Source organism: Bradyrhizobium sp. HKCCYLS3013 (assembly GCF_051167615.1).
In the GTDB taxonomy this organism is placed as follows: domain Bacteria; phylum Pseudomonadota; class Alphaproteobacteria; order Rhizobiales; family Xanthobacteraceae; genus Bradyrhizobium.
This window is the reverse complement of sequence record NZ_JBNPTK010000011.1, coordinates 112,067-167,563: the sequence shown is the minus strand read 5'-3', so window position 1 is coordinate 167,563 and position 55,497 is coordinate 112,067. Positions and strand designations below refer to the sequence as shown.

General features: G+C 66.5%; 56 protein-coding genes and 1 tRNA gene (2 of these 57 only partly in view). 26 read left to right on the top strand and 31 right to left on the bottom strand.

Features of this window, described 5'->3' with window-relative positions:
• On the bottom strand, positions 1-211 hold the 5' portion of the coding sequence (locus ACQR1F_RS20650; RefSeq protein ID WP_434913736.1) for an alcohol dehydrogenase catalytic domain-containing protein. 779 nt of this gene lie to the left of the window's left edge; the window shows 211 of its 990 coding nt (coding positions 1-211); its start codon is at positions 209-211; the stop codon falls past the left edge of the window.
• 135 nt (positions 212-346) lie between these two features.
• Between ACQR1F_RS20650 and ACQR1F_RS20645 the strand changes: the two genes are divergently transcribed.
• Complete coding sequence (locus tag ACQR1F_RS20645; protein ID WP_315803365.1) at positions 347-1,198, top strand: LysR family transcriptional regulator; 852 nt, start codon at positions 347-349, stop codon at positions 1,196-1,198.
• Between the two features lie 77 nt (positions 1,199-1,275).
• Here the strand turns inward: ACQR1F_RS20645 and ACQR1F_RS20640 are convergent.
• The 5 genes from ACQR1F_RS20640 to ACQR1F_RS20620 form a co-directional block, all read right to left on the bottom strand.
• Positions 1,276-1,352 (bottom strand) — tRNA-Met (locus ACQR1F_RS20640).
• Between the two features lie 239 nt (positions 1,353-1,591).
• Positions 1,592-1,942 (bottom strand): hypothetical protein, encoded by a 351-nt coding sequence (locus ACQR1F_RS20635; protein ID WP_316237562.1) that lies wholly within the window; start codon positions 1,940-1,942, stop codon positions 1,592-1,594.
• Positions 1,943-2,018: 76 nt separating this feature from the next.
• Positions 2,019-2,654, bottom strand: a complete 636-nt coding sequence (locus tag ACQR1F_RS20630; RefSeq protein WP_315803363.1) for a class I SAM-dependent methyltransferase — start codon at positions 2,652-2,654, stop codon at positions 2,019-2,021.
• A gap of 27 nt (positions 2,655-2,681) precedes the next feature.
• Positions 2,682-3,878 (bottom strand): tRNA 2-thiouridine(34) synthase MnmA, encoded by a 1,197-nt coding sequence (gene mnmA, locus ACQR1F_RS20625; protein WP_434894108.1) that lies wholly within the window; start codon positions 3,876-3,878, stop codon positions 2,682-2,684.
• Between the two features lie 142 nt (positions 3,879-4,020).
• The gene (locus ACQR1F_RS20620) at positions 4,021-4,248 is read right to left on the bottom strand and encodes a hypothetical protein (RefSeq protein WP_315803361.1); all 228 of its coding nucleotides are present in this window, start codon (positions 4,246-4,248) and stop codon (positions 4,021-4,023) included.
• Here ACQR1F_RS20620 and ACQR1F_RS20615 point away from each other — a divergent pair.
• The 8 genes from ACQR1F_RS20615 to flbD all read left to right on the top strand — a co-directional run bounded on the left by ACQR1F_RS20615 (position 4,235) and on the right by flbD (position 12,576).
• Positions 4,235-5,833 (top strand): flagellar hook-length control protein FliK, encoded by a 1,599-nt coding sequence (locus tag ACQR1F_RS20615; RefSeq protein WP_434913735.1) that lies wholly within the window; start codon positions 4,235-4,237, stop codon positions 5,831-5,833. The two genes, ACQR1F_RS20620 and ACQR1F_RS20615, sit on opposite strands and share 14 nt — an antisense overlap.
• A gap of 12 nt (positions 5,834-5,845) precedes the next feature.
• Entirely contained in the window at positions 5,846-6,544 is a 699-nt protein-coding gene (locus ACQR1F_RS20610; RefSeq protein ID WP_315803359.1) for a flagellar hook capping FlgD N-terminal domain-containing protein, read from the top strand.
• A 249-nt stretch (positions 6,545-6,793) separates the two neighbouring features.
• Complete coding sequence (locus tag ACQR1F_RS20605) at positions 6,794-7,069, top strand: DUF1153 domain-containing protein (RefSeq protein ID WP_002714638.1); 276 nt, start codon at positions 6,794-6,796, stop codon at positions 7,067-7,069.
• 335 nt (positions 7,070-7,404) lie between these two features.
• Entirely contained in the window at positions 7,405-9,003 is a 1,599-nt protein-coding gene (fliF, locus tag ACQR1F_RS20600; protein WP_315803358.1) for a flagellar basal-body MS-ring/collar protein FliF, read from the top strand.
• 44 nt (positions 9,004-9,047) lie between these two features.
• Positions 9,048-10,142 carry a flagellar motor switch protein FliG gene (fliG, locus tag ACQR1F_RS20595; RefSeq protein WP_315714167.1) on the top strand — a complete coding sequence of 365 codons (1,095 nt, stop codon included), beginning with the start codon at positions 9,048-9,050 and terminating at the stop codon, positions 10,140-10,142.
• Entirely contained in the window at positions 10,142-10,765 is a 624-nt protein-coding gene (locus tag ACQR1F_RS20590; protein ID WP_315803357.1) for a FliH/SctL family protein, read from the top strand. Before fliG ends, ACQR1F_RS20590 begins: the two co-directional genes overlap by 1 nt.
• 30 nt (positions 10,766-10,795) lie before the next feature.
• Positions 10,796-11,143: a flagellar motor switch protein FliN gene (fliN, locus tag ACQR1F_RS20585; protein ID WP_015669138.1), complete on the top strand. Its 348-nt coding sequence runs from the start codon at positions 10,796-10,798 to the stop codon at positions 11,141-11,143.
• Between the two features lie 53 nt (positions 11,144-11,196).
• The gene (flbD, locus tag ACQR1F_RS20580) at positions 11,197-12,576 is read left to right on the top strand and encodes a sigma-54-dependent transcriptional regulator FlbD (RefSeq protein WP_315803356.1); all 1,380 of its coding nucleotides are present in this window, start codon (positions 11,197-11,199) and stop codon (positions 12,574-12,576) included.
• A 444-nt stretch (positions 12,577-13,020) separates the two neighbouring features.
• Here flbD and ACQR1F_RS20575 read toward each other — a convergent pair whose 3' ends face one another.
• The 6 genes from ACQR1F_RS20575 to ACQR1F_RS20550 all read right to left on the bottom strand — a co-directional run bounded on the left by ACQR1F_RS20575 (position 13,021) and on the right by ACQR1F_RS20550 (position 17,688).
• Positions 13,021-13,176, bottom strand: coding sequence for a hypothetical protein (locus tag ACQR1F_RS20575; protein ID WP_284421132.1), 156 nt, complete (start codon positions 13,174-13,176; stop codon positions 13,021-13,023).
• A gap of 80 nt (positions 13,177-13,256) precedes the next feature.
• Positions 13,257-13,832: a flavin reductase family protein gene (locus ACQR1F_RS20570; protein WP_434894110.1), complete on the bottom strand. Its 576-nt coding sequence runs from the start codon at positions 13,830-13,832 to the stop codon at positions 13,257-13,259.
• Positions 13,833-13,846: 14 nt separating this feature from the next.
• Complete coding sequence (locus ACQR1F_RS20565) at positions 13,847-14,707, bottom strand: ATP-binding cassette domain-containing protein (protein WP_315803354.1); 861 nt, start codon at positions 14,705-14,707, stop codon at positions 13,847-13,849.
• 10 nt (positions 14,708-14,717) lie between these two features.
• Complete coding sequence (ssuC, locus tag ACQR1F_RS20560; RefSeq protein WP_316182359.1) at positions 14,718-15,524, bottom strand: aliphatic sulfonate ABC transporter permease SsuC; 807 nt, start codon at positions 15,522-15,524, stop codon at positions 14,718-14,720.
• The gene (ssuD, locus tag ACQR1F_RS20555; RefSeq protein WP_434881286.1) at positions 15,521-16,696 is read right to left on the bottom strand and encodes an FMNH2-dependent alkanesulfonate monooxygenase; all 1,176 of its coding nucleotides are present in this window, start codon (positions 16,694-16,696) and stop codon (positions 15,521-15,523) included. The genes ssuC and ssuD overlap by 4 nt, the downstream gene beginning before the upstream one ends.
• A 35-nt stretch (positions 16,697-16,731) precedes the next feature.
• A complete protein-coding gene (locus ACQR1F_RS20550) occupies positions 16,732-17,688 on the bottom strand; it encodes an aliphatic sulfonate ABC transporter substrate-binding protein (RefSeq protein WP_434913734.1) in 957 nt (318 codons plus the stop codon).
• Between the two features lie 373 nt (positions 17,689-18,061).
• Here ACQR1F_RS20550 and napE point away from each other — a divergent pair, with 373 nt between their 5' ends.
• The 7 genes from napE to ppk2 all read left to right on the top strand — a co-directional run bounded on the left by napE (position 18,062) and on the right by ppk2 (position 24,936).
• Complete coding sequence (napE, locus tag ACQR1F_RS20545) at positions 18,062-18,247, top strand: periplasmic nitrate reductase, NapE protein (RefSeq protein ID WP_315803350.1); 186 nt, start codon at positions 18,062-18,064, stop codon at positions 18,245-18,247.
• A 16-nt stretch (positions 18,248-18,263) separates the two neighbouring features.
• Positions 18,264-18,584 (top strand): chaperone NapD, encoded by a 321-nt coding sequence (locus tag ACQR1F_RS20540; protein ID WP_316182352.1) that lies wholly within the window; start codon positions 18,264-18,266, stop codon positions 18,582-18,584.
• 15 nt (positions 18,585-18,599) lie between these two features.
• Positions 18,600-21,104, top strand: a complete 2,505-nt coding sequence (gene napA, locus ACQR1F_RS20535; protein WP_316182350.1) for a nitrate reductase catalytic subunit NapA — start codon at positions 18,600-18,602, stop codon at positions 21,102-21,104.
• Positions 21,105-21,109: 5 nt separating this feature from the next.
• Positions 21,110-21,580: a nitrate reductase cytochrome c-type subunit gene (locus ACQR1F_RS20530; RefSeq protein WP_315803347.1), complete on the top strand. Its 471-nt coding sequence runs from the start codon at positions 21,110-21,112 to the stop codon at positions 21,578-21,580.
• On the top strand, positions 21,577-22,239 hold the full coding sequence (locus ACQR1F_RS20525; RefSeq protein WP_434913733.1) for a NapC/NirT family cytochrome c: 663 nt from the start codon (positions 21,577-21,579) through the stop codon (positions 22,237-22,239). Before ACQR1F_RS20530 ends, ACQR1F_RS20525 begins: the two co-directional genes overlap by 4 nt.
• A 286-nt stretch (positions 22,240-22,525) precedes the next feature.
• Entirely contained in the window at positions 22,526-23,635 is a 1,110-nt protein-coding gene (locus tag ACQR1F_RS20520; RefSeq protein ID WP_315803345.1) for an ATP-dependent DNA helicase, read from the top strand.
• 146 nt (positions 23,636-23,781) lie between these two features.
• Entirely contained in the window at positions 23,782-24,936 is a 1,155-nt protein-coding gene (gene ppk2, locus ACQR1F_RS20515; RefSeq protein WP_434873884.1) for a polyphosphate kinase 2, read from the top strand.
• A gap of 10 nt (positions 24,937-24,946) precedes the next feature.
• On the opposite strand, the gene ACQR1F_RS20510 is transcribed toward ppk2, so the two are convergent.
• Positions 24,947-25,198: a hypothetical protein gene (locus tag ACQR1F_RS20510; RefSeq protein WP_434892789.1), complete on the bottom strand. Its 252-nt coding sequence runs from the start codon at positions 25,196-25,198 to the stop codon at positions 24,947-24,949.
• Between the two features lie 158 nt (positions 25,199-25,356).
• Entirely contained in the window at positions 25,357-25,614 is a 258-nt protein-coding gene (locus ACQR1F_RS20505) for a hypothetical protein (RefSeq protein WP_316237571.1), read from the bottom strand.
• 1,031 nt (positions 25,615-26,645) lie between these two features.
• On the opposite strand from ACQR1F_RS20505, the gene msrA reads away from it, so the two are divergent.
• The 3 genes from msrA to ACQR1F_RS20490 all read left to right on the top strand — a co-directional run bounded on the left by msrA (position 26,646) and on the right by ACQR1F_RS20490 (position 28,518).
• The gene (msrA, locus tag ACQR1F_RS20500) at positions 26,646-27,356 is read left to right on the top strand and encodes a peptide-methionine (S)-S-oxide reductase MsrA (RefSeq protein ID WP_434863808.1); all 711 of its coding nucleotides are present in this window, start codon (positions 26,646-26,648) and stop codon (positions 27,354-27,356) included.
• Positions 27,357-27,426: 70 nt separating this feature from the next.
• Positions 27,427-27,837, top strand: coding sequence for a peptide-methionine (R)-S-oxide reductase MsrB (msrB, locus tag ACQR1F_RS20495; RefSeq protein WP_315803340.1), 411 nt, complete (start codon positions 27,427-27,429; stop codon positions 27,835-27,837).
• 396 nt (positions 27,838-28,233) lie between these two features.
• A complete protein-coding gene (locus ACQR1F_RS20490) occupies positions 28,234-28,518 on the top strand; it encodes a hypothetical protein (RefSeq protein WP_315733902.1) in 285 nt (94 codons plus the stop codon).
• A gap of 100 nt (positions 28,519-28,618) precedes the next feature.
• Here the strand turns inward: ACQR1F_RS20490 and ACQR1F_RS20485 are convergent, their stop codons facing one another.
• The gene (locus tag ACQR1F_RS20485; RefSeq protein ID WP_315803496.1) at positions 28,619-29,170 is read right to left on the bottom strand and encodes a DUF4112 domain-containing protein; all 552 of its coding nucleotides are present in this window, start codon (positions 29,168-29,170) and stop codon (positions 28,619-28,621) included.
• A gap of 63 nt (positions 29,171-29,233) precedes the next feature.
• Entirely contained in the window at positions 29,234-30,193 is a 960-nt protein-coding gene (locus tag ACQR1F_RS20480) for a helix-turn-helix transcriptional regulator (RefSeq protein WP_315803339.1), read from the bottom strand.
• A gap of 260 nt (positions 30,194-30,453) precedes the next feature.
• Between ACQR1F_RS20480 and ACQR1F_RS20475 the strand changes: the two genes are divergently transcribed.
• Complete coding sequence (locus ACQR1F_RS20475; RefSeq protein WP_316177639.1) at positions 30,454-30,699, top strand: hypothetical protein; 246 nt, start codon at positions 30,454-30,456, stop codon at positions 30,697-30,699.
• Between the two features lie 32 nt (positions 30,700-30,731).
• Complete coding sequence (locus ACQR1F_RS20470) at positions 30,732-30,980, top strand: GCG_CRPN prefix-to-repeats domain-containing protein (protein WP_315803337.1); 249 nt, start codon at positions 30,732-30,734, stop codon at positions 30,978-30,980.
• Between the two features lie 28 nt (positions 30,981-31,008).
• Here ACQR1F_RS20470 and ACQR1F_RS20465 read toward each other — a convergent pair whose 3' ends face one another.
• The 6 genes from ACQR1F_RS20465 to ACQR1F_RS20440 form a co-directional block, all read right to left on the bottom strand.
• Complete coding sequence (locus ACQR1F_RS20465) at positions 31,009-31,446, bottom strand: DUF5413 family protein (protein WP_434913732.1); 438 nt, start codon at positions 31,444-31,446, stop codon at positions 31,009-31,011.
• Between the two features lie 54 nt (positions 31,447-31,500).
• Positions 31,501-33,150 (bottom strand): hypothetical protein, encoded by a 1,650-nt coding sequence (locus ACQR1F_RS20460; protein WP_315803335.1) that lies wholly within the window; start codon positions 33,148-33,150, stop codon positions 31,501-31,503.
• 36 nt (positions 33,151-33,186) lie between these two features.
• The gene (locus tag ACQR1F_RS20455) at positions 33,187-34,479 is read right to left on the bottom strand and encodes an adenylosuccinate synthase (RefSeq protein ID WP_315803334.1); all 1,293 of its coding nucleotides are present in this window, start codon (positions 34,477-34,479) and stop codon (positions 33,187-33,189) included.
• Positions 34,480-34,826: 347 nt separating this feature from the next.
• On the bottom strand, positions 34,827-35,510 hold the full coding sequence (locus tag ACQR1F_RS20450; RefSeq protein ID WP_434913731.1) for an ABC transporter ATP-binding protein: 684 nt from the start codon (positions 35,508-35,510) through the stop codon (positions 34,827-34,829).
• Positions 35,503-36,729 carry an ABC transporter permease gene (locus tag ACQR1F_RS20445; RefSeq protein WP_434913730.1) on the bottom strand — a complete coding sequence of 409 codons (1,227 nt, stop codon included), beginning with the start codon at positions 36,727-36,729 and terminating at the stop codon, positions 35,503-35,505. The genes ACQR1F_RS20450 and ACQR1F_RS20445 overlap by 8 nt, the downstream gene beginning before the upstream one ends.
• A complete protein-coding gene (locus tag ACQR1F_RS20440) occupies positions 36,726-37,994 on the bottom strand; it encodes an efflux RND transporter periplasmic adaptor subunit (protein WP_434890762.1) in 1,269 nt (422 codons plus the stop codon). The genes ACQR1F_RS20445 and ACQR1F_RS20440 overlap by 4 nt, the downstream gene beginning before the upstream one ends.
• Positions 37,995-38,204: 210 nt before the next feature.
• On the opposite strand from ACQR1F_RS20440, the gene mgtA reads away from it, so the two are divergent.
• The 3 genes from mgtA to ACQR1F_RS20425 all read left to right on the top strand — a co-directional run bounded on the left by mgtA (position 38,205) and on the right by ACQR1F_RS20425 (position 42,884).
• Positions 38,205-40,766, top strand: a complete 2,562-nt coding sequence (mgtA, locus tag ACQR1F_RS20435; protein WP_434913729.1) for a magnesium-translocating P-type ATPase — start codon at positions 38,205-38,207, stop codon at positions 40,764-40,766.
• 147 nt (positions 40,767-40,913) lie between these two features.
• On the top strand, positions 40,914-41,837 hold the full coding sequence (locus tag ACQR1F_RS20430) for a DMT family transporter (RefSeq protein WP_434840265.1): 924 nt from the start codon (positions 40,914-40,916) through the stop codon (positions 41,835-41,837).
• A 114-nt stretch (positions 41,838-41,951) separates the two neighbouring features.
• A complete protein-coding gene (locus ACQR1F_RS20425; RefSeq protein WP_316177627.1) occupies positions 41,952-42,884 on the top strand; it encodes a DMT family transporter in 933 nt (310 codons plus the stop codon).
• 24 nt (positions 42,885-42,908) lie between these two features.
• Here ACQR1F_RS20425 and ACQR1F_RS20420 read toward each other — a convergent pair whose 3' ends face one another.
• The 6 genes from ACQR1F_RS20420 to ACQR1F_RS20395 form a co-directional block, all read right to left on the bottom strand.
• The gene (locus ACQR1F_RS20420) at positions 42,909-44,594 is read right to left on the bottom strand and encodes a methyl-accepting chemotaxis protein (protein WP_434840264.1); all 1,686 of its coding nucleotides are present in this window, start codon (positions 44,592-44,594) and stop codon (positions 42,909-42,911) included.
• Between the two features lie 118 nt (positions 44,595-44,712).
• Positions 44,713-46,569 (bottom strand): ATP-dependent zinc metalloprotease FtsH, encoded by a 1,857-nt coding sequence (gene ftsH, locus ACQR1F_RS20415; protein ID WP_316177624.1) that lies wholly within the window; start codon positions 46,567-46,569, stop codon positions 44,713-44,715.
• Between the two features lie 130 nt (positions 46,570-46,699).
• A complete protein-coding gene (locus ACQR1F_RS20410) occupies positions 46,700-48,367 on the bottom strand; it encodes a mucoidy inhibitor MuiA family protein (protein WP_315803495.1) in 1,668 nt (555 codons plus the stop codon).
• A 192-nt stretch (positions 48,368-48,559) separates the two neighbouring features.
• Positions 48,560-50,149: a phosphoglycerate dehydrogenase gene (gene serA / locus ACQR1F_RS20405; RefSeq protein ID WP_316237580.1), complete on the bottom strand. Its 1,590-nt coding sequence runs from the start codon at positions 50,147-50,149 to the stop codon at positions 48,560-48,562.
• A 200-nt stretch (positions 50,150-50,349) separates the two neighbouring features.
• Positions 50,350-51,522, bottom strand: a complete 1,173-nt coding sequence (locus tag ACQR1F_RS20400; protein ID WP_434913728.1) for a phosphoserine transaminase — start codon at positions 51,520-51,522, stop codon at positions 50,350-50,352.
• Positions 51,523-51,666: 144 nt separating this feature from the next.
• Positions 51,667-51,957: a hypothetical protein gene (locus ACQR1F_RS20395; protein WP_315803323.1), complete on the bottom strand. Its 291-nt coding sequence runs from the start codon at positions 51,955-51,957 to the stop codon at positions 51,667-51,669.
• A gap of 106 nt (positions 51,958-52,063) precedes the next feature.
• On the opposite strand from ACQR1F_RS20395, the gene ACQR1F_RS20390 reads away from it, so the two are divergent.
• Positions 52,064-53,050 (top strand): aldo/keto reductase, encoded by a 987-nt coding sequence (locus ACQR1F_RS20390; protein ID WP_434913727.1) that lies wholly within the window; start codon positions 52,064-52,066, stop codon positions 53,048-53,050.
• Positions 53,047-53,898 (top strand): amidohydrolase family protein, encoded by an 852-nt coding sequence (locus ACQR1F_RS20385; protein ID WP_434913726.1) that lies wholly within the window; start codon positions 53,047-53,049, stop codon positions 53,896-53,898. The genes ACQR1F_RS20390 and ACQR1F_RS20385 overlap by 4 nt, the downstream gene beginning before the upstream one ends.
• Here ACQR1F_RS20385 and ACQR1F_RS20380 read toward each other — a convergent pair whose 3' ends face one another.
• The 3 genes from ACQR1F_RS20380 to ACQR1F_RS20370 form a co-directional block, all read right to left on the bottom strand.
• Positions 53,899-54,354, bottom strand: a complete 456-nt coding sequence (locus tag ACQR1F_RS20380) for a GNAT family N-acetyltransferase (protein ID WP_316177616.1) — start codon at positions 54,352-54,354, stop codon at positions 53,899-53,901.
• A 28-nt stretch (positions 54,355-54,382) separates the two neighbouring features.
• Complete coding sequence (locus ACQR1F_RS20375; RefSeq protein ID WP_434890756.1) at positions 54,383-55,210, bottom strand: outer membrane protein; 828 nt, start codon at positions 55,208-55,210, stop codon at positions 54,383-54,385.
• A gap of 191 nt (positions 55,211-55,401) precedes the next feature.
• Positions 55,402-55,497, bottom strand: the final stretch of a protein-coding gene (locus ACQR1F_RS20370) for an outer membrane protein (RefSeq protein WP_316217483.1). The gene runs 747 nt beyond the window's last position; only the last 96 of its 843 coding nucleotides appear in the window; its start codon lies beyond the right edge, outside the window; its stop codon occupies positions 55,402-55,404.

Sequence of the window (55,497 nt, the reverse complement as noted above, 5' to 3'; positions counted from 1 at the left end):
TCCCAGCCATGTCCAGCCCGAGGATGGCGGGCGCGGGATGCTTGGCATGCGCGGCCTGGCCGGCTTGGATCTTGGCGTCCAACGGGTTGGTGCCCGCCGCGGCGATGCGCACAAGGACCTCACGGTGCCCCGGCGTCGGGCGGCTGATCGGGGTGACGCGGAGCGGCGCGCCAGTTTCGTGGAGGACGGCAGCCATCATCGAATGGGTCATTGAGAACCTCCTGCTGTGATGGCGGAGACCATGATCCCTCATGTTCTGAATGGACATCATCGAATTTGTACGTAATTCATTCAGTTCTGAATAGGTGTCCAGCGATCCCGTCGCGCTGTTTTTGAAAGGACCGGCATGGAGTGGAGCGACCTGCGGATCTTCCTTGCCATTGCGCGCGAGGGCACGCTCGGTGCTGCAGCGCGTCGGCTCGGCCTGTCTCAACCGACCATGGGACGCCGCCTCGCAGCCCTTGAGGCCGCCGTGAACCAGACGCTGTTCCAGCGGACGTCCGAGGGCTTCGTGCTCACACACGAAGGTACGGCCGTGCTGGCCCACGCCGAGCGCGTGGAGGAGGAAGCGCTCGCCTTCGAGCGACGCCTGGCCGGAACGCAGGCGCAACTCGACGGCTTCCTCAGGATCTCATCGTCGGACTGGTTTGGCCGCTTGATGCTGGCGCCTGTCCTTGCCGAGTTCGGCCGTCTCCACCCGCGCGTTTGTGTCGAGCTGCTGACCGATGCTCGGCTCTACAGCCTTCCCCGCCGCGAGGCGGACCTCGTGTTCCGCATTCGGTCGTTCGACGAGCCGGAGGTGATCTCGCGGCGGCTCTTGCACATTCCCTATGCCGTGTACGGCCCGGTTCACGGCCCCCGGAACGTCGGAGGCGACGGCGAAGGGATCAGGGTCGTCACCATGGACACGGCCTTCGCCGACATGCCCGACGCGCGCTGGCTGGCGAAGAAACTCCCGAAGGCGGAGGTCGCGATGCGGAGCAACAACCGGGACGTTCAGGCCATTCTCTGCGCGCAGGGAGCGGGCCTTGCCGTCCTGCCCCGACCGCTCGGAGACGCTACGCCCGGCCTCCAGCAGGTCGACGTCGGCGAGCAGCCGCCGGGGCGGGACACCTATCTCGGCTATCATCGAGATCTGCGCCGGCTGGCGCGGCTGCGCGCTGTGCTCGATCTGGTGATCGCGCGGCTGGCATCGTAGGCCGCGCCGTGGCGTGGCGCGCCAGCCTTGCGGACCGGGAGAATGGGGACGAAGCGTTCGGGTGGAGGGGTGACCGTTGGTAGCGGGGGAGGGACTCGAACCCCCGACCCCAGGATTATGATTCCCGTGCTCTAACCAGCTGAGCTACCCCGCCACGGTGTTCGATCAAGGCAAGACCGGTTGAAGCGGGCCGCCGGACCTTGTGAACGGGCGGCATATAAGGAGGCGTCTCCGCCCCTGTCAAGCAAAGCTCGCGGGCAGCAGCGGTTTTCGCACGAGGGGATTTCCGGACGACTCTCCAAGGCCTTGCGCATGTATCCGCCGCTCGTCGAGGGTCACACGCCGACGTGTGCGACCAACAGCAGCTGCTCGGCAATGCGGATCACAAGAGGCTCACTTCGGCTGTACGTTCGGATTGCCGCCGGGGCTGCCGGGCGGCGGGATCACCGGGGTCGTGCCGCCCTCCGGGGTCGGCGCGTGCATCTCCGGATCGACCCCGCTCGGCGGACACAACACGCCGTTGGTCTTCGCCAGCTTGTCGCCGAGCAGCTCGCCGGCGCGGCCGGTGGTGATGCCGTCAGGCGTCGCCGTCGCGCGGGCATTCGGCGCACAAGCGGCATTCGCGTTGGGGGCCGGCGCCGTTGCCTGCGGCGGCGTGGCCGGCGTCGGCGGCGCCTGGGCGCGGGCCGCAGCCGCGGCCGAGACCAGTGCGAACGAGAGGAACAAGGTTTGCCTGATGCTCATGGCGGGGCAACGCAAACCGCGCGTTCGCGTTCCGCGCGGATGGCCTGGCAAAGCGCACGGCCAGGGTATCCGGTGATCAGCCCTTGCGGTAGCGAATGAGCGAGAAGTGTCCGAGCGGCGGCATCGGCCGGCGCTCGGCCAAGGTGACGCCGCCATGCTTTGCAGCCCAGTTCACCAGCCGGGCCCAGGGGAACTCCGGCCGCCAGCCGAGTCGGCGCGCGATCGGCGCGAAGGCGAGCTCGAAGATGCGGCGCGGGCCGCTCTCGGCGCCGATATGGTTGACCAGGATCAGCTCGCCGCCCGGCTTCAGCACGCGGATGAAATCATCGAGCGTCGCTTCGGGATCCGGCACCGCAGTGATGACGTATTGCGCGACCACCGCGTCGAAGAAATTGTCGGGGAACGCGAGATGCTTGGCATCCATCACCGCGAGCGTCTCGACATTGAAGAGCTTCAGCTCGCGCACGCGGGCCTGCGCCCGCCGCAGCATCGGCTCGGAGATATCGACGCCGCAGATCCTCGTGGTCCGGGCGTAGTCCGACAAAGACAGACCGGTGCCGACGCCGACGTCGAGAATGCGGCCGCCGATGCGATCGGCTTCCGCGATGGTCGATTGGCGGCCCTGATCGAAGACCTTGCCGAACACCAGATCGTAGATCGGCGCCCAGCGCTCATAGGCCTTTTCGACCCCCGCGCGGTCGATGTCCCCCATGCCCCTGCCCTGAATGATGGATGCTGATCAGCCGCGGACCGGCTCGGCCACGCGCTGCGGCCTGATCGCGTTGCCGCCCAAGCTGCTGCTTTCCGCAACAGCGCTCTGGATGAAGCCGCCACCGAGCACGCGGGCGCGGCCGGACGCGGCATCGTAGAACACGCAGGCCTGGCCCGGCGAGACGCCCTCTTCACCGGCAACGAGCTCGACCTCGTAACGGCCGTCCGCACCGCGCAGCCAGGCCGGCTGCGGCGGCCGCGTCGAGCGCACCCGCACGAACAATTCGAGGCCCTCGCGCGCGGCCGCGTCGAGCGCGCCATCACCGATCCAGTTGACCTCGCGGAGCGTGATGCGATGCGTGCGCAGCGCCTCGCGCGGGCCGACCACGACGCGGCGGGTGGCGACGTCCAGCTTGACGACGTAGAGCGGCGCGCCGGCAGCGATGCCGAGGCCCTTGCGCTGGCCGATCGTGTAGTTGGCGATGCCGTGATGCGCGCCGAGCACGCGGCCGCTGAGATCGACGATCTCGCCCGGCTCCATCGCGTTCGGGCGCAGCTTGCCGATGATGTCGGTGTAGCGGCCGGTCGGCACGAAGCAGATGTCCTGGCTGTCGTGCTTGTCGGCGACCTCCAGGCCGAAGCGGCGCGCGAGCTCGCGCACCTCCGGCTTGGTCATGTCGCCGAGCGGAAAGCGCAGGTAATCGAGCTGCTCGCGCGTGGTCGCGAACAGGAAGTAGCTCTGGTCGCGATCGCTGTCCGCCGCGCAGATGAGCGCGCGCGATCCGTCCGCCAGCCGCCGCGAGGCGACGTAATGGCCGGTGGCGAGCACGGAGGCGCCGAGCTCGCGCGCGGTCTTCAGGAGATCGCCGAACTTGATCGCGCGGTTGCACTCGATGCACGGCACCGGCGTCTCGCCCGAAGCGTAGCTGGCGGCGAAATTGTCGATCACCGACTCGCGGAAGCGATCTTCGTAGTCCAGCACGTAATGCGGGATGCCGAGGCGCTCGGCAACGTTGCGGGCATCGTGGATGTCCTGGCCGGCGCAGCACGCGCCCTTGCGGTGCGTCGCCGCGCCGTGATCGTAGAGCTGCAGAGTGATGCCGACGACGTCGTAGCCTTCCGACTTCAACAGCGCGGCCGTCACCGAGGAGTCCACGCCGCCGGACATGGCGACGACGACCCTGGTGTCTTCGGGACGGCCTTCGAGATCGAGACTGTTGAGCATGATCCGGTCACTGCGATCGCGGCGTCAGGCAACGGGTTCCCGGCGCGGGAACGCCTCGCATGCGCCGTCTTTGCGGATGGCTTGCTTCGGGCGATCTCCGGACAGGATGTCCTGATCGGAAACAACACGAAAGCATCTGTCTCTAATATAGGCGCACTTCCTGCGAAGCAATTGCGCCGGTCGCAGATGCCGGCGGCAAATCTTGCCGGCCGGGCAGAAATGGCGAGGACGAGGGCTGCGGCCCGCGCCCCGATTGATTCCATAAGAACCTGAATTTGTTGGCGATTTTCTGCAACCCCGGCTTGGCCCGCTCCTTGCTGAACTGCTTGGTCGAGTTCATCGCGAGAGGGTCCAAGGTGTTCAGCGTCACGTCAGACATCCAGGCAGGCACGGTTCTCAAGACCACGGCGCCGAGACAGTCCCGTCAGGACGCTCCGCAGCCGTCCGACAGCTTCTCGGCGCTGGTCGACGCCGCGACTCCGGATCCGTCGACAGCGTCGCCGCCCACCTCCGCGTCGCCGCGCGCCGCCAGCGCTTCCACCCCGAGCCGCGAGCCGGCGCGGGCCGGCGACGCCGATCGCACCACCCAGGCCAGGTCGCAGGACAAGCCGGCGGACAAGGCCGACGGCAGCACCGCGCGCGCCGACGACAGCGGTTCGGATACCCCGGGCGACGCGAGCGCCGGCACGTCGACCAAAACCGATGCGGCCGGGACCGCCGACAGCAAGACCAGCGACGGCAAGACGGGCGACAAGAAGGACGGCGATCAGGCCGGCACGGATGCGAGCGCCGCGACGACCGCTGTAGCCGGGCCGACCGTGGCCGTGCCGACGCCGGTCGCCGTCGCCATCCAGCCCGAGATCACCCTCGCCAACCCCGCCACCGGCGATGGCACGGCGGACGGCGACGGCAAAACCAATGCGCCCGGTGCGGCCGCTCCCGTCGGAGTGCCCGGTGTTGGCCCGCAGGGCTCGGTCGATGCCGCGGCGGGCCTGCTGGCGGCCGCAGCCAAATCCACCGGGGCGGCCAAGGATGCCGACGGAGCCGGATCCACCGCGACGACGCCGGAGACGGCAGCGGCGGCCTCCGGCGACGCTGCCGCATCTGCCGATCAGAGCTTCACCGCCGCGCTCGATGCGGCGGTTCCCGGCAGCACCAAGACGACGGGCAAGCCGGGCACCCAGACCAAGACGGGGCTCGCCGACGGCGCAGCCGGCAAGGTCACCGAAACTGGCAATGGCAACGTCCAGTCCACTCAGCAGCCGGGCCATGGCGCGCTCGCGCAACAGCCCGCTGTTGCAGCCAAGCCGGACTCCGTCGAGGCCGGCGATGGGAAGGCGAATGGCAACGTGCAGGCACCGGCCTCACATGATCGCAACGCCGCGCCGACGACCAGCCAGACCAACGGGCCGGCGCCGGATCCGAGTGCACAGGCCACGGCCGCGTTGCAGCCCCAGCTGTCGACGCCGGCCGCATCGACCAGCCAGATCACCTCGGCCAACCTGACCGCGACAGCCGCCACGGCGGCCGCTGTGCCGCTTCATGGGCTTGCCGTCGAGATCGCAGCCTCCGCGCTCAACGGCAAGAGCCGCTTCGAGATCCGACTGGATCCGGCCGAGCTCGGCCGCATCGACGTCCGCATCGACGTCGACCGCAACGGCCAGGTGACCTCGCATCTGCGGGTCGAGAAGCCGGAGACGCTGGCGATGCTGCAGCAGACGGCGCCGCAGCTCCAGCAGGCGCTGCAGGACGCCGGCCTCAAGAGCAACAACAGCGGATTGCAGTTCTCGCTGCGCGACCAGAACTCGTCCGGCCAGAATGGCGGCGATTATCAACAGAATGGCAACGCACAACGCCTGATCGTGACCGAGGACGAAAACGTCCCGGTCCAGCTCGCCGGACGGTCCTATGGACGGATGTTCGGCGCGCAAGGCGGCGTGGATATCAGGGTTTAACAGGAGGCTTCCATGGCAATCGGCGACGCGATCACGGCACCCCCGCCGGTCTCGGGCACGACCAACACCAATTCGTCAACCGGCAACAGCAGCCTCGGCTCGAGCGCAGGCTCGACCATTGCCGGCAATTTCCAGACCTTCCTGACGCTGCTGACGACGCAGTTGCAGAACCAGAATCCGTTGGATCCGCTGGACACCAACCAGTTCACCCAGCAGCTCGTGCAGTTCGCCGGCGTCGAGCAGCAGCTCAAGACCAACGACCAGCTCGCATCGCTGCTCACGATGCAGCAGACGACGCAGGCGACCCAGGCGCTCGCCTTCGTCGGCAAGACAGCGGTGGTGAACGGCTCGACGACGACCATGACCAACGGGCAAGCGAGCTGGGATCTCAGCATTCCGAAGGACAGCAACCTGACGGTGAGCATCACCAACAGCGTCGGCCAGACCGTCTTCAGCGGCAAATATTCGGCGAGCGCCGGCGACAACCAGACCTATAATTGGAACGGCCAGGGCAATGACGGCACCCAATGGCCGGACGGGCAATACAAGATCACGGTGGTCGGCACCGATGCAACGAACGGTTCGCCGGTGGCCATCTCGACCCAGGTCAAGGGCACCGTATCCTCAGTCGACCTGACCCAGCAGCCGCCGCTGCTGTCGATCGGCGGCCAGACCTATACGGTGAACCAGATCCAGCGGATCGTGAGCTAGCTCCCGCCCCGTCTGAACCGATCCCGGCTGAGCTCGAACAAGCTCAGCCGCCGCGGCGACATGTCAGCGTAAGCGCCGGAAATTCTTAACCAATCATTTACCACGATTCCGCTCCCGGGGCGCAGCGCCACCGGAAGTGGCGGCGTTCGCGCATAGCGCCGGATTCGCGCCCTTCGCTTAGGCAAATTTTAAGCGAGGCGGCGTAGGGTCTTACCGTGAGTTCAGTGGTTAAGAGTTTGTGAGTACGCCATGACAGAACCCCATCGCCCGAGGGTGAAATACGTCATCGGGCCTGACGGCAGCCCGCTCACCATCGCGGATTTGCCTGCGCCAGGCACCAAGAGGTGGGTCATTCGCCGGAAGGCTGAAGTCGTTGCCGCCGTTCGCGGCGGCTTGCTGTCCCTCGAGGAAGCGTGCAGCCGCTACACCCTGACCGTCGACGAATTCCTGTCGTGGCAGTTCTCGATCGACCAGCATGGTCTCGCCGGCCTGCGCACCACCCGAATTCAGCAATATCGCCAATAAGACGTTACCGACGCGACGGGATTTGTTCGAAAATCGGCTTGGCCCCGCCAAGCCGATTTTTTGCATGTCTACACTTTGTTAGGACCCTTTAACCATCGTTAACCATATCGAAACCTTCCCATAGGCAATAATTGCCCAGCGGTTCGATCCAACCTCCGCGCCCCCTCTGCGACTGGCGGACGTGGCGGCTGACATCGGATCGCCACCTGGAATGCGGGTGCTGGTGAAGGTTAAGGATTGAATTTCGCGATCTATGCAACCGGCCGTAAAGGCCCGCGAAGCTCACATCGCCTTTCAGCGGCCACCCGTCGAATGCCGAACTATGGGGCAGTTGCTTGCAAGGTCTCTTGGACTTCCTGAAGGGTTTGGGCGCCGCGCGGCTCACCGCCATGATCGCGGTGACCGCTGCTTTGATCGGCTTCTTCGGCTTCGTCATCATGCGCGTGACCGCGCCGCAGATGACCACCCTCTTCACCGACCTGACGATGGAAGACTCCTCCAGCATCATCAAGGATCTGGAGCGGCAGGGCATTCCCTTCGAGATGCGCAATGAAGGCAGCGTCATCCTGGTGCCCAAGGACAAGGTGACCCGGCTGCGCATGAAGCTCGCCGAGGGCGGCCTGCCCAAGGGCGGCGGCGTCGGCTACGAGATCTTCGACAAGTCGGACGCGCTGGGCACCACGAGCTTCGTCCAGAACATCAACCATCTCCGCGCGCTCGAAGGCGAGCTTGCCCGCACCATCCGCGCCATCGACCGTGTCCAGGCCGCGCGCGTCCATCTCGTCCTGCCCGAGCGGCCGCTGTTCTCGCGCGAGACCCCGGAGCCGTCCGCCTCGATCGTCGTGCGCGTGCGCGGCACCCTCGAGCCGGCGCAGATCCGCGCCATCCGCCACCTCGTCGCCTCCGCCGTCAACGGCCTGAAGCCGCAGCGGGTGTCGATCGTCGACGAGGCCGGACAGTTGCTCGCCGACGGCACCCAGACCGACATCGACCAGCAGGTCGGCGACGAGCGTCGCAACGCCTTCGAGAAGCGGATGCGCAAGCAGGTCGAGGACATCGTCTCCTCGGTGGTCGGAGCGGGCCGCGCCCGCGTCCAGCTTTCCGCCGATTTCGACTACAACCGCATCACCCAGACCTCCGACCGCTACGATCCGGAAGGCCGCGTGCTGCGCTCGAGCCAGACCCGCGAAGAGCAGTCGGCGACCAACGAGAACAACGGCCAGGTCACGGTCAACAACGAGCTGCCGGGCAACCAGCAGAACCAGCCGCCGCAACAGCCGCGGGACCAGAGCAAGAAGACCGAAGAGACCAACAATTACGAGATTTCCCGCACCACCAAGACGGAGGTCACCGAGGCCGGACGGGTCAACCGCATCTCGGTCGCGGTTCTGGTCGACGGCGCCTATTCCAAGAACGAAAAGGGCGAGCTGGTCTATCAGGAGCGCAGCAAGGACGAGCTCGACCGCATCGCCGCACTGGTCCGCTCCGCCATCGGCTTCGACCAGAAGCGTGGCGACCAGGTCGAGGTGGTCAACCTGAAATTCGCCGACGCTCCCGCGGTGCCGCAGATCAACGAGCCCACCGGCTTCCTCGGCATGCTCCACTTCACCAAGGATGACGTCATGTACGTCATCGAGCTCGCGGTGATGATGCTGCTCGGCATCGTGGTCGTGTTCATGGTGGTGCGGCCGCTGGTGAAGAAGATCATCGCCACCGAAGAGATCGCCGTCCCGGGCGGCGGCCTGCCGGCGCTCACCGACGAAACCATCCAGGCAGCCGCTCACGCCCAGCAGACCGCCAACATGATCGACGTCGCCCAGGTCCAGGGCCAGGTCCACGCTCAGTCCGTCCACCGGGTGGGCGAGCTGGCCGACCGCAACCCGGGCGAAGCCGCCGCCATCATCCGCCAGTGGCTCGCCGAGCCGCAGAGCTGACCCGATCGACGTGAACCGCCTGAACTGAAAAGAACGTAGACGCCATGTCGCTGCCGCAGACCCAGAACGCCAACGCCAACAACAACGACATTTCCACGGTCATCGCGACCTTGGCGAGCCGCCAGGCGCAGCGCGAGAAGACCGAGCCCTTGAGCGGGCCGCGCCGCGCCGCGGTGATGATGCTCGCCCTCGGCGAGCAGTACGGCGGCAAGATCTGGCAGCAGCTCGATGACGACGAGGTGCGTGAACTGTCGCTGGCGATGTCGACGCTGGGAACCATCGAAGCCGACGTGGTCGAGGACCTGATGCTCGAATTCGTCTCGCGCATGTCAGCCTCCGGCGCGCTGATGGGCAATTTCGACGCCACCGAGCGCCTGCTGCAGCAATACCTGCCGCCGGAACGCGTCAACGGCATCATGGACGAGATCCGCGGCCCCGCCGGCCGCAACATGTGGGAGAAGCTCTCCAACGTCCAGGAAGAGGTGCTCGCCAACTACCTCAAGAACGAATATCCGCAGACCATCGCGGTCGTGCTGTCCAAGCTGAAGCCGGAGCATGCCGCCCGCGTGCTCGCGATCCTGCCCGAGGACATGGCGCTCGACGTCATCGGCCGCATGCTGCGCATGGAAGCGGTGCAGAAGGAGGTCATCGAGCGCGTCGAGCAGACCCTGCGCGTCGAGTTCATGTCCAACCTGTCGCAGACCCGCCGCCGCGACGCTCACGAGGTGATGGCCGAGATCTTCAACAATTTCGACCGCCAGACCGAGACCCGCTTCATCACCTCGCTGGAAGAAGAGAATCGCGAATCCGCCGAGCGCATCAAGGCGCTGATGTTCACCTTCGACGACCTGATCAAGCTCGACTCCGCTTCCGCCCAGACGCTGCTGCGCAACGTCGACAAGGACAAGCTCGGGGTGGCGCTGAAGAGCGCCAACGAGGAGGTGCGCAACTTCTTCTTCGGCAACATGTCCTCCCGCGCCGCCAAGATGCTGCAGGACGACATGGCCGCGATGGGACCGGTGCGCCTGCGCGACGTCGACGAGGCGCAGGCCCTGCTCGTCAACCTCGCCAAGGATCTCGCCGCCAAGGGCGAGATCATGCTCAGCAAGAACCGCGCCGACGACGAACTGGTGTATTGATGGCTCAGCCCGCGAAATTCCTGTTCGATACCGACTTCGCCGCACCGGAGAAGGCGACGCGGGAGCGCGCTGCCGCCACCTCCGCCGAGATCGCACAGAAGGTCGCGGCCGCCGAAGCCGCCGCCTATCGCAATGGCTACGAGGCGGCGCAGCGCGAAGCCAAGGTCGAGGCCGACCGCCGCGTCGCCTCGGCGCTGGAGCAGATCAACATCCAATTGCAGGGCATCTCCGCACGCTTCGAAGGCATCGAGCAGCGGATGGAAACCGAGGCCGTCGATGTCGCGGTCGCCGTCGCCCGCAAGCTATGCGCGGCGCTGGTCGAGGCGGAGCCGCTCGGCGAGATCACCGGACTCGTGCACGACTGCTTCGCGCATCTGGTGGCGACGCCGCACCTCGTGCTGCGCATCAACGACGCGCTGTACGAGCTTGCCCGCGAGAAGATCGAGAAGCTCGCCAAGCAGAGCGGCTTCGAGGGGCGCCTCGTCATCCTCGCCGAGCCGGAGATCGCGACCGGCGACTGCCGTATCGAATGGGCCGATGGCGGGGTCGTGCTGGAGCGCGCTGCGATCGACGCCAAGATCAACGAGCTGGTCGGACGCTACATGGCGTCCAAGAAGAACTAGGCCGCCGTGGTGGCCGAGGGAGTTTAAGTCATGAGCGACAACGAGATCCCGCTTCCCGACCTCAATGCGGCGGACGCGCCTCCGCTGGGCGGCGACGTCGGCTACAATGAAGAAGAGCATGCTGCGCGCATCGCGGCCGACCTCGAGGCGGTGTTCGACGTCCCGGTTCAGGTCTCGGCCGTGCTCGGCCGCTCGAAGATGGATGTCGGCGAGCTGCTGAAGCTCGGGCCCGGCACCGTGCTCGAACTCGACCGCAAGGTCGGCGAAGCCATCGACATCTACGTCAACAACCGGCTCGTGGCACGCGGCGAGGTGGTTCTGGTCGAAGACAAGCTCGGTGTGACGATGACCGAAATCATCAAGTCCGACCGCAACTGACAGACATGACCTGCGTGCCGATCGAGAGCGGCACGACCGAATAGGAGACCAACATGCGGCTTCTCATCGTCGGAACGCTGAAGGGCCAGCTGACGACGGCCACCAAGATCGCCATGGAGAACGGCGCCACCGTCACCCATGCCGAGGACAACGAGCAGGCGATGCGGGTGCTGCGCGGCGGCAAGGGCGCCGACCTGCTGCTGGTCGACGTCGCGCTCGACATCCGCGACCTGGTGATGCGGCTCGATGCCGAGCACATCCACGTGCCGATCGTGGCCTGCGGCATCACCAGCGATGCCCGCGCCGCGGTCGCCGCCATCCATGCCGGCGCCAAGGAATACATTCCGCTGCCGCCGGATCCTGAGCTGATCGCGGCGGTGCTCGCCGCTGTCGCCAATGACAGCCGCGATCTGGTCTATCGCGACGAGGCGATGGCCAAGGTGATCAAGCTCGCCCAGCAGATCGCCGGCTCCGACGCCTCGGTGATGATCACCGGCGAATCCGGCACCGGCAAGGAGGTGCTGGCGCGCTACGTCCACACCCGCTCGGCCCGCGCCAAGCGTCCTTTCATCTCGATCAACTGCGCCGCAATCCCTGAGCACCTGCTGGAGTCCGAGCTGTTCGGCCACGAGAAGGGTGCCTTCACCGGTGCCGTCGCCCGCCGCATCGGCAAGTTCGAGGAGGCCAATGGCGGCACGCTCCTGCTGGACGAAATCTCGGAGATGGACGTGCGGCTGCAGTCGAAGCTGTTGCGCGCGATCCAGGAGCGCGTGATCGACCGCGTCGGCGGCACCCGTCCCGTCCCTGTCGACATCCGCATCATCGCGACCTCCAACCGCAACCTGGCCGACGCCGTGCGCGAGGGCACGTTCCGCGAGGACCTGCTGTTCCGGCTCAACGTCGTCAACCTCAAGATCCCGCCGCTGCGCGAGCGCCCCGCCGACATTCTCGAACTGGCGCAGCATTTCGCGCGCAAATATTCCGAGGCCAATGCCGTTCCGCTGCGGCCGATCTCGGCGGAGGCCAAGCGCATCCTCACCACCAACCGCTGGCCGGGCAACGTGCGCGAGCTGGAGAACACGATGCATCGCGCGGTGCTGATGGCACAGGGCGACGAGATCGGGCCGGATGCCATCCTCACGCCCGACGGCGCCCGCCTCGACATCGGCAAGACCCAACCCGCCGTCGCGCATGCTACGATGGCGGCGGAACAGGTCACGCGCGCCCTGGTCGGCCGCACGGTCGCCGATGTCGAACGTGACCTGATCCTGGAGACCCTGAAGCACTGCCTGGGCAATCGGACACATGCGGCCAATATCTTGGGCATCTCGATCCGCACGTTGCGCAACAAGCTCAACGAATATGCCGACGGCGGCGTGCCGATCCCGCCGCCGGGCTCCGGCGACACGCCGCGCATGCCGAGCCCCGTATAATCTGCCCATCCGGATCGTTCTCGGCGGCGCGCTGGCCCTCGGCGCGCCGCTTGCCGTTTCGCCGGCCGGTGCCGCAACGCGCGGCGTGCTGTCAGGCTGCTGGGAGCAGACGTCGCACGCACCGCTCGTCACCCCATCGTCGGGTCAGGAATGGGGCGTCCGGAGCTGGTGCTTCGCAGGAAAAGGCAAGCTGATCTCGCGAACGATCGCCTGTGGCAGGGAGGGCTGCGACGGCTGGGACAATGAACGCAGCTATCGCTGGCGGCCGCCCACGCTGTCGCTATCCGACGTCGAGACGTCGCCGGATGGCGGACACATCAAAGTGTGGCGCCGCTGCCGCGTGCAGTTTCTGACCAACGATTGGATGCAGCTACAGGACTGTGAACAGTCCGCGGATCCGTGGGTTCGCGAGAATACGCCGGCGCGGCGTCGCCGGGCACAGCCTCACGAATAGTTCGGCGCCTCGGGATTGCGGAAGATGTGAATGGGATCGCCGGGCGTGAACTCGCGCTGCGTCAGGACCGCGTACGCATACAGCGCGAGATAGAGGATGGCGACCGTGCCGATCGCATACAGAGCCCAGGTTCCGATCCGTTTCATGATTTCCGCTGCTGACGCCGACAGCGGCTTTTAAGGCGTCCGCAGGAAAGTTGCCAGCTCGCCCCGGGAGCGTCGGAACGTTACGGCGTCAGCCGCGGATCCGGGACGCTGAAGGCCGCGAGCCGACCGTGACCGTCGTCGCGATCAACCCCGACATAGCTGCCATGCCAATACGCCAGGGCCGCCGACTGCGGCGCCACATCGATATGGACCACTCTGCCGATCACGATGGCATGGGAGTGCCGCTCGATGATCTCCTCGACCTCGCAATCCAGCGTCGCGAGCGCTCCGACGAGGAGCGGCACACCGGTGACCCGTTTGCGCCACTCCGCCCCTGCGAAACGTTCGACGCCGCGCAAGCCACCCTTACCCGCAAACCGTTCGGCCACGCCGATCTGATCCGCCGCCAGCAGATTGGCGCCAAAAACGCCCTCCCGCTGCAGAATTGGCCAGGACGAGGCGTTGCGGTTGAGGCTGACGATGATGGAGGGAGGCTCGACCGCAAGTGACGACAGCGAGCTCACCGTCATGCCGGTGACCTCATCGCCGCGTCCGACCGTGATGACGCTGACGCCTCCGACCAGTTGGCGCATCGCAGAGCGAAAATCCGGCTGGAGCGCCGTGGCATCAGGCATGTGACGGACGATGGAGTTCATTGCGTTGACCTTTCCTACCCCGTCGTGCCCGGTCCAAGCAACTGGCCCAGGATCGAGCCTTCCAGCGCCGCAAGCTCGGCAGAGCCGCGCTGGCGCGAGCGCGGCAGATCGACGCTGATGTCCTCGGCGATCCGGCCGCTCTCGATGACGAGGACGCGATCAGCGAGGGCCACGGCTTCCGCAACGTCATGGGTGACCAGGATTGCGGTGAAGGTTTGATCGGCCCAGACCCGCTCCAGCAGCCGCTGCATCGCGATCCGCGTCAGCGCGTCCAGCGCGCCGAGCGGCTCGTCGAACGCCAGCAGGCGCGGACCGCTGACCAGCGCGCGCGCCAGCGCGACGCGCTGCTTCTGGCCGCCGGACAGCACCGCCGGCCATTGGTCGCGCTTGTCGGCGAGACCCACCTCGTCGAGCGCCCGCCGCGCCCGCTCATGCGCGCCGGCGGCCTTGCGCTCGCGGCCGAGCCCGACCTCGACATTGGCGAGCACCCGCGCCCATGGCAGCAGCCGCGGTTCCTGGAACATGACGCGGACGTCCTCGGGCCGCGCGGCCGCTTCGCCGAAGCTGATCGTGCCCGACGTCGGCTTGTCGAGGCCGGCAATCAGCCGCAGCAGCGTGCTCTTGCCGCAGCCGCTCTGGCCGACGACGGCGACGAACTGGCCGGCCGCGATCTCCAGGTCGATGCCGCGCAGCACCTCGTTGTCGCCGAACGCCTTGCGGAGATCGCGGATCACGAGCGGCAGGCCGCGTGTCTCGGGTTGGGCCGGACTCACGCTGTGCTTCCTCACGGGGCGGAAAGCCTCAGCATGCCCGATCACATCGGGGCCGTCGATCGCCTCCACACCGGAGACGGGAATTCGGAGCGCTTGCTGCATTTCCAGAACCTCAATGCTTGCTGAAGGCCGGATGCCAGGACAGCGTCAGCCGCTCCAGCACCCGCGAGGCGCTGTCGGCGACCTTGCCCAGCAGGGCGTAGATCAGGATGGAGAGCACGACGACATCGATCTGCATGAACTCGCGCGCCTGCATCGCCATGTAGCCGAGGCCCGAGGACGCCGCGATCGTCTCGGCGACGATCAGGGTGAGCCACATGATGCCGAGCGCGAAGCGCAGGCCGACGAAGATCGACGGCAGTGCGCCGGGGAAGATCACCCGGCGAAACAGCTCGCGGTCGGACATGCCGTAGACGCGGCCCATTTCAATGAGTTGCGGATCGACCGTGCGAATCCCGTGCAGCGTATTCAGGTAGACCGGAAAGAACACGCCGAGCGCCACCAGAAACAGCTTGGCGCTCTCGTCGATGCCGAACCACAGGATGACCAGCGGGATCAGCGCCAGATGCGGCACGTTGCGGATCATCTGCAGAGTGGTGTCGGTCAGCTTCGCCGACAGTTGCGACAGGCCGTTGGCCAGACCGAAGGCGAAGCCGATGCCGCCGCCGATCAAAAAACCGATCGAGGCGCGCCAGAAGCTGACCCAGATGTTGCGGCCGAGCTCGCCCGACCACAGCAGCTTCCAGCCGGCGCGCGCCACGTCGCTCGGCGCCGGCAGCACGCGTGGCGAGACCAGGCCGGCGGCCGAGGCCGCCTGCCAGATCAGGATGATCGCGAGCGGCACCAGCCAGGGGATCAGCCCATCCGCGCGCGGCACCGCCAGCCTGCGGACCTTGGGAACACTTTCGATCAGACTCATGATTGCGAGGCCCTCTGCAACGGACGGTGCTCGTTGGCGATGGTCTCGCCGAACGGGCCGGTATTGGTGCGGAGCCTGGTGACGTTGCCCGTCCGCTCCGACACATTCAAGCCAAGCTTGGGAAACACCAGCTCGGCGAAGCGGTAGGCTTCCTCGAGATGCGGATAGCCCGAGAGGATGAAGGTATCGATGCCGAGATCCTGGTACTCGCGGATGCGCGCCGCCACCGTGTCGGGATCGCCGACCAGCGCCGTGCCGGCGCCGCCGCGGACCAGGCCGACGCCGGCCCACAGGTTCGGGCTGATCTCGAGCTTGTCGCGTCGGCCGCCGTGAAGCTGCGACATCCGCTGCTGCCCGACCGAATCCATGCGGGCAAAAATCTTCTGCGCCGAGGCGATGGTGTCGTCGGTGACGTGCTTGATCAGGTCGTCGGCGGCCGCCCACGCCTCGTCATTGGTCTCGCGCACGATCACATGCAAGCGGATGCCGAACGACAGCTTGCGGCCGCGACTGTCGGCGACGGCCTTCACCTTGGCGATCTTGGCCGCGACATCGGCCGGCGGCTCGCCCCAGGTGAGATACTTCTCGACGGTGTCTACCGCGACGTCGATGCCGGCATCCGACGAGCCGCCGAAGAACAGCGGCGGCCGCGGCGACTGCACCGGCGGGAACAGCAGCCGGCCGTCCTCCACCGTGATATGCTTGCCGCTGAAGTTGACCGCCTCGCCTTCGAGCAGCGCGTTGTAGACGGTCAGGAATTCGCGCGTGACCTCGTAGCGCTCCTCATGCGACAGGAAGATGCCGTCGCCTTTGTTCTCGACCGGATCGCCGCCGGTGACGACGTTGACCAGCAGCCGGCCGTTGCTGACGCGGTCGAGCGTCGCGGTCATGCGCGCGGCCACCGCCGGCGATTGCAGGCCGGGCCGCACCGCGACGAGATAGCGCAGCCGCTCGGTGAACGGCGCCACCGCCGAGGCCACGATCCAGGAATCCTCGCAGCTCCGTCCTGTCGGGATCAGCACGCCGTAATAGCCGAGCTGATCGGCGGCCTGCGCGACCTGGCGCAGATAGTTGAAGTTGACCTCGCGGCCGCCCTGCGAGGTGCCGAGATAGCGGCCGTCGCCATGGGTCGGCAGGAACCACAGCACGTTGGGCTTCGAAGCGTTACTCATGTCAGTCTCTTTCGGATTGGGATGGCGATCAGGCGTCAGGTGGACGGCGTCCACTTCCAGACGATGTCGCTGACGTTGACCTGTTTCGGAATGAGGCCGACGCGGGCGAACCGATCCGCCACCGCCTGCTGGCTCCTGATGATGTCGTCGTCGAGCGGCACGACGCTGTAGACCGAACGGTCGACGAAGCGCCTGACCGCCGCGATGTCGACGCCGGTCGCCTCGGCCTGCGCCTTGGCCACCTCGTCGTGATGGCTGTTGGCCCAGATGCCCTCGGCGGCGAACGCGGCGTTCAGCCTGGCGACGATGGCGGGATACTTCTCAACGAAGTCGGAGCCCACGATGTAGAACGAGTTCGGCTTATGCACGTCCTTGTCCCACGCGATCACCCGTGCATTCTCCTTCAGCTCGGCGAGCGCGAGGTACGGATCCCAGATCGACCACGCGTCCACCGAGCCCTTGACGAAGGCCGCGGTGGCATCGGCCGGCGCGAGCGGCGCCGGCGTGATGTCGCTCCACGACAGGCCCGCCTTCTCGAGTGCTGCGACCAGCAGATTGTGCGCGCTCGAGCCCTTGCCGAAGGCGACGCGCTTGCCCTTGAGATCGGCAAGCGTCCTGATCGGCGAATCCTTCTGCACCACGATCGCCTGGCTGCTGCCGTTCTGCTTGACGGCGGCGGCGTAGCGGATCTTGGCGCCCGCGGCCTGCGCGAAGATCGGCGGCGCGTCGCCGACATAGCCGAAATCGACGCTGCCGACATTGATGGCCTCAAGCAGCGGCGGACCGAACTGGAAATCGACCCAGACGATCTCGATGCCGAGAGGCTTGAACGTCTCCTCGATGGTGCGGCGCGCCTTCACGGCGGGGAAGAAGCCGCCCTTCTGGGTGCCGATGCGGATCTCCTTCGGCCTTTCCTCGGCGCGCAGCGGCGCCGCGCAGCTCATCACCGCAGCTGATGCCAATGACAGTTTGAGAAAATCGCGACGCTTCATTGCCCTCTCCGACCCTTGCGCATCCGCATTGATGCGATGCAAGGGATGATGGTGGCGGGCGAAACGCGTGTCGAGCACCCCGGAAAAATAGCGATGCCGGTCCTGTTTCGTCACACGGCGAAGGGATGTTCGTATCGAGACGCCCGTGCAAAGCAGCGAGAATTTCTCACGATCGACAACGCGATCACGGGTCTTCACAGACCATCAACCACGATCGCACCGGCATGCTCGCCGATCCGCGACCAATTGTCCCCGCGGTCCGCCGCTTGATCCAGGTCAAGCCTTTGGCAAGGCTTCCTTGCTTAACGTTGGAATAGGCGCGGCCCGGATGCCGCAACCCCTCCTGAACCTCCCCCTAGCCGAGAATTCTCTCATGTCGCTCGTTGGCGGCGATGCGAACGCGCGTGCGCGTCGCAGACGCATGGAAATTTTTGCCTTCCTGTTTCTCACTGCCGTGCTGATGCCTGCGCTCGCGGTCGCCACCGTCGGCTCCTACGGACTCACGGTGTGGGTCTACCAGATGATGGCCGGACCGCCCGGGCCGCCCGCGGCGCACTGATCGGAAGGACCCCGCCGTGCTCTCACACCGCACCTCCCTCGACCGGCGCGCGCTGATCACCGGCCGCGTCCTCACCGCCGATCCCGTCGTCGCACCAGCCAAGGGCGAGATCGCCAGCATCATCGTGCAGACCCGGCCCGAGCAGCTCGACCGCGTCGAAGCCGACATCCTCGCGCTGTCCGGCTGCGAGATCCACGGCCGCGACATCAGAGGCAAGCTGATCGTCGTCGTCGATGCGCCCGATGCCGGCGCGCTCGGCGCCACCATGAACCGGATCGGACTGCTGCCGCACGTGCACTCCGCCTGCCTCGTCTTCCACGCCATCGACGCCGGCTAATCACACGAGACTCCAATGACCGACATGAAGATCGATCGCCGCCAGATGCTGAAGCTGGAAGCCGCCGCGATTGCCGCGGCCGCCGCCGGCATGCCGAGCGCCTCGCTCGCGGCGAACCTCGTCACCGAGCGCGAGCAGAGCGAGCTGAAATGGGACAAGGCCGCCTGCCGCTTCTGCGGCACCGGCTGCAGCGTGATGGTCGCGACCAAGGACAACCGCGTCGTCGCCACCCATGGCGACATCAAGGCCGAGGTGAATCGCGGCCTGAACTGCGTCAAGGGCTATTTCCTGTCCAAGATCATGTACGGCCATGATCGCCTGACGCACCCGATGCTGCGCAAGACCAACGGCAAGTACGACAAGAACGGCGAGTTCACGCCGGTCACGTGGGACGAAGCCTTCGACATCATGGCGCAGAAGTACAAGGAGGCGCTGAAGAAGCGCGGGCCCTCCGGCGTCGGCATGTTCGGCTCGGGCCAGTGGACGATTTGGGAAGGCTATGCGGCCTCCAAGCTGTTCAAGGCCGGCTTCCGCTCCAACAACATCGATCCCAATGCGCGGCACTGCATGGCGTCGGCCGTGGCCGGCATGATGCGCACCTTCGGCATCGACGAGCCGCCCGGCTGCTACGATGACATCGAGGCCACGGACGCGTTCGTGCTGTGGGGCTCCAACATGGCGGAGATGCATCCAATCCTGTGGACCCGCGTGACCGATCGGAGACTGTCGACGCCGCATGTCAAGGTCGCCGTGCTCTCGACCTTCGAGCACCGCTCGTTCGACCTCGCCGATATCGGCATGGTGTTCAAGCCGCAGACCGACCTCTACATCCTCAACGCCATCGCCAACCACATCATCACGACAGGCCGCGTCAACAAGGACTTCGTCCAGGCGCACACGGTGTTCAAGAAGGGCCAGACCGACATCGGCTATGGCCTGCGGCCGGAGCATCCGCTGCAGAAGAAGGCCAAGGGCGCCGCCAACCCGAACGACGCCACCGACATCTCGTTCGACGAGTATGCGAAGTTCGTCTCGGACTACACGCTGGAGAAGGCCGCCGAGATGTCCGGCGTGCCGTTGAACCGGCTGCAGGCGCTCGCCGAGCTCTATGCCGATCCGAAGACCAAGGTGGTCTCGTTCTGGACCATGGGCTTCAACCAGCACACCCGCGGCGTCTGGTGCAACAACCTCGTCTACAACATCCATCTTCTGACCGGCAAAATCGCCGAGGCCGGCAACAGCCCGTTCTCACTGACCGGGCAGCCCTCGGCCTGCGGCACCGCGCGCGAGGTCGGCACCTTCTCGCACCGTTTGCCCGCCGACATGGTGGTCACCAACAAGGAGCACCGCGCCAAGGCCGAGCACATCTGGCAGCTGCCGGAAGGTACGATCCCGGACAAGCCGGGCTATCACGCGGTGCTGCAGAGCCGGATGCTGAAGGACGGCCTGCTCAACGCCTATTGGGTGCAGGTCAACAACAATTTGCAGGCCGGCCCCAACGCGAACGAAGAGACCTATCCGGGCTTCCGCAACCCCGACAATTTCATCGTCGTCTCCGACGCCTATCCGTCGGTGACCGCGCTCGCCGCCGATCTCATTCTGCCGACGGCGATGTGGGTGGAGAAGGAAGGCGCCTATGGCAATGCCGAGCGCCGCACCCAGTTCTGGCACCAGCTCGTCTCGGCGCCGGGCGAGGCGCGCTCCGACCTCTGGCAGCTGATGGAGTTCTCCAAGCGCTTCAAGATCGAAGAGGTCTGGCCCGAGGAGCTGATCGCCAAGAAGCCGGAGGTTCGCGGCAAGACGCTGTTCGACGTGCTCTACAGGAACGGCCAGGTCGACAAATTCCCGGTCGACCAGATCGAGCCGGGCTATGCCAATGACGAATCCAAGGCGTTCGGCTTCTACGTCCACAAGGGCCTGTTCGAGGAATACGCCTCGTTCGGCCGCGGCCACGGCCATGACCTGGCGCCGTTCGAGGCCTATCACAAAGAGCGCGGCCTGCGCTGGCCTGTCGTCGACGGCAAGGAGACGCGCTGGCGTTTCCGCGAGGGCTCCGACCCTTACGTCAAGTCCGGCACCGGCGTGCAGTTCTACGGCTTCCCGGACGGCAAGGCGCGCATCTTCGCCCTGCCCTACGAGCCGCCGGCGGAATCGCCGGACAAGGACTATCCGTTCTGGCTGTCGACCGGACGCGTGGTCGAGCACTGGCATTCCGGCACGATGACGCGCCGCGTGCCCGAGCTCTACAAGGCGTTCCCCGAAGCCGTCTGCTTCATGCATCCGGACGATGCCGAGGCCGCGAACCTGAGGCGCGGCGACGAGGTCAAGGTCGCCTCGCGGCGCGGCTTCATCCGCGCCCGCGTCGAGACCCGCGGCCGCGACAAGCCGCCGCGCGGGCTCGTCTTCGTGCCGTGGTTCGACGAGTCCAAGCTGATCAACAAGGTGACGCTCGACGCCACCGACCCGATCTCGCTGCAGACCGATTACAAGAAATGCGCCGTGCGCATCGAGCGGGTGTGACGATCATGATCAAGAGACTTGCCATGATGCTGCTCGCGGCCAGCCTTGCGGCCGGCTCGAGCGCCCTGCTCGCCCAGAGCGTCTCCTCGTCGCTGCGCGGCCCCACGCCGCTCAATGACGAAGGCCCGGCGCCGCCGATGCAGCCGACGAAGAACACCGCCGAGAAAGAGGTGCGCAACTATCCGGAGCAGCCGCCGGTGATCCCGCATTCGATCGACGGCTATCAGGTCGACATGCAGGGCAACAAATGCCTGTCCTGCCATGCCCGTGCTCGCATCGCGGAGTCGAAGGCGCCGATGCTGTCGATCACCCACTTCATGGACCGCGACGGCCAGTTCCTGGCGTCGGTGTCGCCGCGCCGCTACTTCTGCACCCAGTGCCACGTGCCGCAGAGTGTCGCCAATCCGCCTGTCAGCAACGACTTCGTCGACATCGACACGCTGCTGGCGCACGGCAAGCCGGATGGCAAGCGATGAGCAGCGCCGACATCCCGCAGGGCGCCAAGGCGCCCGTCCCCGAGAAGCGGCTCGGCCTTGCCGGCCGCGCCTGGCAGTTCATTCTCGACCTCATCGACGTGCTGCTGAAGCCGAGCTCCGTGTTCGGGCTCGGCGTGCTGGTGCTCGCCGGCTTCCTCGCCGGCGTCATCTTCTGGGGCGGCTTCAACACCGCGCTCGAGATCACCAACACCGAGAAGTTCTGCACCAGCTGTCACGAGATGAAAGACAACGTGTTCGCCGAGCTGAAGTCGACCGTTCACTTCTCAAACCGCTCCGGCGTGCGCGCCAGTTGCCCGGACTGCCACGTGCCGCACAACTGGACCGACAAGATCGCGCGCAAGATGCAGGCCTCCAAGGAGGTCTGGGGCCATCTGTTCGGCTCGATCAACACCCGCGAGAAGTTCACCGACCGCAGACTGGAGCTCGCCTTGCATGAGTGGGCGCGGTTCAAGGCGAACGACTCGCTCGAATGCCGCAACTGCCACAGCTCCCAGTCGATGGACATCACCAAGCAGTCGCCGCGCGCCGTCGAAGCGCATCAACGCTTCCTGTTCACCGGCGAAAAGACCTGCATCGACTGCCACAAGGGCATCGCGCACCACCTGCCGGACATGCGGGGCGTGCCGGGCTGGCAGTAGTCGACTTCTCTGAATGGCCGAGCCGTCGCCGCGCGCGCAGTCGGCTCCCCTCCCCCTTGTGGGGAGGGGTTGGGGAGGGGGCCCACACGGGCGGTGTCGCCCGGAGCCCCCCTCCCCAACCCTCCCCCACAAGGGGGGAGGGAGCACACCGTACGCGCCGCACGCTTTCGGCCTCCATTCTCTGAAGCGAGGCACCCCTGCCTTAGCTAGCGCTTGATCTCCCCGCATCAGCCCTTAGGTTCACGGAATGTCCCCGAGTCGCCGCGCGGCTCCATCCCTGTGAGCCATGACCACCTTCTCCCCGCATCAGGATTCCGCGCTGAAGGCCGTCGGCGATTGGCTGAAGGCCAAGCCCGGCCAGAGCGGCACGCCACAAGTGTTCCGGCTGTTCGGCTATGCCGGAACCGGCAAGACCACGCTGGCCCGCCACATCGCCGAGGGCGTCGACGGCGAGGTCAAGTTCGCGGCCTTCACCGGCAAGGCGGCGCTGGTGATGCGCAGCAAGGGCTGCGACAACGCCTCCACCATCCATTCGCTGATCTATCGCGCGCAAGAAACCGGCGAGGAGCAGCCGAACTTCGAATTGTGGGACGACGCGCCGGCCTCCAAGGCCAAGCTGATCATCATCGACGAATGCTCGATGGTCGACGCCGATCTCGGCCGCGACCTGCTGTCCTTCGACTGCCCGCTGCTGGTGCTCGGCGATCCCGCGCAGCTGCCGCCGGTCAAGGGGGGCGGCTTCTTCACCGACAGCGAGCCGGACGTGATGCTGACCGAGGTGCACCGCCAGGCCAAGGACGATCCGATCGTGCGGATGTCGATGGACGTGCGCGAGGGCAACACGCTCGACGTCGGCCGCTACGGCGAGAGCGAGGTGGTCGAGCGCCGCGAGCTCGATCCGTCCCGCGTCATGGAGGCCGACCAGGTGCTGGTCGGCCGCAACGCCACCCGACGCGCCTACAACAACCGCTTCCGGCAGCGCCTCGACATCGAGGACGCGCTCCCTGTCGCCGGCGACAAGCTGGTCTGCCTGCGCAACAACCGTAAGAAGGGCCTGTTCAATGGCGGGCTGTGGCGGGTGAAGTCGCGCGCGACCTCGAAGTCCAAGATCGTCACCATGCGGGTCGCGCCCGACGAGGATCTCGGACGCAAGGTCACGAAAGTCTCGGTGCGCGGCGAATGCTTCGCCGGCGGCATCGAGGACATCCCGTGGGAGCAGCGCAAGCCCTATGACGAGTTCGACTACGGCTACGTGCTGACCGTGCACAAGTCGCAGGGCTCGCAATGGGACGACGTCGTGCTGTTCGACGAGAGCTTTGCCTTCCAGGAAAGCCGCGCCCGCTGGCTCTACACCGGCATCACCCGCGCCGCGAAGCGGCTGTCGATCGTGGTGTAACGCCGGCTTTACCGCGCGAGACGATTTTGCTCGCCTCGCTGGTACCCACCTGCGGCAGGTTGATCCACGTCAACCTGACGCAGGGTCCTTGGCGGATAAAGATCGATTCACATCTCTGTTAAACCAGCAGCAGGCGGCGGGATCGTATGGCAAAGTCCAACACCACGAAAGGCAAGACCAAAGGCAAGTCGACGAAAGACAAGGCTTCCAACGGTCAGCGCAGCAAGCGCGCGAGCGCCACGGCGCGTGTCGCGCGCCGGCAGTCCGCAGCCAAGCTCGATCCGATCGGTCAGTCGCTTGTGGACGAATCGATGCAGGCCGCGCAGATCACCGAGCTGTCGGCGTTCGAGACCGTGCTCAACGGCCCGCCGGCCCTCGACCCCAACTCCGCGCCGGTCCGGGCGATGCTGGACGGCGCCGCGCCGGACGATGCCAGGCTGATGAAGGCGCTGATCGAGGGCAAGGCCAAGCCCGACAAGCGCCACACCTCCGACGAGCTCGCCGACAATTGGCGCCAGGGCGGCTACCCCTACAAATTCCGCATGTACCGCAAGGACTATGAGGAGCAGAAATTCATCCTGCAGACCGAGCTGTTGAAGCTGCAGAACTGGATGAAGGATGCGCGCCAGCGCCTGGTGCTGCTGTTCGAAGGCCGCGACGCCGCCGGCAAGGGCGGCACCATCAAGCGCTTCATGGAGCATCTCAATCCGCGCGGCGCCCGCGTGGTGGCGCTGGACAAGCCGAGCGACGTCGAGCGCGGCCAGTGGTACTTCCAGCGCTATGTCGAGCATCTGCCGACCGCGGGCGAAATCGTGCTGTTCGACCGCTCCTGGTACAACCGCTCCGGCGTCGAGCGCGTGATGGGCTTCTGCTCTCAGGTCGAGTACGACGAGTTCCTGCGCCAGGTGCCGGAGTTCGAGCGCAACCTCGTGCGCAGCGGCATCCACCTCATCAAGTTCTGGTTCTCGGTCAGCCGCGACGAGCAGCGCCGCCGCTTCAAGGAGCGCGAGGCGCATCCGCTGAAGCAGTGGAAGCTGTCGCCGATCGACACCGCGTCGCTCGACAAATGGGACGACTACACCCGCGCGAAGGAGGCGATGTTCTTCTCCACCGACACCGCCGACTGCCCGTGGACCGTGATCAAGTCAGACGACAAGAAGCGTGCGCGGCTGAACGCGATGCGCTGCGTGCTGCATTCGCTGCCCTATGCCGGCAAGGACGTCTCGCGCATCGGCCAGGTCGACGACCTCATCGTCGGCCGCGCCAGCGTGATCCACGAGCGCGAGGAGCACGCGAGCTGAGCCACCCCGCTCAGCGCCGATGACGCCGGTGCGGCCTCGCCATATAGGCCGGCCGCATCGCTGCATTGGCATTCGGAAGGCCCGGCGCGCCGCGACGGGCCAACTCCGCCTGTGCCGCCGGCGTCAGCGTGCCGCCATTGAGCACGTCGCGTTCGGGATGCATGGCCTCATAGGCCGCCGGCTCGGAGAATTGCGCCGATGCCGCGCTCACCGCCAGCGTCGACATCAGCAGAGCTGCCGCCAGGCTCCTGAATATGATCATGATCGGTCTTCCCTCTGTGGTGCATCAATTCACGCTTGCGATCATGTAGGCGGGCGAAGGCTGCCCCCCTATCACGACTGCGCGAGCCGGTAACCCTTCGTGAGCGCGCTCATGTCTCAGAGCTGGCGAAGGATCGTTCCTACCGACGGTCCGACGCGTCACCGCCGCAGCGGCAGCCGATCATACGGGCTGAGGCGGGCCCGCGGCGGAAACACGAGCACCGCGCCGGAGGCGCGCTCCATGCCCATTTTCCCCGCCGGAGTCAGCGCGCCGCCGTTGAGCACGTCGCGATCGGGATACATCGCCTGAAACGCCCCGGGCTCCTGCTCGCCGAAAAACCAGCCCTGCGCCGATGCTGGCGCAACAGTGGCCATCGACAGCAGCAAGGCTGCCGCCTTTGATTTCCAGGAAGTCATGATTGTTCTCCAGGTTCTCAGGATGCGGAGACCACGCACGCGATTGATGCTCTGGTCAGAGCCGTCATCAGCGAGGCGCGACCGCCTCTGTATTGACCGCAGAGGAAACGAAATATTCGCGGCGTCGTCGCCTTGCCGGGATCACGACCGCGAGACCTGAACCACATCATCATTCGAGGATCGACGAAGCGTGACGTATCGTGAGTTCGCGGACGAGATGGCGCGCATCCGATGACCTCCCCCCCGTCGTCGCGAATTTGATAGCTGCCGACGATGCAGGATCGACGGCGCGCAGCACCGCCCTGCAGCCCGTCGGGCAAATCGGCCGGCGGCGACAAAAGCTGTCAAGGCCTTCTGAAAAACATAAATCATTTCGCGCTCTGCCCAAATCAGACTTATCATGCCTGCGTTTCGTTGCACGGCAGGGGACGTATCGCGATCGTCACGGACGTTGGCAGCGGAATGCGATGGACGCGGCATGTTGCAGCGGGTCCTGGACCTGCCGACGAACGGCATGGCGCGGACGGCGAAAGCGTGTGGTCCTGGCCTCCCGACGCTGAGGCCAAGCTGGCGGTGATGATCCGCCGGCGACGGGGGCAAGACAGCCGGTCCCCGAGGAGAGCACGTATAAGCGTTAAAACCATCGCGCAGGGAGGGCCGGATCTGTCCGGCTGAACCTGTGGTACCTGCCGCCTGCATTTTTTTAAGCAGGCGGGCCACGGGCCTCAGTCGAGGTCCGGCCTTCCCTGCGCCCTCCACTTCGGAGGGCCGATGAACCGGCATCCCTCGGGCAATTCGGGCCGCGAGACCACATCGTCATGCCTGGAACGGTCTCGCCACAACTCCCAGCGTCGTCCCCGGCACCCATTGGGCGATTGCGCTCGTGCCGCCGCCCCCCGCCTGTTCACGCAGTCGTGTCACGTCCCCCGTAACGCGGGCCGGGCACCGACGTATCTTGCAGCAGAGGCCGGACCGGGCCAGTGTTTCCGGCCGGCGAGACGAGACAAGCCACCCCTCACGAGGATCCGAAGATGCGCCTCACCCGCTCCCTTTTCGTCAAGACAGCCGTGCTCGGTGCGATGGCCGGCATCCTGGCCTGGCAGCCGCTGCATGCCGCCGAGCAGGCCGTTGTGATCCCGCCGCCGGCCCAGGACCAGCCGGCCTCCGACGGACTGGAAACCGCTGTGGTCGCCGGCGGCTGCTTCTGGGGCGTCCAGGGCGTCTACCAGCACACCGCGGGCGTGGTCAGCGCGGTCTCCGGCTATGCGGGCGGCACCAAGGCCACGGCCGACTACCGCACGGTGTCGAGCGGCACCACCGGCCACGCGGAATCGGTCCAGATCAAATACGATCCGAAAAAGATCTCCTACGGCAAGATCCTGCAGATCTTCTTCTCGGTGGTGCACGATCCGACCCAGTTGAACCGCCAGGGCCCGGACAGCGGAACGCAATATCGCTCGGCGATCTTCACCACCTCGGAGGCGCAGAAGAAGGTCGCCGAGGCCTACATCGCGCAGCTCGACAAGGCCAAGGTGTTCGGCAAGCCGATCGTCACCAAGATCGGCAAGCTCGAGGCGTTCTATCCGGCCGAGGACTACCACCAGGACTACCTGACGCTGCACCCCAGCCAACCCTATATCGCCTATAACGACCTGCCGAAGATCGACAATCTGAAGAAGATCTTCGCCGAGAACTACATCGACAAGCCGACGCTGGTCCGGGACGCCAAGGCGACGAACTGAGGCGTCGCGTTCGGCCCGACCAGCGCCATGACAGGGGCGGACCATACGGGTCCGCCTGGAGGACCACAGGATGAGCGACACCAAGACGAACAACAAGGTCGTCAAGAGCGAGGCGGAATGGCGCAAGGAGCTGACGCCGATGCAGTACGCCGTGCTGCGCGAGAAGGCGACCGAGCGCCCCTTCTCGGGCGAGTATGAGCATGAGCACCGCGCCGGGACCTATGTCTGCGCCGGCTGCGGCCAGACCCTGTTCGAGTCCGACGCCAAGTTTGATTCCGGCTGCGGCTGGCCGAGCTTCACCCGGCCGGCGACGGAGAGCCACGTTGACGAGGAGACCGACACGACCCATGGCATGGTTCGCACCGAGGTGCTGTGCTCGAAATGCTCGGGCCATCTCGGCCACGTCTTTCCCGACGGCCCGGGGCCGACCGGCCTGCGCTATTGCATCAACTCGGCGGCGCTGAAGCTGAAACCGCGCTGATGGCACGCCCGGCCCCGGTCCCGTCATCGACGGTACTCGGGGCCGCTGGCTTGCGGCGGGCGAGGCGCGGGCGGCCAAAACCGGCCACAAGGGGTGAGATTTTAGCCGTGCAGATCGGGCTCTCCTGCATTCACAAGTTGCGGATCAATTAAGCTACTGAAAAGACAGCATGTTTCAAGGCGGCCCACAGCGGGCCGGATTTACGATGTGAGCGTGCAGGATTCGCATTTCTGCCAAATCGGCCTATATTAGGGGTCGTAACTGACTATGCAGGGCCGGGCCGCCTGGAGCGGCAAATCCCGCCCTCCACCCCCGCAATCGCTGGCGTCATTGCCAAGCTGAATGTTTTGAAAGCTCGCGTCAGCGCTTCCAGCCGACAAGAAGAGGTCTCAGACCATGCGTCCACTGCGTCCGTTCAACTTCAACACCTCTGCCGAACTGTTTCCCGCCGCCATCCGCAAGAAGAAGCGGGCGGGTTTCGCCTATCGGCGGTTCGGCACCGCGGCCGAAGCCGTGCGCTTCGCCATGGAGGAGTTGCCTGCGGATTCGCTGAATGGCGCCTACCTGCAGGTCGAGGAGGCCCGGTTCGACCAGAACGGCATCCGCACCCTGTATGAGAGCGAGGCGTTTCCGCTGCCGCGCCGCGTGGTCGACAAGGCGCCGGACGCCGATGCGGCCTGACGGCTGCCAGAGCATTCTTCGATACCCTGCCCCGCCTCGTGCGGGGCAGTTTTTTTATGGGGGTCTGTTTGTCCGTTTGTTGCCCCGGTCCCGTCGCACGTCAGCGCGGCTGGGTATCCAGCCACCGCCGCAGGATCTTGGCGTTGCGCATGTTGGCGCGGAACAGCACGTCGAAGGCGTCGCCCGCCACCGGCACCATGCCGATCACGCCCTCGACCGCGACATTGCCCAGCATCCGCGTGATGACGTGCCAGGGCGCGCCCAGCGCCCGGGCCTCGCGCACCAGCCACAGCGACAGCGCGGTCGCGATGAGGTCGCCGACCACCGGGATGAGGCCGATGATGCCGTCGATGCCGTAGCGGATGTTGGTGCCGGGCAAGACGAAGGCGACGTCGAGCAGCTTCGCCACCGCCTCGAGCCGCGCGATGCGCTGCTCGCGGGTCAGGTTGCCGAACGGATTGGCGGTGTTGAAATCGAACCGCACGCCATCCGGGCCGACGAAGGCGCCATTGAACGAGGACCGGAACGCCCCTTGCGGGATCTCTCGTCCGTCCTGGTCGATGATCGGTCCGCGCGCCTCATCGGCGTTGAAGCGCGCCTGCGAGGCGCGTCCCGATGCGCGGCGGGGCGAGGTGGACATCTGGTCTTGCATACCCATGAGATGGCAACGCGCGGGGCCCGGCACAAGTTGCGTCGAACCGCCGCCTTGTCTCGCCTAGCGGCCCCGTGCGCCGGTCGGCGTCAGCCCGAAGCGGCGCCGGAAGCAGCGGTTGAAATAGGACAGGTCGTTGAAGCCGCAGGCAAACGCGATATCGCTGATGCGGCGTCCGCCACCGGCCAGCAGGTCCATGGCCTTGCGCAGGCGCAGCTCGTTCAGCCGGGCCGAGAAGCCGGCGCCGGCCTCGTGCAGCAGGTCATTGACGTAGCGCTCGGACAGGCCCGCCGCGGCCGCAAGCTTCTGCGCCGAAAAATCCGGCTCGGCAAAGCGGCTGTTCAGAATGGTCAGCAGCCCCGCCAGGCGAACGCTGCGCAGGCCGCCGCGGCCGGCCTTGCGCATCGCGTCGCCGCGGACACCGAGCCCGAGCGCCACCAGATCGAGCAGATGCTGCGCGATCGCCGGGCCGGCTTCGTCGGCCGCGGCGGGATGGGCGAGCAGCAATTCGCTGTAGTCCATCGCGAGCGACAGCGCGCCGCCGGGCGCCAATTCGCGCCCGACCAGGTCATCGACACCGGAGACCATCGAGCGCAGCGTCATCATCGGCAGATGCACGTTGACGAAGCGCTTGTGATTGGCGCCATCGGCGCTGAAGAACGGCTCATCGAGCTTGAGCAGCACCATCGCCCCCGGCCGCAGAGCGAACTCGCGTCCGCGATGAACGACCATCGCCTCGCGACTGCCGGCGTTGCGCGCCAGGCAATAGCGGTCGTCGTTGGTCGCGAGCACCTGGCGCCGTTCGCGCCTGACACGGGTGAAGGTGCCGTCGCAGCGCCCGAGCAGGGTGGTGCCGATGTGGATGGCGTTCATTACGGCGCGAAACGGCACGTCCTCGGCCGGATCGAGCTCGCCCGTGTTGGAGAAGTGCTCGAACAATTCCGCAAAGCACAAGAAGCGCTGCCTGTCGTCGAGCCCTTTCGGCAGCATGTCGGTCGACAGCATTTTCCTGACGATGGTCATCGAAATCAGATCCGAGGCAAAGGAATTTCCGAAGCAACGCGATCAATGTGGCAGCGGCGGGATGAACGGCCGCTGAAGTCGGCAAAGCTCATCAGGACGGATCGGGAGCGCCGATCAGTCCAAGTCGCGCGACCGTTCATGCCGATGAGTCCAAGACAGCGGCAACGGGTTCAACTAGCGATGCGGATGGACGCACGCCGACATGCGTTGCGGCCTGCATCCTCCAAGTCGAACAGCCATGAGTCCGAGGAGAGATTGAAATGACCATGTCTTCCGCGGCCCGCAAGCTCGGCCTCGGCGCCGCCCTCGCGGGTTGCATCGGGATCGGCTACGCGCTCGGCGCGCAGCCGCACATGACCGCGACCGTCACCATGCTGCAATCGGCGCGAGCCGAGCTGGCTCAGGCGACACCGAACAAGGGCGGCCATCGCGAACGCGCGCTGGGGCTGATCGATCAGGCCATCACCGAGGTGCGTGCCGGCATCGCGTTCGCGGCGGGCGGCTGACCAATTCGCAAATCAAACCAGGGAGACCATCGATGCGAACCATCCTCACCAGCACCCTCCTGTTGGGAATTCTGACCGTCGGCGCATCTGCGATGCCGCTGGCTTCGATCGACGCCGGATCCAAGCCGGAGGTGATCCAGGTCGCCGGCGGCTGCGGCCCCGGCTGGCACCGCGGTCCGTATGGCGGATGCCTGCGCAACTATGCCAATCCGGCGGCGCACGCCTGCCCACGCGGGTTTCACATCGGCCCCGGCGGCCGCTGCCGCGGCAACGGCAGGTAGGGCCGAGCTGCTCGTGTGTTCAGCTTGCTTACGCAGTCGGCGGCTCGGTGGCGACCGCCGGCTGCGGCTCCTCGACGAATCTGTGCACCAGCCACGATGACACCGTCGCCGGGATGAAGCCGACCAGCCCGTACAGAATCCACTGGATGATGCCGTATTCGGAGCCGTGCGAGGCGTAGTTGAAGGCCGCGAGCAGGAAGGCGATGCCTCCCACCAGCAGCATCCGCAACGTCGGCCCGATGCGCCTGACGTGGAACAGGATGTCGTCGATCGCGCACATCATCAGCGCCGGCAGGAAGCCGAACAGATAGCTGTATTGCAGCGAGGTGACGAAGACCTTGAACAGCTTGGCCACTTCGCCCGGATTGGTGTTGGTCCAATAGCCGGACATGTAGGTCGTGACCAGGAGCAGCGCGAAGCCGCCCAGCGCCGGGCCTACGGCAACGAAGATGAGATATCGCTTCATGCCCAATCTCCTGCCTCACCGGCCCGCCGACCGGGCCAAGCCCGTGCTGATTCCTCAGTCACCCCACAGCGCGAAAGCGTCGTTGAAGGCGCGCTCGCCCGGGGCGCCCTTCTCGATCGCGATGATCGCCCGGCGCTGATTGGTGTAGACCAAGGGAACGTCGAACCAGGAGCGCTCCTTGAGGAGCTGCACGTTGCGGGCGCGATCGGCATCGACGTTGGACAGGCCGACCAGGAAGAAGCCGTCGGTGACCTTGACCGCGAGGCCCGCCAGCGGCGTTCCGCGCGACTGTTCGTTGGACTTCATCAGGATGCCCGGCACGTTGCCGACGCCGCCGCCGTTGAAATCCTGCGGCAGGATGAAAGTGAGCTCGGCGGTGTGGCTCGCCGGCAGCGACGTATCGGTGTTGCGGCGGAACGACATCGTCATCTTGAACTTGCGATCGGGAATCTCGATGTCGGCGCGCACCGCGATGTCGGCCTTCTGCGTGGCCGTCGCCTTGATCTGCTCGGTGCGCCAGACGACCGAGCCGATATATTGCTTGCCCTTCGGATCGGACGGATCCTCGTCGTACAGCACGACGCGCTGCGCGACCGGCGCGATCTGGTCCGAGGACGGCGACTGCCCGACGCGGTCGGTGATCTTCGGCTTGCTCAGCGGCGCGCCGGTGTCCTTCGGCGCCTCGACCGTCGAGGAAGATTTGAACAGGCCGTTGACCATGCCGACCAGCGGCCGGCCCCACAGAATTCCGGCGCCGATCAGGATCAGCACGATCCCGGCGGCGATGGCGGCCTTGAACGGAAAGGTCGAGCCGCTGCGCTCCGACTTCTTCTTGCCCTCGCGATCCGGAGCGGCGCCACGCTGACGGGTCGAGGTGGCCGGCAGCGCGTAGCGCTCGGCCTCCTGGACCGACTCGTCATAGGAGTACGGCGCTTCGGGCAGCGGCGGCCGGTCATCGTCGTCGCCCTCGAGCCGGTCGAGATCGGTGGCCGGAACGTTGGCGTAGGTCTTGCGCGCCGCGCGGTTGGCCTGAGCGGTGGCCTTGCCGAGATCGTCGACATCAGCGGTGATGTCGCGGAAGCCGCGCATGGCGGGCGGCGTTGCCGGATTGCCGTTGTCCTGAGCACCGCGGCGAGCGGCAGCCGGACGTTCGCGCACGGGAGGCGCCGCCCCATCCTGTGGAGGCGTTTGAGGCGGCTGGGGCCGCGGTGGCACGGCTGGTGCGCCAGCCGCAGCCGGCGGCGCTTCCGGTCGCTGATTGCGCGCCGGACGCAGCTCGGCCGTCTCGCCGGCGAGCGGCGGCCGGTCGGCCCGGGCAGCAGCCGGGGCCGCCGGTCGCGGCCGGGGGGCGGCCGTGGCGGCCTGGTCTGGAGTCGGAGTGGGCTGAGCCGAGGGGGGGGCCGGAGCATCCGAACTCCGCGCACCGGCCCGTCGGAGCGCATCACCTGGGCGAGCGGCGCCACTGGACGCCCGCTGCGCCTCGCGGGCACGCTGGGCTGCTTCCGCCTCGACCTTGCGCACGGCCTCCTCGAGCGACAGCCGCTCGCGCGTGATCTCGGACTCGCTGAGCGGCGGCTGGACGCTGCGCAGCTGCGCGATCAACGCCGCCCGCGCCCGCTCGTAAAGCGCACGCCGGCTTTCCCCGGGAGCGTTGGGGTCCAATCCGGCAATGGCACGGGCTATCAGCGGGTAGTAGTCGGCCATATCAACTCAATTCGCGCGCTCAGCTGTCGGGTCCCGTCATGCCTCGAAGGGATTCTGGACCAGAATAGTATCCTCGCGTTCGGGGCTGGTGGAAAGCAGTGCGATCGGGCAACCCACCAGTTCCTCGATGCGCCGGACGTATTTGATGGCCTGAGCCGGCAGATCGGCCCAGGAGCGCGCGTTCGCCGTCGGCTGCTTCCAGCCTTCGATCGTCTCGTAGATCGGTTCGACCCTGGACTGCGCGCCCTCACCTGCCGGAAAATGATCGATCTCCTTGCCGTCCAGCCTGTAGCCGGTACAGACCTCGATGGTGTCGAAACCATCGAGAATGTCCAGCTTGGTCAGCGCAAGACCGTTAATGCCGCAGGTCCGCACCGCCTGGCGAACCAGCACCGCATCGAACCAGCCGCAACGACGCGGCCGGCCGGTATTCGTTCCGAATTCGCGGCCGCGCTCGCCGATCTTGCGGCCGGTCTCGTTGTCCTGCTCGGTCGGAAACGGCCCCTGTCCGACGCGGGTCGTGTAGGCCTTGCACAGGCCGAGCACGTAGCCGATCGCGCCCGGTCCGAGGCCGGCGCCGGTCGCCGCCTGCGCCGCCACCGTGTTGGACGAGGTCACGTAAGGGTAGGTGCCGTGGTCGACGTCAAGCAGCGCACCCTGGGCGCCCTCGAACAGCATGCGCTTGCCTTCGCGGCGCTTGATGTCGAGCAGCCGCCACACGGTCTCCGCGTAGGGCAGCAGCTTCGGCGCCAGCGCCGTCAGCTCGCGCAGGATCTGCTGGCCGTCGATCGGCTCGAGGCCGAGACCCCGGCGCAACGCGTTGTGATGGGCGAGCAGGCGATCGATCTTGTGCGGCAGCGTATCGAGATCGGCGAGGTCCATCAGCCGGATCGCGCGGCGGCCGACCTTGTCCTCATAGGCCGGGCCGATGCCGCGGCGGGTGGTGCCGATCGCGGTCGCGGCGCTCGCGGACTCGCGCAGCGCGTCGAGCTCGCGGTGCAGCGGCAGGATCAAGGTGACGTTCTCGGCAACGCGCAGATTGTCCGGGCTGATGGCGACGCCCTGCGACTGGAGCTTGCCGACCTCGTCGAGGAAGGCCTGCGGATCGAACACGACGCCATTGCCGATCACCGACAGCTTGCCGGTGCGCAGCACGCCCGACGGCAGCAGCGCCAGCTTGTAGGTCGCGCCGTTGATGACGAGGGTATGACCGGCATTATGGCCGCCCTGGAAGCGCACGACGATGTCGGCCTGCTCCGACAGCCAGTCGACGATCTTGCCCTTCCCCTCGTCACCCCATTGGGCGCCGACGACGACCACGTTAGCCATTCGCAGCTCTTTCCTCTGCCAAGATCCAAAACAGCACGATCGGTTCGGACGAAATCGCTTCCGATGCGGGGCCAGCCTGGCCAACCATGCGCCCAGCCCAAATCGCGGCCAGGACCGCTCGCTTGCGAGGCGATCCACCGGATAAAGGAAGCCGCCGGGCTAGGCAAGCGAGAACGGGCCTTCGGAGCACACAACAGCGCCACCAAGCCTTTGATAAGCCCCAAAATTTCAAGCCGCCCCGGCTGCGGATCGGGCGACCCGGCCGTGCGCTTCTGGCGGCGCATCGAGCCGGGCAGTTCCATTGAGCACCCGAACGGCGGCGAATCTACGATCGAAGCGGCCAGCTCTCAGCTCTGGATGCGGCCGTCGACAACCTCGATGATGCGATCGCAGCGCCGGGCCAGATCAAGGTTGTGGGTGACGAGCAGGAAGCTCGTGCCGACCTTCCGATTGACGTCGCGCATCAGGCCAAAGACCGCCTCGGCAGACTTGGTGTCGAGGTTGCCGGTCGGCTCGTCCGCCAGGACCAGATCGGGGTTCATCGCCAGCGCCCGCGCCACCGCGACGCGCTGCTGCTGGCCGCCCGACATGTTGCTGGCGAGATGGTCGGCGAATTTCGCCAGCCCGACCTGGTCGAGCAGCTTCGACGCCTGCGCCTCGATCTCGGGACCCGGGAAGCCGCGATCGACCAGCAGCGGCATCATCACGTTCTCCTTGGCCGTGAAGGCGGAGATCAGGAGATGAGACTGAAAGATGAAACCGATGGTATGGCCGCGCAGATGGGTGAGCTCGGTATCGCCGAGGGCGGCGGTATCCTGGCCCTTGATCGTGAGCCTTCCGGATGTCGGCCGGTCAAGCAGTCCGACGATGTTGAGCAAGGTGCTTTTGCCCGAGCCGGACGGTCCGATCAGCGCGACGAATTCGCCGCGGTCGACCTCGAGGTCGATGTCGTGCAGCACCTCGCTCTCGGTCGGCTGCCCGACATTGTAGGCCTTGCAGACCTTTTCCAGTCGCAGCAGGACCTCAGCCACGGATCGCCACCACCGGATCGAGCTTGGCCGCGCGCAGCGCCGGCGCGGTCGCGGCGAGCAGGCCCGTCACCGTCGCGAGCAGGGCCGTGATGACGAACAATCGGCGTTCGAGGATCAACGGAAACAACTCCGAGCCATCGGCCTGACGCTGCACCGCATGCCAATAGATCAGCGCACCCGCGCCCATCGCCGCGCCGAACAGCGAGCCGACGAAGCCGAGCAGCCCGCCCTGCAGCAGGAACACGCGCAATATCTGTCCGCGCGAGGTGCCCATCGCACGCAGGATCCCGATCTCCTTGGAGCGCTGGATTACCGAGACGATCAGCACAGCGGCGATGCCGAACGCGACCGAGAGCGCGACGAAGACGCGGATCAGCGTGTTGGATGTCGCCTGCGCGCGCACCGCCGTGAAGAACTGGGCATTGGTCTTGATCCAGCTGTCGGCCTTGACGCGATTGGCGGCCTGGATGCGCTGCGCAATGTCCTCAGCGGCATAGATGTCCCGTACCGTCATGTCGATCGTGGTGACGCCGCCGACCATGCCGAGCAGCGACTGCGCCGTGCGCAGCGCGACATAGGCGGAGCGCTGATTGGCGCCCTTGCTGCCGAGGTCGACGAGGCCAGTCACGATCAGCACGCGGTTGGCGCCGGAGGCGGCCTGAACATTGAGCTTGTCGCCGACGATGGCGCCGAGATCCCTGGCGAGCTCGGTACCGATGATGATGTCCTCGCTGGTCAGCCGCGGCTCGCCGGCGACGATGTAGTCCGGCACGTGCACGATTCTGAAGTAGCTCTCCGGCTCGATGCCGGACAGCGTCACGGCGCGGCTGGCGTCGCCGCGAATGGCGAGGGCGGAGCCGGAGATGGTCGGCGACACCGCCGAGATCTCCGGCATCGCCAGCATCTGATTGCGGATCTTCGGCCATTGATCGATCGAGATCACGCGCTGGCTCGGACGCTGCACGATGGCATCCTCGATCACGCCATTGTCGTTGCGCAGGGGACGCGCAACCTGATCCGGCGTCAGCAGCTGGATCTGCGGCTGCGAGGTCAACACCCGCTTGATGAAATTGGCCTCGAGGCCGGCCAGCATCGCCGACATGAACACGATGACGCCGACGCCGATCGCGATGCCGCCGATGATGAACAAGGTCTGCAGCCGGCCCTCGCGCAGGAAGCGTACCGCCGCGATCCACTCGAAGGGCAGCCAGCGATTCACGGCAGCACCGGGCGGAAGCGCTGGCCGGTGAGGATGCCTGAACTCTGCGGCACGGCGATGTCACCGGCACTCAGGCCGTCGACGATCTCGACATGGCTGTTGCCGCGGATGCCGACGCGCACCGGCTGCTTGGCGGCGCGGCCGTCCTTCACGCCGAGCACCCAGGGCTGTCCCGAGGTGATGTCGTGAACCGAGCGCACCGGCAGCTCCAGCGTATCCTTGCGGGAGGCGACCTCGATGTCGACAGACACCGTCATGTCCTGGCGCAGATAGTCGGGCGGGTCCTTGACGATCAGCTTGACCTGGACGGACGCGCGGGAAATATCGATGCCGGGGTTGATGTAGCTGACCACGGCGGGGAAGCGCTTGTCGGGATAGGCATCGGCCGACGCCAGCGCCGTCTGGCCGAGCGCCAGCTTGCCGAGATTGCGCTCGTCGATCTGCAGGACGAGCTGGAGATCGCCGGCAGGTGCCAGGACGAGCAGCGTCTTGCCGGGTTGCGCCACGGTGCCGCGCTCGACACTGCGCGTGATCAGCACGCCGTCGCGTGGCGCCGAGATCGTCGCATAGCCGAGACGCGACTGCGCGGTGTCGAGATTGGCGCGCGCCTGGTTCAGCTGCGTCTCGGCCATGACGTAGTCGCTGCCACCGGGGCTCGCCGTGAAGACCTGGAATTCGGCGGCACGCTTCTGCGCCAGCGCAACGTCGAGCGTCTTCTGGGCCTCGTCGAGCGCCGCGCGCGTCGCATAGCCGTTGCCGGTCAGCTGCGACGTCCGGTCATAGGTCTGCTGGGCATTGAGCAAGGTCGCCTGCACCTGGCGCAACGCCTCCTTCGCCGACGGCAAGGTCAGCTCGGCGAGCTGGCGCATCCGCGCCTCGGCCTGCGCCACCTGCCCTTGTGCCTGCACCACCGCAGCCTTCAGCTCGCGCGACTCCAGCGAGATCAGCGGCTGGCCCTTGGTGACATGCTGGCCTTCCAGCACCAGCACCTCCTCGACCGTGCCGGTGATCTGGCTGCCGATCTCGACGCGGAACGGCGTCTCGACGTGACCGCTGGCAACGACCGTCTCGACGAGGTCGCCGCGCCGGACCTGATCGACGACGATGGCAGGCCCAAGCATGACGCGGACGCTTTGCCAGCCGCCAAGGCCGAGCAGCACGATGATGGCGAGAGCGAACCAGCGATGCGCCCATACCGCCGCCAGGACGGTCGGACCAACGGCGGCTTTCGTGGGGGATGGGAGAGCTGCGGCTTGTTCGGCCATGGTCCTCAATACAAACTCGTCAATGCGGATGATGCCCGGCGACGGGCGCCATCCATTCCTCGGGTGCGGCCGTCAGCCCGCGGCGCATTGCCCGCAAAGCTAGGGGATCGCGGCAGCAGGATGTTGCGCTAGGTCAACCGGCGCACGATCCTTCATGCAAATCAGACAAGATGACCATCACCAATCATCCACGAACATGAACGGATGCATGTGAGCACCGATACGAGCCCCGGCCTGCACCGGTTCTGGCGGCTGTCGCCTGCGCAGGCAGCCGCAGCGCTGGGCTGCGACCTGAACGGCCTCGGCGGGGCCGACGCCGGGCAGCGGCTGCAACGCTACGGCCGGAATGCCGACTCCCCATCCCATGTCGTGGGGCCGATGCGCGCCGTGCTTCGCCGCCTGCTCGAGCCGCTATCGCTGATCCTGCTGGTGGCCGGCATCATCTCGATGGTGACGGGCGACGTGATCGGCGGCGCCATCATCGTCCTCATCCTCACGCTGTCGATCGGGCTCGATACGGTTCAGGAGGGGCATGCCGTCAAGGCGGCCGAGGAGCTCCGCCGCTCCGTGGCCCTGAAGGCCGAGGTCAAGCGGGACGGCGCCTATCGCGAGATCGACGTCGACGCCGTCGTTCCCGGAGACATCCTGCGCGTCCGCGCGGGCGACATCGTTCCTGCCGATGCGCTGATCATCGAAAGCAAGGCCTTCACTGCCGGCGAGGCGGCGCTGACGGGAGAGCCCTATCCCGTGACGAAACAGGCCGGCATTCCCAGCGATGAGAACGACACGTCGAATGTGCTGTTTCGCGGCTCAGTGGCCCAGACCGGAGAGGCCGTCGCGATCGTCGTCAACACCGGGCCGAACACGATGTTCGGCGCTGCCGCCTCGGCGCTGGCCGAAGCGCAGGCCCGCACGCCGTTCGAGCGCGACCTGCACGAATTCGGCCTCGTCATCGCGCGGCTGACGCTGGCCCTGGTCGTGATCGTGCTCACGGTGCGCGTCGTATTCGGCCGCGATGTACTCGACTCGCTGCTGTTCTCGGTCGCGCTCGCGGTCGGACTGACGCCCGAGCTGCTGCCGATGATCACCACCGTGACGCTGTCGCGCGGCGCACTGCGCATGGCCAAGCGCAAGGTGATCGTGAAGCGGCTCGCGGCGATCCATGATCTCGGCGCGATGTCGGTGCTGTGCACCGACAAGACGGGAACATTGACCTCGGCCGAGATCACGCTGGCCCGAAGCGTCGCGCCCGACGGCAGCGACGACCCGCGAGCCGCGGAGCTCGGCGCGATCGCTGCCGCACTCGGCGGTGATCGTGGTTCGCTCGACACCGCGCTCATCGCCGGCGCGGACCTTGAGGCGGCAGGATGGACACTGGGCGGACAGCAGACCTTCGACTTCTCGCGCCGGCTCGGCTCGGTGCTGGCGATCCGCGGGGCAGAACAGATCCTGATCGTGAAGGGCGCGCCGGAGGCGGTGATCGAACTGTGCACGCAGCAGCGGCAGGGCAGCACCGTCGCGCCGCTCGACGACAGCGGCCGCACCGACATGCGCGAGCGCGTCCACGCGCTGGCGCGCGAGGGCCTGCGCACGGTCGCCATCGCGTCACGGCCCTGGACCGGCGTGCCGCGCGAGATCGAGACCGATGACGAGCAGGAGCTGATCTTCGAGGGTCTGTGCGCGTTCGCCGATCCGCCCAAGCCGACCGCAGCCGCGGCCATCGCGCAGCTTGCGCGCGCCGGCATCGCGCTGAAGATCCTGTCCGGCGACGATCCGGTCGTGGTCAAGCGACTGGCCGGGCTGGTCGGGCTGAGAGCGGATCGCGTGCTGTCCGGCAGCGACATCGCCGAGCTCAGCGACGATGCGCTTGCGGTGCAGGTGCGTTCGGCCGATGCGTTCGGCCGGCTCGCCCCCGATCAGAAATCGCGCATCGTCAAGGCGCTGCAGGCCTCGGACCACGTCGTCGGCTTCCTGGGTGACGGCATCAACGACGCGCCGGCACTGAAGGTGGCCGACATCGGCCTGTCGGTCGACGGGGCGACCGGCGTGGCGCAATCGGCCGCCGACATGATCCTGCTCGCCTCCGATCTCGAGGTGGTCGCCGACGGCGTGGAGGAAGGACGGCGCACCTTCGCCAACATCCTGAAATACGTGCGGATGGGCGCGAGCTCGAATTTCGGCAACATGCTGTCGATGGCGGTCGCCTCGATCATGCTGCCGTTCCTGCCGATGCTGCCGACGCAGATCCTGCTCAACAACCTGCTCTACGATCTCTCCGAGCTCGGCATCCCGTTCGATCGTGTGAGTCCGCAGGCCACCGCGCGGCCGCAGCGCTGGGACATGAAGCGGCTGCTGCGCTTTGCCGCGATCATGGGCCCGCTGTCATCGCTGTTCGATTTTCTCACCTTCGGCGCACTGCTGTATTTGTTCCATGCGACGCCCGACGAGTTCCGGACCGCCTGGTTCCTCGAATCGATGGCGACCCAGATCCTCGTCATCTTCATCATCCGGACCAACGGACGGCCGTGGAGCAACCGCGCCGATCCGATGCTGACGGCGTCGTCACTGACCGCCCTCGCCGTCGCGCTCGTCGTGCCCTTCACCCCGGCCGGTGCCTGGTTCGGCTTCGTTGCACCGCCTGCCATCGTGCTGGCGGCCATCGCCGCTCTCGTCATCGTCTATCTGCTGAGTGCGGAGCGTCTCAAATCGGTCGCGGTCCAATCCGGACCACGGCGACGGCACCGTGGACATGCCCCGCATGCCGGCTCCTGAAGACGATCATCGCTGCATGGTCGCGATGCATCTGCCCTCTTGATAGGCAGCGGCAATTGGTGTCTGTCGACCCAGCCGGGGAGAAACTTCGGCCTGGGATCGCCGGGCCGATTGCCGCGGCGCATCAACCGGGTCCAACAGCGCCGCATGTCTGCCGCCGATCGCACCGCGTCCACCGCGCCCGGCTGGATCGCCAACCAGCCCTACATATTGCTGAGCATCACGGCGCTGTGCTGGGCCGGCAACTCGATCGTCGGCCGGCTCGCCGCCGGCCACATCCCGCCGGTGACGTTGTCGTTCCTGCGCTGGTCGTTGGCCTTCCTGCTGATCCTGCCGCTCGCCTGGAAACAGCTGCGCCAGGACTGGCCCGCGATCCGGTCGCGGCTCGGCATCATGATCGCATTGTCCGTGACGGGCATCGGCGCCTTCAACACGCTGCAATACTGGTCGCTCGAATATACGCAGGCCCTCAACACCCTGCTGCTGCAGTCGGCTGGTCCGCTCATCGTGGCAATCTGGTCGATGCTGCTGCTGCGCGTGCATCTGACCCTGGCGCAGGCCATCGGCATCGTGCTGTCTCTCGTGGGCGTGCTGCTCATCCTGACCCGCGGTCACCCCACCGCGCTGGCCGACATCAGCTTCAACAGAGGGGACCTGATCTTCCTGCTGGCGATGGCGGTGTTCGGCTTCTACTCGGTGCTGACGATCAAGCGGCCGCAGATCCACGGCCTGTCGATGGTCGCCTTCACCTTCGGCTGCGGTGCAGCCAGCCTGATTCCGCTGCTGATCTGGGAACTCCACGCGCGGCCGGTCATGGCGTTCGACGCGCAGAACCTGTTGTCGCTGCTCTACGTCGCGATCTTTCCTTCGACGATCGCCTATCTCTGCTTCAACCGCGGCGTGCTCCTGATCGGCGCCAACCGCGCCGCGCCGTTCTTTCACGTGGTGCCGGTGTTCGGCTCGATCATGGCCTTCGTGTTCCTCGGCGAGCAGCCGCAGATCTTCCACGTGATCGGCTTTGCCCTGGTGCTGGCCGGCGTGTTCGTGGCGTCGCGCAAACAGGCGACGTGAGACGCTGCTCCCGGGCGACGGCGCCTGCATGGCACCAATCCCCGGCGGCGCATTGCGCAGCGCCGCGATTTGGCCCACCTTGCGTCCTCCCCCCGCCAGAGCGTCCCGCCTCCCTTGCCCGCCGACGACATCAAGCCATCATCGCCGCTCGCCTGGCTCAACAACCAGCCTTACGTGCTGCTCACGCTGGCTTCGCTGTTCTGGGCCGGCAACATCGTGCTCGCGCGCTACGTCGCCGGGCACGTGCCGCCGCTGACGCTGTCGTGCATCCGCTGGATCGGGACCTTCCTGATGCTGTGGCCGTTCGCACGCACGCACCTGGCGCGCGACTGGCGCACGCTGCTCGCGCACTGGCCGCTTCTGCTGCTGCTGGCGCTGACCGGATTCGCGATCAACAACGCGCTGTCCTATTGGGCCATGCAATACACCCAGGCGCTCAACGGGCTGCTGATCCAATCGTCGACGCCGCTGTTCGTGGCGCTGTGGTCGTTGCTGCTGTTCGGCGTCAGGCTGAGCCTGGCCCAGTTCGCAGGCATCGCGATGTCGCTGAGCGGCGTGCTGGTGATCCTGACGCGCGGCGATCTCGGTGCGCTCGCGGGCATCCAGTTCAACCGCGGCGACCTGATGTTCGCGGGCGCATTGCTGGTGTTCGGCCTCTACTCCGCCGCCATGACGCGGCGGCCGGCGGTGCACCAGTTGTCGCTGATCTCGTCCTGCACGGCGCTCGGCGCCGTTCTGCTGCTGCCGCTGGCGGTCTGGGAATATTCCTCCGGGTTCGTGCTCGCGCCCGACCTGCTCTCGATCGCGACGCTCGGCTACGTCGTCGTCTTCGCCTCGACGCTGGCCTATCTGTTCTTCAACCGCGGCATCAGCCTGATCGGACCGAACCGCGCCGCGCCGTTCCTGCACCTGGTCCCGTTGTTCGGCTCGGTGCTGGCGATCCTGTTGCTCGGCGAGGAGCTCAGGCTGTTCCACCTCATGGGCTATGCGCTGGTCATCGCGGGCGTGATCATCGCCTCGCGCACGGGCGGCCCCAAGATGGCCTGAGCGTGGGGTCCGTTCCAAGCCGCCTCAGGCCGTTCGCACCTTTGCCATGAAGCCATCGACGGCCTGCTGCAGCAGGCCCGACTGGCTGTCGAGCTCACGTGCGCTCGACAGCACTTCCGAGGCGGCCATGCCCGTCGCTTCCGCCGCCTTGGTGACGCCGCCGATATGGGCGCTGATCTCGTTGGAGCCGGCCGCGACCGACTGGATGTTGCGCGCGATCTCGCGCGTCGCGTCGCCCTGCTGCGCGATCGAGGTCGAGATCGAATTGGTGATCTCGCTCATCTGCGCGATGGTCTGGGTGATGCCGCTGATGGCGGTGACCGCATCCTGGGTCGAGGTCTGCATCGCCGCGACCTGCGCCGAAATCTCCTCGGTCGCCTTCGCCGTCTGGTTGGCGAGCGCCTTCACCTCCGAAGCGACGACCGCAAAACCCTTGCCGGATTCGCCGGCGCGGGCGGCTTCGATCGTGGCGTTCAGCGCCAGCAGGTTGGTCTGCGCTGCGATCGAATGGATCAGCTTGACGACCTCGCCGATCTTCTCGGCACCGGTCGACAACACCTGAACGGTGGCATTGGTGCGCTCCGCGTCGCCCACGGCTTTGCTCGCGATCTCGCTGGAGCGGGCGACCTGGCGCGAAATCTCGTTGACCGAGCTCGACAGCTCCTCGGCCGCGGCGGCGACCGTGCCGACATTGTCGTTGGCGCTCTGGGTGGCGGCGCTGACGGTCGAAGCGCGCGAGCTGGCATCGCTCGCGGTCGAGGTCATCGACTGCGCGGTGTGCTGCATGCCCTCGGCCGCCGACGCCACCGAGCGGACGATGCCATTGACGCTGCGCTCGAAGTCGGCTGCGAGGTTCTGCATGGCCGCGGTCCGCTCGGCGGCCGCGCGCTGCTGGGTGGCGGCCTCGGCCTGCTCGAGCTCGCGCATCCGCAGCGCGTTGTCCTTGAAGATCTGGACGGTCGCGGCCATCCCGCCGATCTCGTCGCCGCGGCCGACACCGGGAATCTCGCCCTCGAGCCGGCCGTCGGCGATCTCGCGCATGCGGACGCCGAGACGATCGAGCGGCACGCTGATGCTGCGGCTGATCAGCCAGGCAATCCCGCCGGCGACGACCGCGATGCCTGCGCAGGCCATCCAGATCAGCCATTTCAACGGCTTCATCTTCGCGTCGAGATCGTCGACATAGACGCCGGTGCCCACGAACGTATTCCAGCCGGGAATCATCACCGCATAGGAGATCTTGCGGGTCGGCTGCTCCTGACCGGGACGCAGATATTCGTAGTGCAAGGTGACTTCGCCATCCTTGGCAACGCCGTCGCGCAGCTCGACGACGAGCTTGCGGCCGTTGAGCTCGAAATCGATCACGTTCGAGCCGCGCTGCTTCGGATCCTGGGACAGCACCACATTGCCGTCCATCGTATAGGCGAACAGATAGCCCGTGCCCTTGTCGAAGGTCATCGTTCTCCCGCGATTGACGAACTCGTCGAGCGCAGCCTCCTTCGTCAATTTGCCGGCTTCGACATCCTTGATGAGGCCGAGGGCCATGTTACGCGCGGTCTCGACGATCGCCCGGCACTGTTCGATGCGGGCATTGACCATCTCCTTTTGCATCAGAGTGCCGGCAAACGTACCGGCCGCGGCAAGGCCCAGCATCGCGACGCCGACGACGATGGCGAGCTTGGGGGCAATCTTCAGGTTGTTCAGCAGCACGCAAAGAACTCCGCCCGGTCCCCGATCGACGGCCTCGATCTGTCAAGGTGAGCTGCCGGTTAACTGATCAGGTGATGGTTAGAGTTCGGTTGCGAACGCGCCCCCGTAGAAACCCGGATCAGCTCGGGACAACGGCATCCGGGGCCGGGACCGCGGCGGAGGCGGGCCGCAATGGCGCGAACTCCTCGGCGGTCAGCGTCTCCTTGGCGATCAGGAGGGCGACGCCGCGCTCGAGGTCCGGGCGATGGCTTTCGAGAATCGCCCTGGCACGGGCATCGCCGTCTGCGATCAGATCCCGCACCGCGAGGTCGATCTCGCGCCCGGTCTCCTCGGCCGCCGACACGATCTGATCCTGCGGCTGCAGGAACGAGATCTGTGGACGCGGCGCGTAAGTGCGCTGCCCGACAGTCGCATCCATCCCGTATTTGGTGACCATCTCGATGGCGATCTCGGTCGCGCGCTGCAGATCGTCGGCGGCGCCGGTCGACACGTCGCCGTCGAAGATCAACTGCTCCGAGGCGCGGCCGCCCATCAGGACGGCGATGCGGTTCTTCAGCTCGCTGACCGCGAGCAGAAAGCGATCCTCGGTCGGGCGCTGCATCGTGTAGCCGAGCGCGCCGACGCCGCGCGGAATGATCGAGACCTTCTGCACCGGATCGACGCCGACGAGATTGGCCGCGACCAGCGCGTGGCCCATCTCGTGATAGGCGACACGGCGGCGCTCGGCGGGACTGAGCACGCGGCTCTTCTTCTCGATGCCGGCGACGATGCGCTCGATCGCCATCGTGAAATCGTCGAACGTCACCTCGTGACCCTTGCGGCGGGTCGCCGCGATCGCCGCCTCGTTGATCAGGTTGGCGAGGTCGGCGCCGGTGAAGCCGGCCGTCAGTGCCGCGACCTTGTCGAGATCGACGCTGTCGGCGACCGTGATCTTGCGGACATGCACCTTGAGAATTGCGAGCCGCCCGCCCCTGTCAGGACGGTCGACCAGCACCTGGCGATCGAAGCGGCCGGCGCGCATGAGCGCGGGATCGAGGATCTCCGGCCGGTTGGTGGCGGCGAGCAGGATGACGCCGGAGCTTGGGTCGAAGCCGTCGAGCTCCGCCAGCAATTGATTGAGCGTCTGCTCCTTCTCATCGTAGCCGCCGAGTTGGCCACCCGCGGTTCGGCTGCGGCCGAGCGCGTCGAGCTCATCGATGAAGATGATGCAAGGCGCGGCCTTGCGGGCCTGCTCGAACAGATCGCGCACGCGGGCAGCGCCGACGCCGACGAACATCTCCACGAACTCGGATCCGGAGATCGAGAAGAACGCCACCCCCGCTTCGCCCGCCACCGCGCGCGCGAGCAGGGTCTTGCCGGTGCCGGGCGGGCCGACCAGCAGGATGCCCTTGGGGACGTGTGCGCCGAGCCGGCCATAGCTCTTCGGATCCTTCAGGAACTGCACGACCTCCTGCAGCTCGAACTTGGCCTCGTCGACCCCTGCGACATCGGCAAAGGTGACCTTGGTGTCGGTCTCGACATAGACCTTGGCGCGCGACTTGCCGATCGACATCAGACCGCCGAAGCCTTGGCGGTCCATCACCTTGCGGCCGAGGAACACCCAGATGAGATAGAACATCAGCGCCGGCACGACCCAGGACAGCAGCGTCTGGATCAGCCCGCCCGAGGGCACGCCGGTCACCTTCACGCCCTTCGCGGCGAGCTTCTCGGCCAGCGGCGGATCGACGCGCGCGGTGATGAACGACGTCTTGCCGTCGGACTGCTTGTCCTTGAACTTGCCCTGGATGGTGTCCTGGCTGACCGACACCTCGGAGATCTTGCCCTGCTCGATCAATTGCTCGAACTGGCTGTATGGAATGGTCTCGACCGTGTTGTAGGTCGTCAGCAGCCACTGCAGCAGCAGCATGCCGACGCCGGCGAGGAAGATGTAGCCGACGGCGACGGCCTGCTTGCGGGTGTTCGGGTCGGATTCCATGTCGGCGCTCTCGGTCGAGATCGATCACGGCCGGACAGGACGTGATCAACGGGGTTCCACTCGCGCATAACAGGACCGGGACCGGGCAGCTTGTCATGGATCAAGCGGCACCAGTCCCCCCGCCCGGCACTCAGCCCGACGGCTGCATCACGATCGACTTGTCCTTCGGCCAGCGCACGCGCCAGGCGAAGGCGATATCCTTGGTCTCGCCGGGTTTGGCGTCGATCACCCATTCGACGACGCCACGCCGGTCGCGGACGTTGGTCGAGACCGGCGGCGTGGTCGCAGGAAGCATCTCGACCGTGATCTCTTCGTTCTCGCTGACCGGCAGCTGATCCTGGATCGCGACCTTGACCGGGAAATCATGCGCGTTGCGGACCGTCGTCTTGAAGGCGCGCTCGTCGATCTTCGCCGTCGTCACGATCAGGCCGGCCGAGCCTTCGTTGCGCTTGACGACACTACGCTCGACCTTGACCTTGTCGTCGGCCCCGAAGCCGAGACGAACGGGCTCATCCTTGCCCGCGGCGGCCAATTTGCTGGTGCCGACGAACATGCCGTCGCGATAGATCGAGACCTTGCCCGGCAGCAGCGGCGCGTCCTCCGCCTGTGGGAAGCTCGCTTCGAGATAGGCGGTGGGATCGATGACGGGCGCGGAACGGATCGTCAGTTCGGGCGTGATCGTCGCGGTGGAGATGCGCAGGCTCTTCGCGCCATCATTGGCACCGACGCTGACGCGTCCGGGAAGACGGAAGACGGTCTGGAAGGCGCTGATCTCCGCGACCGTCTGCTGCTCGACGGCCTTGTCCGCGACATCTCCGAACGTCGTCCCTCCGTTAAAGCGAAACTCCTGCCGGCTCTCCATGAGTCCTCGTGCCGCGCTCACGGCGGCCGGCTTCGGCGCTGGCGGTGGCGGCGGCGGATATTGCGCGATGATCGTCCTGAGCTCGGGCGCACTGCCGCCGCGTCCGGTCCGCACCGTCGAAACCGTGAGCGCGACCTCGGGCCAGTCCTCGCCGGTGGCCTGCTGGATCTCGGCGCGTCGCACCAGCTCGAGAGCCGGTTTGTGGTCCTTCGCCGACGTGTCAAGACGCGCGTCATAGAGCGGCACCCAGCGGGCATTGCGCACCGCGTAGGTCACGCGCAAGGTCGCCTTGGTCGCTGCCGCCGCCGACAATTCGATCCGCACCTCCAGCTTGCTCGGGGGCTTCGTCGTGAGATTGTCCTGCAGGCGCGCGATCTCGCGATCGATGTCGCGCTGCTTGCGCTCCGCATCACGGATCGCCGCGTCGGCCTGTCCGACCTCGTCGGCAACGGCGGCGAACGCGGCACGCCATTCCGTGATCGGACGCGCCTCGCCCTTCTCGCCGAGCCCGGCCGGCGATGCCTCGGCAAAACGCTCGGCAAATTTCTTGCGCGCAACAGCCGCTGCAATCGCGCCGTCGAGATTGGCACGCTCGTCCTGCAGCGCTTCGATGCGCTTGTCGATGTCGGGCAGGTTGACGGGCGGCGCCGCACGCGGCGGCTTGGCGTCGACGGTGCCGATCACGAGCTTGGTGCCGGCCTCGCCTTCCACGCGCAGCGAGGACGCATCGAGGCCGAGCGGGAAGTCCTTGGCGATCGCGGTGCTGTCACCTGCGGGAAGGTCGAGCGAGATGACCCGGGTCACCGTCGCGCCATCCGGATAGACCGTCACGGCATCGACGGTGGAGGTCGTATCGACGTTTGCCGCATGGCCGGGCACCGCCGTCAGCGCAGCACCCAGGACGAGACCCGTGGCAAGCAGGCCCTTGTTTCGCATGGTCATCACTTTCTCCGCAGCCCAACGCCCACGGGACCGGGTCAGCCGGTCCTTCATCGGGCGTTAGACGCAGGGAAAGAAAGCCGGGTTCAATCGACGGCTTGAAGGGCCGGTCGCTCGATGGCCCTTCAGAGTCGCAACGGCGACAGGGCCAGAGGCCGCGCCGCCGTTGCAACTCATCTCATCGGACGATCAGAACGCCAGCGCCTTGGCCTGCTTGACCTGCGGCAGCGCCTGGATCTTGGCGAGCAGATCGGCCGGCACCGCACCGTCGACCTCGACCAGCGCGATCGCGTCGCTGCCCGGCGCGACGCGGCCGAGATGGAAGGTCGCGATGTTGATCTTGGCATCGCCCAGGAGGCTTGCGAACTTGCCGATGAAGCCCGGCTTGTCCTCGTTGGTGACGTAGATCATCGACTTGCCGAACTCGGCGTCGACACGGATGCCCTTGATGTCGACGAGGCGCGGCTTGCCGTCGGCGTAGACCGTGCCCGACACCGCGCGCTCCTGGTGCTCGGTGGTGACCGCGACCGTGATCAGGCTCTCATAGTCGCTCTCGCCGGCGCGCAGCACCTCGTCGACGATCATGCCGCGCTCCTTGGCGATCACCGGCGCCGACACGACGTTGACCTCGCCCAGCATCGGCCGCAGCAGCCCCGCCAGCACCGCCGAGGTCAGCGCCCGGGTCTTCATCTCGGCGACGTGGCCTTCATAGGTGATCTGGATCTTGGTGATGCTGCTTTCCGTGAGCTGGCCCGCGAACGAGCCGAGCTTCTCGGCGAGCGCGATGAACGGCTTCAGCTTGGGCGCTTCCTCGGCCGTGATCGACGGGAAGTTGATCGCGTTCGAGATCGCGCCGGTGAGCAGGTAGTCCGACATCTGCTCGGCGATCTGCAGCGCGACGTTCTCCTGCGCTTCCGTGGTCGAGGCGCCGAGATGCGGCGTGCAGATCACGTTGGCATGGCCGAACAGCGGATTGCTGGTGGCCGGCTCCTCGGCGAACACGTCGAGCGCGGCACCCGCGACATGCTTGCTGTTGAGCGCCGCGAGCAGCGCCTGCTCGTCGATCAGGCCGCCGCGGGCGCAATTGATGATGCGCACGCCCTGCTTCATCTTGGCGATCGCCGCGGCATCGATGATGTTGCGGGTCTTGTCGGTCAGCGGCGTGTGCAGCGTGATGAAATCGGCGCGCTTCAGCAGCTCCTCGAGCTCGACCTTCTCGACGCCGAGATCGAGCGCGCGCTCCTCGGTGAGGAACGGATCGAAGCCGATCACCTTCATGCGCAGGCCCTGCGCACGGTCGCAGACGATCGAGCCGATATTGCCGCAGCCGATCACGCCCAGCGTCTTGCCGGTGATCTCGACGCCCATGAAGCGGTTCTTCTCCCACTTGCCGGCCTGGGTCGAGGCGTCGGCCTGCGGGATCTCGCGCGCCAGCGACAGCATCATCGTGATCGCATGCTCGGCGGTCGTGATCGAATTGCCGAACGGCGTGTTCATCACGATGATGCCCTTGGCGGTTGCCGCGGGGATTTCGACATTGTCGACGCCGATGCCGGCGCGGCCGATCACCTTGAGCCGCTTGGCGCGCTCGATGATCTTGGCCGTGGCCTTGGTGGCGGAGCGGATCGCAAGGCCGTCATAGTCGCCGACGATGTCGGCGAGCTTGTCCTTGTCCTTGCCGAGATTGGGCTGGAAGTCGACCTCGATGCCGCGATCCTTGAAAATCTGCACGGCAGCCGGGGAGAGTGCGTCGGAAATGAGAACTTTGGGTTTGGACATGACGATGTTCCTTCACGCCCTCTTTGCGAGGGACGGCGCAGGGCGCCGAGATGAGTTGGAAACTTGTAGGGTGGGCAAAGCGACTTGCCCGCCGTAGCTCTTCGAGCGAAGGCGGGAGCGTGCCCACCGCTCTCTCGCGTGAGGTGAGATAGATGGTGGGCACGGCGCTACGCGCCTTTGCCCACCCTACGCAGCGCGCCTCAGGCGGCCTTCGGCAGCGCGGCCTTGGCCTCGGCGAACGCCCAGTCGATCCACTGCGTCAGCAGCGCGACGTCGCTCGCTTCCACGGTGGCGCCGCACCAGATGCGCAGGCCAGCCGGCGCATCGCGATAGTGTGCGAAGTCGAAGCCGGCGTTCTCCTTCTCGACCAGCGCCACCAGCTTCTTGGCGAACTCCGCCTGCGCATCGGCCGAAAGCGATGTGATCGCGGGATCGATGACCTTGAGGCACACCGAGGTGTTGGAGCGGATAGCGGGATCCTGCGCCAGGAAGTCGATCCAGGGCGTGCGCGCCTTCCAGTCGGCCAGCACCTTGGTGTTGGCGTCGGCGCGGGCGATCAGCGCCTTGAGACCGCCGGTCGACTTGCCCCAAGTCAGCGCATCCAGATAGTCCTCGACGCACAGCATCGACGGCGTGTTGATGGTCTCGCCCTCGAAGATGCCGGCATTGAGCTTGCCGCCCTTGGTGAGGCGGAAGATCTTCGGCAGCGGCCAGGCCGGCTTGTAGGTCTCGAGACGCTCGACTGCGCGCGGCGACAGGATGAGCATGCCATGCGCGGCCTCGCCGCCGAGCGCCTTCTGCCAGGAGAAGGTGACGACGTCGAGCTTCGGCCAGTCAAGCGGCTGGGCGAATGCAGCGGAGGTCGCATCGCAGATGGTCAGGCCTTCACGCGTCGCGCTGATCCAGTCGGCGTTGGGAACGCGGACGCCCGAGGTGGTGCCGTTCCAGGTGAAGACGACGTCGCTGGCCGGATCGACCTTCGACAGATCCGGAATCTCGCCATAGCCGGCATGCAGCTTGGTGACATCCTTGAGCTTGAGCTCCTTGACGATGTCGCTGACCCAGCCTTCGCCGAACGATTCCCAGGCGATCGTGGTGACGGGCCGCGCACCGAGCAGCGACCACAGCGCCATCTCGACCGCACCCGTGTCCGACGCGGGCACGATGCCGATCTTGTAGTCGGCCGGCACTTCGAGAACGTCGCGCGTCAGCTCGATCGCCTGCTTGAGCTTGGCTTTGCCGACCTTCGCGCGATGCGAGCGGCCGAGGGGAGCGTCCTTGAGATTTTCGGAGGTCCATCCGGGACGCTTGGCGCAGGGGCCGGAGGAGAAATGCGGCACAACAGGCCGCTGCGAGGGCTTCGCTGCAGTCATCGTCTATCCTTCCAGATAGTAAGCCTCCCGTTGGGGGGAGGTGTCCCGCCCCGGTGATTACGGGAAGGGTCGTTCCGCGTCAAGGAACTTCGCGCGCTCGCGCCGGCGTTCACGCAGTCGTGCTGGCATGCAAGCGAATGCAATTCATTCCGGCGCGGCACCGACGGGCGACTGGCCAGCCGGAGGACGATGCAGGAAGGTCATCGAGGCGTAGGCGCCGATCCAGGAGCCGACCGCAGCGAACGCGACGTAGATCCAGTTCTCCGTGTAGCTGATCACGGCGAATGACGAGAGCATGTACCAGATCGAGCTCCAGGTCGCGGCCGATACGCGCCGCTTGGCGACGACCGCCGACGTGAACATCACGTAGACCGCGTCGGTCGCCGCCGTCGCCAGCACGACTCCGAAGGCCGTCAGTGGATTGATCGCCGACATCGTCCCCTCCTCTTCGTTGTGCTGCACCATGCGACGTCATTGTTTCGTCGAACGCATCCATGCACAATGACGCGATCTGCACGCGCCGAACAACAAGGATAGAAGAATGGAACGCGTCCGTCTCGGGAGGAGCTCGCTCGACATCACCCGTCTCGGCCTCGGCACGGCGCCGCTCGGCGGCCTGTTCGCGCCGGTCAGCGATGGCGATGCCGAAGCCACGATCGCCGCGGCGTGGTCGCGCGGCGTGCGCTTCTACGACACCGCGCCGCTGTACGGCTTCGGCCTCGCCGAGCAGCGGCTCGGCGCGTTCTTGCGCCGGCAGCCGCGCGACAGCTACGTGATCTCGACCAAGGTCGGCCGGCTGTTGCGGCCGGACCCGACGGCCTCGGGCGAAGACCCGCACTACAAGGGCACGCCGCCGCTGCGGCCACAATTCGACTACTCCCATGACGGCGTGATGCGTTCGGTCGAGGAGAGCCTGGTCCGGCTCGGCCTGGATCGCATCGACATCCTGCTCGTGCACGATCCCGACGATCACTACGACGAGGCCGTGGCCGGCGCCTTTCGCGCGCTGCAGCGGCTGCGCGACGACGGCAGCATCAAGGCGATCGGCGCCGGCATGAACCAGTCCGAGATGCTGGCGCGCTTTGCCGAAGCCGTTCCGGTCGACTGCTTTCTCCTGGCGGGCCGTTACACGCTGCTCGACCAGGGTGCGCTGACGGCGCTGTTTCCGATCTGCGAGAGGCAGAACATCGCCATCATCCTCGGCGGCATCTACAACAGCGGCATCCTCGCCAATCCTCATGGGCCGGCGAAGTTCAACTACGAGGATGCCGATGCCGCCCTGGTGGCGCGGGCACGCCAGCTCGACGCGCTGTGCAGGCAGCACGGCATCGAGCTCAAGGCGGCCGCGATCCAGTTCTGCCTGGCCCATCCCGCGGTGACCGTCGGCCTGCAGGGCGCGCGCAATGCGCAGGAGGCGGCCGACAACATCGCGCTGGCGCACGCGCCGATCCCACCCGCGTTCTGGCGCGACCTGCGCGCCAGCGACCTGGTCGACGCCCGCGCGCCGCTGCCGGGAGAGGCGCCATGAGCCGCGTCATCGATGCGCATCAGCACTTCTGGGATCCCGGTCGCGCCGACTATCCATGGATGGCCGGTGACGCGCTGGCGCCGATCCGCCGGCCGTTCGGTCCCGCCGATCTCGCCCCGCTGCTGGCCGAGAACGGTCTCGACGCCAGCATCCTGGTGCAGACCCGGTCGTCGCTCGACGAGACCGAGGAATTCCTGCGCATTGCCCATGCGACGCCGTTCGTCGCCGGTGTCGTCGGCTGGGTCGACCTGACCGATCCATCGGTGGGACCAACGATCGACCGGCTGCGCGGCCTGCCCGGCGGGGACAGGCTGGTCGGCATCCGCCACCAGGTCCATGACGAGGCCGACCCGGCATGGATCTTTCGCGGCGACGTCAGGCGCGGCCTCGACATCGTGTTCGCCCGCGATTTGACCTACGATCTGCTGGTGCGCACGCGCGAGCTGCCGGCGGCGATTGCGACGGTGCGCGCTTTTCCGAGGGCGCGCTTCGTGCTGGACCACGCCGCCAAGCCGCCGATCGCCACCGGCTTCGATCAGGACTGGGCCGATCGCATCGCCGAGCTCGCGGCCTACGGCAATGTCTGGTGCAAGGTGTCGGGGCTCGCCACGGAAGCCGTCTGGACCGACTGGGACGCGGAGCGGCTGCAGCCCTATGTGACACATGTGGCGCGCTGCTTCGGCGCCGACAGGCTGATGTTCGGCTCGGACTGGCCGGTCTGCCTGCTCGCCGGCAGCTACCGTGAAATCAAGCAGGCGCTCGAGCACTGCCTGACACAGCTCGGCTCGGACATCCGCGACAAGGCGTTCGGCCCGAACGCCGTCGCGGCCTACCGCCTGCCGCGCTGATCAGAACCGCATCACCATGCCGAAATGGCTCTTGGCGAAGCCGAGCCGCCCGTAGAAGCGCTGCGCGTCGGTGCGGCTTTGATGCGTCATCAGCTCGACCAGATTGCAGCGCTGCTTGCGCGCCTCGGCGATCGCCCATTGCAGCAGCTGCTCGCCGATGCCGCGGCTGCGGCGGTCGGTGGCGACCCGAACATCCTCGACCAGCGCGCGCGACGCACCTTGCGAGCTGAGCCCGGGCAGGATGCAGAGTTGCAGGCAGCCGACCACCCGGCCCGCCTCCTCGGCAACGATCAGGGTGATGTTCCCATCCCGCGCGATCGTCTCGAACGCGTCGTAGTAGGACTGCGGCAACGGCTGCTCGAGGCGTTCGCGCGCCCGACCGAGATGATCGTCGGCGAGCATGGCGACAATGGCAGCGACGTCGTCGCGCTGCGCAGGACGGATGCTGATGGACATCGGCATACAGGACAGGCTTGCAATCAGCTCAGAACTTGTAGCCGAGGCCCGCGCGCACCGTATTGATGCTGGTGTCGACCGTCGAGGTGAAGCGGACGTATTCGTATTCGGCCCGCGCAAACAGGCCGCCGACCAGATTGACGTCGACGCCGAGACCGGCGCTGTAGCCGTAGATCAGGTGATTGTGCTGAAGGTTGTTGGCGCTGAGCGGCGCAAGCGGCGTGTAGGTGCCGAGAAAGGTCGTGCTGACCCGGTCCTGAACCGTCACGGACTGGCCGATATCTGCGTTGCCGAGTGCAAGGCCGAAAAATGCGTAGGGCAGGAAGCAGCCCATCGCATAGCCGGCACGACCGCGGATCGTCGCCATGTCGGTGATCGAGATCTGCGAGGACTGCGTCGACGTCACGGCGTGGAAGTTGCCGTCGGTCAGTGCGGCCGTGCTGACGAGCGTGCGGCTCGAAGAGGCCATGCCGCCGTATTTGCCGTGCAGATAGCTCGCCTCGACGCCGAGCACGACGTCGTCCCACTGACTGTTGTAGCCGACGAAGGCGCCGAAGCCCGATGCGCGCGAGGATTGCTTGCCGAGGTTCGGGTTCCAGGACGAGACCTGCATCTGGCTCTCGATCAGCGTGTTGGCCAACACCGCCGCCGTCATGTTCTTCGTCGAGCCGTTGAAGTTCTCGTCGGACGAGCCGTAGCCGCCCTGGACGCCGACGTAGTAGCCGTCCCAGTTGACCCGCGAATTGTTGAGGCCCTCGGTCAGGCCACCGCGCAGGATCGGAAGGTCGGCCAAGTCCGCGGCCTGGGCCGCAGAGATCATGCCGCACACCGAAACCGCCACCACCAGGCTACGCATCGCAACGCTCCAATCAGCACTTGACTCTCTGTTCCGATCATCGCGCGTTAACCTTAATCATTCGTTGTCGCAGCGCCCTGCACGGAAATTCTTTCAGCGGAATCGCGCGCGATTCGCCCGATCAGAAAACGCAAAAACGGCGCGGGAGGCCCGCGCCGTTCGTTCGATTGCAGTGAGGACGATCGCTCGACTCAGCCCTTGCGGATCAGCGCCGGCATGGGCGGCGGCGGGGGCTGGTCGAAGTTCCAGCGCACGCCGAGCTTCAGGTCGTGCGAGGTGATGTCCTT

What these genes read in the sequence shown, in the direction of transcription:
- ACQR1F_RS20645 (WP_315803365.1), top strand. Translation starts at nt 347, where the DNA reads ATGGAGTGGAGCGACCTGCGGATCTTCCTTGCCATTGCGCGCGAGGGC.
- ACQR1F_RS20635 (WP_316237562.1), bottom strand. Translation starts at nt 1,942, where the DNA reads ATGAGCATCAGGCAAACCTTGTTCCTCTCGTTCGCACTGGTCTCGGCC.
- ACQR1F_RS20630 (WP_315803363.1), bottom strand. Translation starts at nt 2,654, where the DNA reads ATGGGGGACATCGACCGCGCGGGGGTCGAAAAGGCCTATGAGCGCTGG.
- mnmA (WP_434894108.1), bottom strand. Translation starts at nt 3,878, where the DNA reads ATGCTCAACAGTCTCGATCTCGAAGGCCGTCCCGAAGACACCAGGGTC.
- ACQR1F_RS20610 (WP_315803359.1), top strand. Translation starts at nt 5,846, where the DNA reads ATGGCAATCGGCGACGCGATCACGGCACCCCCGCCGGTCTCGGGCACG.
- ACQR1F_RS20605 (WP_002714638.1), top strand. Translation starts at nt 6,794, where the DNA reads ATGACAGAACCCCATCGCCCGAGGGTGAAATACGTCATCGGGCCTGAC.
- fliG (WP_315714167.1), top strand. Translation starts at nt 9,048, where the DNA reads ATGTCGCTGCCGCAGACCCAGAACGCCAACGCCAACAACAACGACATT.
- ACQR1F_RS20590 (WP_315803357.1), top strand. Translation starts at nt 10,142, where the DNA reads ATGGCTCAGCCCGCGAAATTCCTGTTCGATACCGACTTCGCCGCACCG.
- fliN (WP_015669138.1), top strand. Translation starts at nt 10,796, where the DNA reads ATGAGCGACAACGAGATCCCGCTTCCCGACCTCAATGCGGCGGACGCG.
- flbD (WP_315803356.1), top strand. Translation starts at nt 11,197, where the DNA reads ATGCGGCTTCTCATCGTCGGAACGCTGAAGGGCCAGCTGACGACGGCC.
- ACQR1F_RS20575 (WP_284421132.1), bottom strand. Translation starts at nt 13,176, where the DNA reads ATGAAACGGATCGGAACCTGGGCTCTGTATGCGATCGGCACGGTCGCC.
- ACQR1F_RS20570 (WP_434894110.1), bottom strand. Translation starts at nt 13,832, where the DNA reads ATGAACTCCATCGTCCGTCACATGCCTGATGCCACGGCGCTCCAGCCG.
- ACQR1F_RS20565 (WP_315803354.1), bottom strand. Translation starts at nt 14,707, where the DNA reads ATGCAGCAAGCGCTCCGAATTCCCGTCTCCGGTGTGGAGGCGATCGAC.
- ssuC (WP_316182359.1), bottom strand. Translation starts at nt 15,524, where the DNA reads ATGAGTCTGATCGAAAGTGTTCCCAAGGTCCGCAGGCTGGCGGTGCCG.
- ssuD (WP_434881286.1), bottom strand. Translation starts at nt 16,696, where the DNA reads ATGAGTAACGCTTCGAAGCCCAACGTGCTGTGGTTCCTGCCGACCCAT.
- ACQR1F_RS20550 (WP_434913734.1), bottom strand. Translation starts at nt 17,688, where the DNA reads ATGAAGCGTCGCGATTTTCTCAAACTGTCATTGGCATCAGCTGCGGTG.
- napE (WP_315803350.1), top strand. Translation starts at nt 18,062, where the DNA reads ATGTCGCTCGTTGGCGGCGATGCGAACGCGCGTGCGCGTCGCAGACGC.
- napA (WP_316182350.1), top strand. Translation starts at nt 18,600, where the DNA reads ATGACCGACATGAAGATCGATCGCCGCCAGATGCTGAAGCTGGAAGCC.
- ACQR1F_RS20530 (WP_315803347.1), top strand. Translation starts at nt 21,110, where the DNA reads ATGATCAAGAGACTTGCCATGATGCTGCTCGCGGCCAGCCTTGCGGCC.
- ACQR1F_RS20525 (WP_434913733.1), top strand. Translation starts at nt 21,577, where the DNA reads ATGAGCAGCGCCGACATCCCGCAGGGCGCCAAGGCGCCCGTCCCCGAG.
- ACQR1F_RS20520 (WP_315803345.1), top strand. Translation starts at nt 22,526, where the DNA reads ATGACCACCTTCTCCCCGCATCAGGATTCCGCGCTGAAGGCCGTCGGC.
- ppk2 (WP_434873884.1), top strand. Translation starts at nt 23,782, where the DNA reads ATGGCAAAGTCCAACACCACGAAAGGCAAGACCAAAGGCAAGTCGACG.
- ACQR1F_RS20510 (WP_434892789.1), bottom strand. Translation starts at nt 25,198, where the DNA reads ATGATCATATTCAGGAGCCTGGCGGCAGCTCTGCTGATGTCGACGCTG.
- ACQR1F_RS20505 (WP_316237571.1), bottom strand. Translation starts at nt 25,614, where the DNA reads ATGACTTCCTGGAAATCAAAGGCGGCAGCCTTGCTGCTGTCGATGGCC.
- msrA (WP_434863808.1), top strand. Translation starts at nt 26,646, where the DNA reads ATGCGCCTCACCCGCTCCCTTTTCGTCAAGACAGCCGTGCTCGGTGCG.
- msrB (WP_315803340.1), top strand. Translation starts at nt 27,427, where the DNA reads ATGAGCGACACCAAGACGAACAACAAGGTCGTCAAGAGCGAGGCGGAA.
- ACQR1F_RS20490 (WP_315733902.1), top strand. Translation starts at nt 28,234, where the DNA reads ATGCGTCCACTGCGTCCGTTCAACTTCAACACCTCTGCCGAACTGTTT.
- ACQR1F_RS20485 (WP_315803496.1), bottom strand. Translation starts at nt 29,170, where the DNA reads ATGCAAGACCAGATGTCCACCTCGCCCCGCCGCGCATCGGGACGCGCC.
- ACQR1F_RS20480 (WP_315803339.1), bottom strand. Translation starts at nt 30,193, where the DNA reads ATGACCATCGTCAGGAAAATGCTGTCGACCGACATGCTGCCGAAAGGG.
- ACQR1F_RS20475 (WP_316177639.1), top strand. Translation starts at nt 30,454, where the DNA reads ATGACCATGTCTTCCGCGGCCCGCAAGCTCGGCCTCGGCGCCGCCCTC.
- ACQR1F_RS20470 (WP_315803337.1), top strand. Translation starts at nt 30,732, where the DNA reads ATGCGAACCATCCTCACCAGCACCCTCCTGTTGGGAATTCTGACCGTC.
- ACQR1F_RS20465 (WP_434913732.1), bottom strand. Translation starts at nt 31,446, where the DNA reads ATGAAGCGATATCTCATCTTCGTTGCCGTAGGCCCGGCGCTGGGCGGC.
- ACQR1F_RS20460 (WP_315803335.1), bottom strand. Translation starts at nt 33,150, where the DNA reads ATGGCCGACTACTACCCGCTGATAGCCCGTGCCATTGCCGGATTGGAC.
- ACQR1F_RS20455 (WP_315803334.1), bottom strand. Translation starts at nt 34,479, where the DNA reads ATGGCTAACGTGGTCGTCGTCGGCGCCCAATGGGGTGACGAGGGGAAG.
- ACQR1F_RS20440 (WP_434890762.1), bottom strand. Translation starts at nt 37,994, where the DNA reads ATGGCCGAACAAGCCGCAGCTCTCCCATCCCCCACGAAAGCCGCCGTT.
- ACQR1F_RS20430 (WP_434840265.1), top strand. Translation starts at nt 40,914, where the DNA reads ATGTCTGCCGCCGATCGCACCGCGTCCACCGCGCCCGGCTGGATCGCC.
- ftsH (WP_316177624.1), bottom strand. Translation starts at nt 46,569, where the DNA reads ATGGAATCCGACCCGAACACCCGCAAGCAGGCCGTCGCCGTCGGCTAC.
- ACQR1F_RS20410 (WP_315803495.1), bottom strand. Translation starts at nt 48,367, where the DNA reads ATGCGAAACAAGGGCCTGCTTGCCACGGGTCTCGTCCTGGGTGCTGCG.
- serA (WP_316237580.1), bottom strand. Translation starts at nt 50,149, where the DNA reads ATGTCCAAACCCAAAGTTCTCATTTCCGACGCACTCTCCCCGGCTGCC.
- ACQR1F_RS20400 (WP_434913728.1), bottom strand. Translation starts at nt 51,522, where the DNA reads ATGACTGCAGCGAAGCCCTCGCAGCGGCCTGTTGTGCCGCATTTCTCC.
- ACQR1F_RS20395 (WP_315803323.1), bottom strand. Translation starts at nt 51,957, where the DNA reads ATGTCGGCGATCAATCCACTGACGGCCTTCGGAGTCGTGCTGGCGACG.
- ACQR1F_RS20390 (WP_434913727.1), top strand. Translation starts at nt 52,064, where the DNA reads ATGGAACGCGTCCGTCTCGGGAGGAGCTCGCTCGACATCACCCGTCTC.
- ACQR1F_RS20385 (WP_434913726.1), top strand. Translation starts at nt 53,047, where the DNA reads ATGAGCCGCGTCATCGATGCGCATCAGCACTTCTGGGATCCCGGTCGC.
- ACQR1F_RS20380 (WP_316177616.1), bottom strand. Translation starts at nt 54,354, where the DNA reads ATGTCCATCAGCATCCGTCCTGCGCAGCGCGACGACGTCGCTGCCATT.
- ACQR1F_RS20375 (WP_434890756.1), bottom strand. Translation starts at nt 55,210, where the DNA reads ATGCGTAGCCTGGTGGTGGCGGTTTCGGTGTGCGGCATGATCTCTGCG.